The sequence below is a fragment of the Desulfofundulus thermocisternus DSM 10259 genome (genome assembly GCF_000686645.1).
GTDB lineage: Bacteria > Bacillota > Desulfotomaculia > Desulfotomaculales > Desulfovirgulaceae > Desulfofundulus > Desulfofundulus australicus.
This window is the reverse complement of sequence record NZ_JMLG01000004.1, coordinates 56,639-114,309: the sequence shown is the minus strand read 5'-3', so window position 1 is coordinate 114,309 and position 57,671 is coordinate 56,639. Positions and strand designations below refer to the sequence as shown.

At 55.6% G+C, this 57,671-nt stretch carries 52 protein-coding genes (3 of these 52 only partly in view); 13 read left to right on the top strand and 39 right to left on the bottom strand.

The genetic code is table 11. The annotated features are described in order from the left end of the window. From pduB to yabN, 9 genes are all read right to left on the bottom strand, one after another. Positions 1 to 131 carry the beginning of a propanediol utilization microcompartment protein PduB gene (gene pduB, locus BR83_RS0105610; protein WP_027356249.1) on the bottom strand. The gene continues 691 nt to the left of window position 1, outside the view, so 131 of the gene's 822 nt are visible here — the first part of the coding sequence; the start codon lies at positions 129 to 131; its stop codon lies off the left edge, out of view. Between the two features lie 16 nt (positions 132 to 147). Then, positions 148 to 432 carry an ethanolamine utilization microcompartment protein EutM gene (gene eutM, locus BR83_RS0105605; protein WP_027356248.1) on the bottom strand — a complete coding sequence of 95 codons (285 nt, stop codon included), beginning with the start codon at positions 430 to 432 and terminating at the stop codon, positions 148 to 150. Between the two features lie 97 nt (positions 433 to 529). Beyond that, positions 530 to 1,633 (bottom strand): glycerol dehydrogenase, encoded by a 1,104-nt coding sequence (locus BR83_RS0105600; protein ID WP_034634606.1) that lies wholly within the window; start codon positions 1,631 to 1,633, stop codon positions 530 to 532. Between the two features lie 280 nt (positions 1,634 to 1,913). Continuing rightward, positions 1,914 to 2,474, bottom strand: coding sequence for a spore cortex biosynthesis protein YabQ (yabQ, locus tag BR83_RS15150; RefSeq protein WP_051617935.1), 561 nt, complete (start codon positions 2,472 to 2,474; stop codon positions 1,914 to 1,916). A 27-nt stretch (positions 2,475 to 2,501) separates the two neighbouring features. Beyond that, on the bottom strand, positions 2,502 to 2,774 hold the full coding sequence (gene yabP / locus BR83_RS0105590; RefSeq protein ID WP_027356246.1) for a sporulation protein YabP: 273 nt from the start codon (positions 2,772 to 2,774) through the stop codon (positions 2,502 to 2,504). Between the two features lie 87 nt (positions 2,775 to 2,861). Then, complete coding sequence (locus BR83_RS0105585) at positions 2,862 to 3,812, bottom strand: SpoIID/LytB domain-containing protein (RefSeq protein WP_027356245.1); 951 nt, start codon at positions 3,810 to 3,812, stop codon at positions 2,862 to 2,864. 104 nt (positions 3,813 to 3,916) lie between these two features. Further along, complete coding sequence (locus tag BR83_RS17135) at positions 3,917 to 4,087, bottom strand: hypothetical protein (RefSeq protein WP_157832968.1); 171 nt, start codon at positions 4,085 to 4,087, stop codon at positions 3,917 to 3,919. A 400-nt stretch (positions 4,088 to 4,487) separates the two neighbouring features. Next, positions 4,488 to 4,766, bottom strand: coding sequence for an HU family DNA-binding protein (locus BR83_RS0105570; RefSeq protein WP_013821361.1), 279 nt, complete (start codon positions 4,764 to 4,766; stop codon positions 4,488 to 4,490). A gap of 39 nt (positions 4,767 to 4,805) precedes the next feature. Continuing rightward, positions 4,806 to 6,332: a bifunctional methyltransferase/pyrophosphohydrolase YabN gene (gene yabN, locus BR83_RS0105565; protein ID WP_027356244.1), complete on the bottom strand. Its 1,527-nt coding sequence runs from the start codon at positions 6,330 to 6,332 to the stop codon at positions 4,806 to 4,808. Positions 6,333 to 6,533: 201 nt separating this feature from the next. On the opposite strand from yabN, the gene BR83_RS0105560 reads away from it, so the two are divergent. Continuing rightward, positions 6,534 to 6,977 carry a MaoC family dehydratase gene (locus BR83_RS0105560; RefSeq protein WP_027356243.1) on the top strand — a complete coding sequence of 148 codons (444 nt, stop codon included), beginning with the start codon at positions 6,534 to 6,536 and terminating at the stop codon, positions 6,975 to 6,977. A gap of 55 nt (positions 6,978 to 7,032) precedes the next feature. On the opposite strand, the gene spoVT is transcribed toward BR83_RS0105560, so the two are convergent. The 4 genes from spoVT to BR83_RS0105535 form a co-directional block, all read right to left on the bottom strand. Beyond that, positions 7,033 to 7,593, bottom strand: coding sequence for a stage V sporulation protein T (spoVT, locus tag BR83_RS0105555; protein ID WP_027356242.1), 561 nt, complete (start codon positions 7,591 to 7,593; stop codon positions 7,033 to 7,035). 203 nt (positions 7,594 to 7,796) lie between these two features. Beyond that, positions 7,797 to 7,940 (bottom strand): hypothetical protein, encoded by a 144-nt coding sequence (locus tag BR83_RS17310; protein WP_165610980.1) that lies wholly within the window; start codon positions 7,938 to 7,940, stop codon positions 7,797 to 7,799. A gap of 19 nt (positions 7,941 to 7,959) precedes the next feature. Beyond that, positions 7,960 to 9,033, bottom strand: a complete 1,074-nt coding sequence (locus tag BR83_RS0105545) for a YeiH family protein (protein ID WP_051617951.1) — start codon at positions 9,031 to 9,033, stop codon at positions 7,960 to 7,962. 234 nt (positions 9,034 to 9,267) lie between these two features. Next, positions 9,268 to 10,623, bottom strand: a complete 1,356-nt coding sequence (locus tag BR83_RS0105535; RefSeq protein ID WP_207640179.1) for a YeiH family protein — start codon at positions 10,621 to 10,623, stop codon at positions 9,268 to 9,270. A gap of 379 nt (positions 10,624 to 11,002) precedes the next feature. On the opposite strand from BR83_RS0105535, the gene BR83_RS0105525 reads away from it, so the two are divergent. The 4 genes from BR83_RS0105525 to BR83_RS0105510 all read left to right on the top strand — a co-directional run bounded on the left by BR83_RS0105525 (position 11,003) and on the right by BR83_RS0105510 (position 15,175). Next, on the top strand, positions 11,003 to 12,637 hold the full coding sequence (locus tag BR83_RS0105525) for a sensor histidine kinase (protein ID WP_027356239.1): 1,635 nt from the start codon (positions 11,003 to 11,005) through the stop codon (positions 12,635 to 12,637). Beyond that, positions 12,600 to 13,214: a response regulator transcription factor gene (locus tag BR83_RS0105520; protein WP_027356238.1), complete on the top strand. Its 615-nt coding sequence runs from the start codon at positions 12,600 to 12,602 to the stop codon at positions 13,212 to 13,214. The genes BR83_RS0105525 and BR83_RS0105520 overlap by 38 nt, the downstream gene beginning before the upstream one ends. Positions 13,215 to 13,273: 59 nt before the next feature. Beyond that, positions 13,274 to 14,752 carry a PAS domain-containing protein gene (locus BR83_RS15145; protein WP_051617931.1) on the top strand — a complete coding sequence of 493 codons (1,479 nt, stop codon included), beginning with the start codon at positions 13,274 to 13,276 and terminating at the stop codon, positions 14,750 to 14,752. Between the two features lie 105 nt (positions 14,753 to 14,857). After that, on the top strand, positions 14,858 to 15,175 hold the full coding sequence (locus BR83_RS0105510; RefSeq protein WP_027356237.1) for a hypothetical protein: 318 nt from the start codon (positions 14,858 to 14,860) through the stop codon (positions 15,173 to 15,175). A 48-nt stretch (positions 15,176 to 15,223) separates the two neighbouring features. Here BR83_RS0105510 and BR83_RS0105505 read toward each other — a convergent pair whose 3' ends face one another. From BR83_RS0105505 to BR83_RS0105445, 12 genes are all read right to left on the bottom strand, one after another. After that, complete coding sequence (locus tag BR83_RS0105505; protein ID WP_027356236.1) at positions 15,224 to 15,514, bottom strand: hypothetical protein; 291 nt, start codon at positions 15,512 to 15,514, stop codon at positions 15,224 to 15,226. An 18-nt stretch (positions 15,515 to 15,532) separates the two neighbouring features. After that, positions 15,533 to 16,768, bottom strand: a complete 1,236-nt coding sequence (gene dinB / locus BR83_RS15140) for a DNA polymerase IV (RefSeq protein WP_034634568.1) — start codon at positions 16,766 to 16,768, stop codon at positions 15,533 to 15,535. 126 nt (positions 16,769 to 16,894) lie between these two features. Next, positions 16,895 to 17,746, bottom strand: coding sequence for a CoB--CoM heterodisulfide reductase iron-sulfur subunit B family protein (locus BR83_RS0105495; RefSeq protein WP_027356235.1), 852 nt, complete (start codon positions 17,744 to 17,746; stop codon positions 16,895 to 16,897). 63 nt (positions 17,747 to 17,809) lie between these two features. Continuing rightward, positions 17,810 to 18,379 carry a 4Fe-4S dicluster domain-containing protein gene (locus BR83_RS0105490; protein WP_027356234.1) on the bottom strand — a complete coding sequence of 190 codons (570 nt, stop codon included), beginning with the start codon at positions 18,377 to 18,379 and terminating at the stop codon, positions 17,810 to 17,812. A 41-nt stretch (positions 18,380 to 18,420) separates the two neighbouring features. After that, complete coding sequence (locus tag BR83_RS0105485) at positions 18,421 to 19,551, bottom strand: 4Fe-4S dicluster domain-containing protein (protein WP_027356233.1); 1,131 nt, start codon at positions 19,549 to 19,551, stop codon at positions 18,421 to 18,423. A 35-nt stretch (positions 19,552 to 19,586) separates the two neighbouring features. After that, the gene (locus BR83_RS15135) at positions 19,587 to 20,084 is read right to left on the bottom strand and encodes a hydrogenase iron-sulfur subunit (RefSeq protein WP_242655767.1); all 498 of its coding nucleotides are present in this window, start codon (positions 20,082 to 20,084) and stop codon (positions 19,587 to 19,589) included. 92 nt (positions 20,085 to 20,176) lie between these two features. Next, positions 20,177 to 23,191 (bottom strand): CoB--CoM heterodisulfide reductase iron-sulfur subunit A family protein, encoded by a 3,015-nt coding sequence (locus BR83_RS0105475; protein WP_027356232.1) that lies wholly within the window; start codon positions 23,189 to 23,191, stop codon positions 20,177 to 20,179. Next, positions 23,155 to 27,594 carry an NAD(P)-binding protein gene (locus tag BR83_RS15130; RefSeq protein WP_278244211.1) on the bottom strand — a complete coding sequence of 1,480 codons (4,440 nt, stop codon included), beginning with the start codon at positions 27,592 to 27,594 and terminating at the stop codon, positions 23,155 to 23,157. The genes BR83_RS0105475 and BR83_RS15130 overlap by 37 nt, the downstream gene beginning before the upstream one ends. Before the next feature lie 371 nt (positions 27,595 to 27,965). Then, positions 27,966 to 29,357 (bottom strand): (Fe-S)-binding protein, encoded by a 1,392-nt coding sequence (locus BR83_RS0105460; RefSeq protein WP_027356231.1) that lies wholly within the window; start codon positions 29,355 to 29,357, stop codon positions 27,966 to 27,968. After that, entirely contained in the window at positions 29,357 to 30,016 is a 660-nt protein-coding gene (locus tag BR83_RS0105455; protein ID WP_027356230.1) for a respiratory nitrate reductase subunit gamma, read from the bottom strand. The genes BR83_RS0105460 and BR83_RS0105455 overlap by 1 nt, the downstream gene beginning before the upstream one ends. 492 nt (positions 30,017 to 30,508) lie before the next feature. Next, positions 30,509 to 32,473 (bottom strand): anaerobic carbon-monoxide dehydrogenase catalytic subunit, encoded by a 1,965-nt coding sequence (cooS, locus tag BR83_RS15125; protein WP_084327079.1) that lies wholly within the window; start codon positions 32,471 to 32,473, stop codon positions 30,509 to 30,511. Positions 32,474 to 32,561: 88 nt separating this feature from the next. After that, on the bottom strand, positions 32,562 to 33,227 hold the full coding sequence (locus BR83_RS0105445; protein ID WP_051617929.1) for a Crp/Fnr family transcriptional regulator: 666 nt from the start codon (positions 33,225 to 33,227) through the stop codon (positions 32,562 to 32,564). A gap of 497 nt (positions 33,228 to 33,724) precedes the next feature. On the opposite strand from BR83_RS0105445, the gene BR83_RS0105435 reads away from it, so the two are divergent. The 3 genes from BR83_RS0105435 (at position 33,725) to BR83_RS15120 (ending at position 36,960) form a co-directional block, all read left to right on the top strand. Continuing rightward, positions 33,725 to 35,104, top strand: coding sequence for a radical SAM protein (locus BR83_RS0105435; protein ID WP_027356228.1), 1,380 nt, complete (start codon positions 33,725 to 33,727; stop codon positions 35,102 to 35,104). A gap of 16 nt (positions 35,105 to 35,120) precedes the next feature. Then, positions 35,121 to 35,981 (top strand): UbiA family prenyltransferase, encoded by an 861-nt coding sequence (locus BR83_RS0105430; protein ID WP_157832967.1) that lies wholly within the window; start codon positions 35,121 to 35,123, stop codon positions 35,979 to 35,981. Between the two features lie 400 nt (positions 35,982 to 36,381). Next, positions 36,382 to 36,960, top strand: coding sequence for a TetR/AcrR family transcriptional regulator (locus BR83_RS15120; protein ID WP_051617927.1), 579 nt, complete (start codon positions 36,382 to 36,384; stop codon positions 36,958 to 36,960). Positions 36,961 to 37,251: 291 nt separating this feature from the next. Here BR83_RS15120 and BR83_RS16350 read toward each other — a convergent pair whose 3' ends face one another. The 5 genes from BR83_RS16350 to BR83_RS0105395 form a co-directional block, all read right to left on the bottom strand. Continuing rightward, positions 37,252 to 37,521 (bottom strand): hypothetical protein, encoded by a 270-nt coding sequence (locus tag BR83_RS16350; RefSeq protein WP_027356226.1) that lies wholly within the window; start codon positions 37,519 to 37,521, stop codon positions 37,252 to 37,254. A gap of 131 nt (positions 37,522 to 37,652) precedes the next feature. Further along, the gene (locus BR83_RS0105410) at positions 37,653 to 38,696 is read right to left on the bottom strand and encodes an Ldh family oxidoreductase (protein WP_027356225.1); all 1,044 of its coding nucleotides are present in this window, start codon (positions 38,694 to 38,696) and stop codon (positions 37,653 to 37,655) included. Between the two features lie 13 nt (positions 38,697 to 38,709). Continuing rightward, positions 38,710 to 39,648, bottom strand: coding sequence for a hydroxyacid dehydrogenase (locus BR83_RS0105405; protein WP_027356224.1), 939 nt, complete (start codon positions 39,646 to 39,648; stop codon positions 38,710 to 38,712). Between the two features lie 174 nt (positions 39,649 to 39,822). Continuing rightward, the gene (locus BR83_RS0105400) at positions 39,823 to 40,518 is read right to left on the bottom strand and encodes a FadR/GntR family transcriptional regulator (protein WP_027356223.1); all 696 of its coding nucleotides are present in this window, start codon (positions 40,516 to 40,518) and stop codon (positions 39,823 to 39,825) included. Between the two features lie 144 nt (positions 40,519 to 40,662). Further along, positions 40,663 to 42,060: an ArsB/NhaD family transporter gene (locus BR83_RS0105395; RefSeq protein WP_027356222.1), complete on the bottom strand. Its 1,398-nt coding sequence runs from the start codon at positions 42,058 to 42,060 to the stop codon at positions 40,663 to 40,665. 392 nt (positions 42,061 to 42,452) lie between these two features. On the opposite strand from BR83_RS0105395, the gene BR83_RS0105390 reads away from it, so the two are divergent. Continuing rightward, on the top strand, positions 42,453 to 42,734 hold the full coding sequence (locus tag BR83_RS0105390; protein ID WP_027356221.1) for a UxaA family hydrolase: 282 nt from the start codon (positions 42,453 to 42,455) through the stop codon (positions 42,732 to 42,734). A 2-nt stretch (positions 42,735 to 42,736) separates the two neighbouring features. Beyond that, the gene (locus tag BR83_RS0105385; RefSeq protein WP_207640175.1) at positions 42,737 to 43,900 is read left to right on the top strand and encodes a UxaA family hydrolase; all 1,164 of its coding nucleotides are present in this window, start codon (positions 42,737 to 42,739) and stop codon (positions 43,898 to 43,900) included. A 164-nt stretch (positions 43,901 to 44,064) separates the two neighbouring features. On the opposite strand, the gene BR83_RS0105380 is transcribed toward BR83_RS0105385, so the two are convergent. The 7 genes from BR83_RS0105380 to BR83_RS0105340 form a co-directional block, all read right to left on the bottom strand. Then, on the bottom strand, positions 44,065 to 46,014 hold the full coding sequence (locus BR83_RS0105380) for an acetoacetate--CoA ligase (protein ID WP_027356219.1): 1,950 nt from the start codon (positions 46,012 to 46,014) through the stop codon (positions 44,065 to 44,067). Positions 46,015 to 46,198: 184 nt separating this feature from the next. Next, positions 46,199 to 47,566: a GntP family permease gene (locus BR83_RS0105375; protein WP_027356218.1), complete on the bottom strand. Its 1,368-nt coding sequence runs from the start codon at positions 47,564 to 47,566 to the stop codon at positions 46,199 to 46,201. A 285-nt stretch (positions 47,567 to 47,851) separates the two neighbouring features. Then, positions 47,852 to 48,790, bottom strand: a complete 939-nt coding sequence (locus BR83_RS0105365) for a 3-hydroxyacyl-CoA dehydrogenase family protein (RefSeq protein WP_027356217.1) — start codon at positions 48,788 to 48,790, stop codon at positions 47,852 to 47,854. A 271-nt stretch (positions 48,791 to 49,061) separates the two neighbouring features. After that, the gene (locus tag BR83_RS0105360; RefSeq protein WP_051617925.1) at positions 49,062 to 49,841 is read right to left on the bottom strand and encodes a 3-hydroxybutyrate dehydrogenase; all 780 of its coding nucleotides are present in this window, start codon (positions 49,839 to 49,841) and stop codon (positions 49,062 to 49,064) included. 280 nt (positions 49,842 to 50,121) lie between these two features. After that, positions 50,122 to 51,813, bottom strand: coding sequence for a sigma 54-interacting transcriptional regulator (locus BR83_RS17755; protein WP_027356215.1), 1,692 nt, complete (start codon positions 51,811 to 51,813; stop codon positions 50,122 to 50,124). Between the two features lie 179 nt (positions 51,814 to 51,992). Continuing rightward, a complete protein-coding gene (locus BR83_RS15110; RefSeq protein WP_084327076.1) occupies positions 51,993 to 53,768 on the bottom strand; it encodes a sigma-54 interaction domain-containing protein in 1,776 nt (591 codons plus the stop codon). Positions 53,769 to 54,656: 888 nt separating this feature from the next. Further along, the gene (locus BR83_RS0105340) at positions 54,657 to 54,854 is read right to left on the bottom strand and encodes a hypothetical protein (RefSeq protein WP_027356214.1); all 198 of its coding nucleotides are present in this window, start codon (positions 54,852 to 54,854) and stop codon (positions 54,657 to 54,659) included. A 78-nt stretch (positions 54,855 to 54,932) separates the two neighbouring features. Between BR83_RS0105340 and BR83_RS0105335 the strand changes: the two genes are divergently transcribed. From BR83_RS0105335 to BR83_RS0105325, 3 genes are all read left to right on the top strand, one after another. Then, positions 54,933 to 55,553, top strand: coding sequence for an IS607 family transposase (locus tag BR83_RS0105335; protein WP_242839629.1), 621 nt, complete (start codon positions 54,933 to 54,935; stop codon positions 55,551 to 55,553). Beyond that, entirely contained in the window at positions 55,525 to 57,000 is a 1,476-nt protein-coding gene (locus BR83_RS0105330) for a clusterin-associated protein 1 (RefSeq protein WP_027356212.1), read from the top strand. Before BR83_RS0105335 ends, BR83_RS0105330 begins: the two co-directional genes overlap by 29 nt. Positions 57,001 to 57,166: 166 nt before the next feature. Then, on the top strand, positions 57,167 to 57,325 hold the full coding sequence (locus BR83_RS0105325) for a hypothetical protein (RefSeq protein ID WP_157832966.1): 159 nt from the start codon (positions 57,167 to 57,169) through the stop codon (positions 57,323 to 57,325). 29 nt (positions 57,326 to 57,354) lie between these two features. Here BR83_RS0105325 and BR83_RS16640 read toward each other — a convergent pair whose 3' ends face one another. Beyond that, positions 57,355 to 57,671 carry the 3' portion of a hypothetical protein gene (locus BR83_RS16640; protein WP_051617923.1) on the bottom strand. The gene runs 22 nt beyond the window's last position, so only the last 317 of its 339 coding nucleotides appear in the window; the start codon falls outside the window, past its right edge; the stop codon is at positions 57,355 to 57,357. Continuing rightward, positions 57,602 to 57,671 carry the 3' end of a nucleotidyl transferase AbiEii/AbiGii toxin family protein gene (locus BR83_RS16635; protein WP_084327074.1) on the bottom strand. It continues 152 nt past the right edge of the window, so 70 of the gene's 222 nt are visible here — the last part of the coding sequence; its start codon lies off the right edge, out of view; it ends in the stop codon at positions 57,602 to 57,604. The genes BR83_RS16640 and BR83_RS16635 overlap by 92 nt, the downstream gene beginning before the upstream one ends.

Sequence of the window (57,671 nt, the reverse complement as noted above, 5' to 3'; positions counted from 1 at the left end):
AACCCCCTTCCAGCGGCCTGCTCAGCAACAGGAGGGGAACCGGCGGACACGCTGGATGCTGCAGCACTGCTGGCCGCCCCCACTTTTTTCATCACCTGTTCCAGCACCTTCTGGACAAGTTGCTCGTCCATTTAAGCCACCTCCAAATTACTTCCTATCTGCTGCAGGCAAAATCTTTTCCACGTCGGTATGCGGGCGCGGAATGACGTGCACGGAGACCACTTCTCCAACCCGCTTGGCCGCAGCCGCACCTGCATCGGTAGCCGCTTTAACCGCACCCACGTCGCCCCGGACCATAACCGTCACCAGGCCGGAGCCGATCTTTTCGTAACCCAGCAGGACAACGTTTGCAGCCTTGACCATAGCGTCTGCTGCTTCAATGGCCGGAACCAGCCCCCGGGTCTCCACCATGCCCAACGCTTCTCCAGTCATAAACAATTCAACCTCCTTAAACAGCTATTTATTTATGGTAAACTCCCTTCCGGGTCCCCGGAATTACGGTAAACCCGGAATAGGCTTTTACCCGCCGTTAGTCAGCAGCAATGCCGTGCCGGTGCAGGTAAGCCCGGCCAATGGCATCAGCAGCCAGGATAGCGTCATAAACCATATCCGGCGAAACCGGGAAGGGCATGTTATGAATCATCATCCCCGGTTCGCACACCTTCTCGGCGACTTTTTTGATTTTTTCAGGCGAAATTTCTTTTACCCCCAGCTGGCCCAGGGTAATGGGCAGACCCACCCGGATGCAGAAGTCCAGCACTTCCTCCATTTCTTCTCTCGGGTGGTCCTCCAGGACCAGGTGCGCCAGGGTCCCAAATGCTACCTTTTCCCCGTGGTAAGCATGATGGGTTTCTTCCAGCACCGTCAGCCCATCGTGAATGGCATGAGCGGCAGCCAGGCCCGAGCTCTCAAAACCAATCCCCGAAAGCAAGGTGTTGGCTTCAACAATCTTTTCCAGCGCCGGAGTTACTACCCCGCATTCAGCAGCCAGCCTGGCCTGCTCCCCATACTCGATGAGAATTTCATAGCACAGCCGCGCCAGCCGCAGGGCAGCGGTAGTAGTACGGCCACCCGGTATGTTTTGAGCCGCTGCCTGGGCACAGGAGGCCGCTTCGAACCAGGTTGCCAGCGCATCCCCCATACCGGACACCAGGAAACGTACCGGCGCCCTGGCAATAATTGATGTATCCACCAGTACCAGGTTGGGATTCTGGGGCAGGATGAAATAACGGTCAAAAACTCCTTCTTCGGTATAAATTACCGATAAAGCGCTGCATGGGGCATCGGTGGCGGCAATGGTCGGTACAACTACAACCGGCACCTTTATCAGAGCTGCCACGGCCTTGCCGGCATCGATAACCTTCCCGCCGCCTACCGCCATGACCACGTCACATCCTGCAGAAAGAACCGCTGCTTTCAACCGCTCAATCTCTGCATCGCAACACTCGCCACCAAACGTCTCAAATACGCAGGAAATACCCTTTTCGCCACAACTCTTTTCAATGCTTTCCCTGGTTTGGGCCAGAGCAGTTTTGCCGCCGGTTACAAAAACCTTTTTGCCCAGCCTGCTTACGTGTTCTCCAATTTCCTTCAGTGCACCCGCTCCCTGGACATACCTGACAGGAGCAATCATTATTTTGACCTGGCTCACGAGCAACCCCCCCGGTCCTGGATTTTTGAAAATTTGCGGTGTTAAAACAACACTTTTTATAAACCCGATTACCCATCACTCTTAGTCTAAACATTCGAGAACCTTTTAATCCGGCCTGTGGACAATCATGACTGCACCTAGCACTATCTTGTGTTCGCACAGCGGCTGCACAAAAAAATCGTTCACCCTGGAAGGTGAACGATCTGGACAAAACCGTGTTTTCGTACTTTTTTGAAAGCCTCCTGTCACGGGGCCAAACACTTTATTGCCCGTCCCGTGGCGGGCGCCACCGGCCGGTAAACCGCCGCCACCAGGTGAAAGCGCCGCTTGTAAAACGACGCACCCGGGGTCCGAAAAATTTCCCGCTCGCCCGGCCGATTCCGCTGCCGGCCAGTTGTAATGCGTGCCTTACCTGGAGTACAGGCCAGGTAATCACGAAAATAAGAACGCGGAACGGAAAGATAATTATACGCCAGAGGGCCAGCATCCTGGCAATGATCATCTGCGTCATGCGGGATAAAAAAAATAACACGCGCATGATTATACGGCGGGCCGCCTGGCTGAAAAAAATCAGGTGTATCCCCGCTCCCAGGGCCAGTCCCAGAAAAACATAAAAGCGCACTTCACCATCATTGCCTGCCAGCAATATGCCGAACACAGCCACCATCAAGAAAAGCCAGAAGAGCAGATCTCCAACAAAGATACCCGTTTTCTTCAAACGGAGTACCTGCCGCAGAACCCGGTAGAAGTCGTAGACAAGGCCCGACAGCAAACCGGCCAGCAGGGTAAAAAGAAAGGCGTTCAACTGTTCTGCCAGAGTCAAGGGCACCACCTCGACTGCGCCTGAATATTATTTCAGGAGACGTTTTAAAACATTTTTCCCTTTAACCCGCCCCCTGCTCCTGTCTTCCTGGAACAACAGGCTGGTGAAAAACCCTTCGGCCGTTAAATTACCTTTCTCAAGGTCCAGCTGATTAATATGCAAACCTTCGCCCTTCAAGATTAAAAAACCCATGGTGGTGTTCAGGGTAATCTCATTTTCATCAAAGCTTTCCACATGCCGCACACCCTCAACCAGCAGGAACTTGCGGTCGGTCAACATTACCTTGTGCCCGGCCTCCATGGGCCTCACCCCCCGGAATGCTCACTTTCATATCTATGCTGAACAACCTTTTTTATGCAAAAAAAAAGGTGGCGGGCACCACCTGTATTACTGCCAGAGCTTTCTTATTTCCACATCTTTGAAGTAAAAGCGGATGATGTCCTCCGGAGAACGTCCTTTTTGGGCCAGTAACCTGGCCCCCCACTGACACATGCCTACACCGTGCCCGAACCCCTTTCCGGTAAGCACCAGGGCATTACCCTCCACCCGGGCACTGGTAAGGAGCATGGAGCGCACCCATTCGCTCCCCAGGGCCAGGCGTAGTGCCGGACCGCTTACGGTCACTGTCCCCACCTGCAGCTGCATAGCCCGTCCCGAGGGGCCGCGGCGCACAATACGCACCGATGTAATGGGCCCCGGATCCTGTCCGGTGATTTTCTTTACTGCCGCCCGGACCTGTTCTAAAGGAATGCGCCTCTCCCAGTACCGGTTTTCAGGTGTGGTTATCGACAGGCAGTTATCGCGTGCACCTGCCCGTACGTAAGGCGTGGGGGTTTTGGTGTAAGCCAGCCCCTCGGCCGCCGAGGCAGACACACCGCCATCACAGGCATTGAACCAGGCCTTGATATAATCCCCCTTATACATGACCACTTCTCCCCGGGTACGGGCCACGGCCTGCCGCACGTTATCGTTAATACGAGAAGGATTGTAGGCCTGAAACTCCTGCACACTGGTTGAGGCATCTGTACCATGGAGCTTCTTCACTCTACCGGCCTTAATGTTCTCCATGGTAAAGGTACGGGCCAGGATAGCCTGAGCTGCCAGGGCGTTGACCGGCCACGATGGTTCCATCTCCGCCGCTACTACGCCGGCCACATAATCTTCCAATTTTATATTTTTCTTCTCGCCGGTTTCGTTAATATAAAGGCTGATCGTAGGCTCCCGGCCGGGAGCAGGAGGCGCCGGCTTACGGGGCGGTGTCGCTCTGGTACAGCCGGCTATAAGGGAACCGATCAGGGTGGTAATAACAATCGCTCGGGCAAACGCGGGCTTCAACATACTTTCCTCCCTCCGCAAAGGCTTACTTTTTATTTATCCTATTTTCTGCCCGGAGGGATTTAATTATGCCCGCGCCGGCAGTGCCCGTTACACCACCTCACTTTTCATATTTCCGTACGGCCGGCCTGTACGGTAACAGGAATAAGCACATTGCTGCTGTTGATGGCCGGGTACCGCTCAATTCGCGCTTCTGGAAAAAGGCTTTTCAAGCCACGCGCTTTCCTGGACCAGGCGTCCTCACCTCGGTGGAATACCCGCACCATCAGCCACTTCAACGTGCCGGCCTTTTAAACTTTCAAGGTCCTCTCACCTCCATACCCGTTCGCCACCGCCACCCATAACCCGGACCCCGGCAGAAAACCCTGACGGCTATAGCCCTGCCCTTCCCCCCTGTACTGGCTCTCCCCCTGTATATTCCGGAAATGTGCGGGTGCTTGTCCATACACATTATAACCACCTCTCTCTGGTATTTTTTGTTAATATTACCATAAACAGATGTGTCAAGTCGATGGTTATTTCTGGCTGAATAAATAATAAAATGGGTTAATTTCTTCACCTGGCTCACTCATACGCCTTCTCATGCCCACAAAACAAATAGAGGCCCAATTTTCAGGCCTCCAACTGGAACCGTTAACTTATAAATGGATTGCGCTACTCATCCCCTGAAAGCGGTTATTATGTAGCCGAAACAGCATCCCGCAGGGCCTTGCCGGCTTTGAATACGGGAACGCGCGCAGCAGCAATTTCAATTTCTTCCCCCGTTTGCGGGTTGCGGCCCTTGCGAGCAGCCCGTTCACGAATCTCAAAGGTGCCAAAGCCGACCAGCTGAACCTTATCCCCCCGGGCGAGAGCTTCCTCAATAGCGGATAACACGGCACTCACTGCTTTTTCAGCATCTTTTTTGGTAAGCTCTGTTTTTTCTGCCACCTGGGAAATGAGCTCTGCTTTGTTCATAAATACCCCCCTCAGAAGGTCTAGACATAGTCTGACTTATTATTCGCTAAATCTCCCGGGTTTCCTCCCAGCATGAAAATTATTCCTCTTTTTTTCTGCCTGTTCCATCCTTTTGGCCTCCTCCCACCAGGCGTCGAGCTGGTCCAGGGTAAAACTGGATACCTCCCGGCCGTGCTGCCGTGCCCTTTCCTCTATATACTGGAAACGGCGGCGGAACCGGTTAATGGTACCGTAAAGGGCTGCCTCTGCCTCCACTCCCAGCAGCCGTGATAAATTGACCACTGCAAAAAGCAGGTCCCCCAGTTCCTTCTCCAGTTCCGCTTTCATGCCCCGGGAAATGGCCTGTTTTACTTCCCGCAACTCTTCATCCACCTTTTCCAGGGCACCCCGGTAATCAGGCCAGTCAAACCCTACCCTGGCCGCGCAATTTTGCAGGGAGCTGGCCTGCAGCAGGGCCGGCAGGGAACGGGGAACCTCTTTTAAAATGGAGACCGGCTTTTTCCCGCCCCCTTCCCGGGCCTTAATTTGCTCCCAGTTGACCAGGACCTCGGCACTGTTCCGCACCTTAACACTGCCAAAAACATGGGGATGCCGGCGTATCATCTTTTCAGTAATTTCTTTAACCACATCGTTGATATCAAAAAAGCCCTTCTCCCTGGCCAGCTGGCTGTGAAATATTATCTGTAACAATAAGTCTCCCAATTCCTCACAAAGTTTATACATATCTTCCTGGTCGATGGCTTCCAGCACCTCATAGGCCTCTTCCAGCAGGTAGCGGCGCAAGCTGCGGTGGGTCTGCTCCCTGTCCCAGGGACACCCCTTCTCGCTCCGCAGGGTGGCCATCACCTCGACCAGGGAATCCAGGGGATAACGGCACCTCCCCGCCACCTCCGGGCAGGGGGGTAAATACAGGCTGGTCAAATGATCAAACCAGTCCAGCCGGTCCAGCTCGTACAGCGGGTGTTTTTCAATGCGCTCCAGGCCGGGCACCCCCGCCGCACGGATGACCATTACCGGGTGAGAATCCGGGTAATACTCCATAAGCGCCAGCTTAACATCGGAAGCCACCAGGCGGCTGTACACCTGAAAGATAATATTACCCACCCCCGGCACCGGCTCCTGCTGGTCGAGGCGCAAACCATCCACCAGGTGCAGCCCCCCTGCCGGGTCCAGCCCCAGGGCGCTGCAGATCACGTCCACAAAGCTCATGGCGGGCAACACTTCCACCTTCAAACCGCGCCGCGGCCCTTCTTCCAGGATAATACCCACAGTTTCCTCGGCCACCAGCGGGTGACCCGGCACAGCGAAAACCAGGGGCCCCCCGGCCGCCTCCCGGAACAGGGTATCTGCCATGCGCCGGTAGATCTCTTGAAAATCCCGGCCGGTTTCATAGAAATTGTCAAAGGTGGCAAAGGAAATCCCTTCTTTTACAAGCCAGGGAACCACCGGGTGCTGCCCGGTACGTAAAAATATACGTTCTGCTTTGCGCAGCACCTCCCATACAGACAGGGACAGGTGGCCGGGAGCACCGGGCCCCAATCCGACCACGGTCACCTTTGCTTCCATAGCCAGGCCCGTCCTGAAAACGGGCCTTTCACCCCCATTCTTTATATCGTCAATACGACAAAAATTATTATACATCATGTTGTGACAATCAAAATGATAATATCTCACCGGCAAATGGCCGTGTGCCTTAATTTTATGCTTGCCAAATTTTTTGAATGTTATAGCATGGCCATATAAACTGGTTGGGAGGCGGAGCATGAAATGCGCTTTTTCCGTTCCTGGTCTGAACTGGAAGTGGGTGATACCGTTACCTTTTACCGGACCTTTACCGATGGAGATGTGGCCAGTTTTCTGGGCATCACGGGGGATTTCAACCCCATCCATCTGGACCCCCGGGCGGCAGTCCATTGCGGTTTTCAGGGGCGGGTTGTACCCGGCCTGCTTACGGGCAGCATGCTCACCCACGCCGGGGGAACGCTGCTCCCGGAACCCTACCCGGCAAAAAAAATGACCTTCCAGTTCCTGGCTCCCGTCTATATCGGCGAGACCATATGTGCGCGGGTTACCGTCACGGAAAAAGACCCGCAAAAAAATAAATTGACCCTGAAGATGACCTGTACCAATCAAAAGGGTCAGGTTGTCCTGGAAGCCGAGGTTTCAGGTAAAATCTTTCCCTATTACGAGCAGGACGGGGGAGATTCGTAGCAGGTAACAACAGGGGCGGAACTGATAAAAAATAAGTGGCCGTCAGGCCACCTTTTTACTGCTCCATTTGTTTGGCCAGGAAGCCGGCCGCCGTTTCGGCGAGCTTCAACTCCAGTTCCCCCATTTTCACATCCGGTTCCTTGGAGGCGAGGATTACCGCCCCGATGGGGTCGCCTTCAGCAATGATGGGGGCGATGACTTCCGCCGAATACTTGCACTCCCCTTCTTCCGCGGTCAGGCATTCCTTGCAATAGGGTTCTTCGCCGGGATTGTTGATGATCACCGCCCTGCGCTCTTCCATTACCTTCTCTACGGCCGCCCCGATGGGCTTGTTGAGGTACTCTTTTTTGGGCGCCCCGGCAACGGCAATAATGGTATCCCGGTCGGCAATGCAGGCAATATGACCCAGGGCTTCATGTAATGAATCGGCATATTCCTTGGCAAAGTCCCCCAGTTCGCCAATGGGTGAGTATTTTTTTAATATTACCTCACCCTCTCTATCCACAAAAATCTCCAGAGGGTCCCCTTCACGAATGCGGAGCGTCCTTCTAATTTCCTTGGGAATTACCACTCTCCCTAGATCATCAATGCGGCGAACAATGCCCGTTGCTTTCATGGTCACCCTTCCCTCCTTTTTTACAATCTGGCACGATTGAACTTTCCAGTGATAGTATATAACAGGAGGGAGAGACTTATTCATTTTTTTCCAATGTAAGACAAATATTTTTTATTTCTGAGAACAGAGGTACTTTTTCGTTTCCCCGGGACAAAACCTGCGACCCGGTATCGCCGGGCCATTACCGGTGCGCGTAAAAACCGTTAAAAAAATAAAAGAATAACAATTAAAATCATGGCCGCCAGGGAAAGGGCCAGGTAATCCTCCAGCCTTTCCGTAACATACACGGAAAAAAATTCTTCCTCGTCTCCCTGGATGTGTTCATTTTTGTCCGGCTCAACTAACATGCTCCCACCCCTTTTCATCTCAGGGATCCCGGGGCACAAACAGGATTACCACTATAAGGGCCAGCAGGGCTTTTAAAAAGGCGGCTGCAGTTCCCACCAGAAGCGGCTTGCTCCCGGCCCGGCGCAATTCGGCCAGGGAGAGGCGCATCCCCTGGCCGGCCAGGCCAACGGCAAAAAACCAGCTGTACAGGTGCCGGATGATGGTCAGCTCCCGGGAAGGCGGCGACGTGGGGCCGAGAAAGCCGAAAGAAGTAAGCAACACCATGCTCAAAAAGCCCAGCACGAAAACCGGAAACCTGCTCCAGAGACCGGTATTAATGTTCACTTCTTCTTCACCCGTATTATAGCGGCTGGCAAACAGGGCCAGGAAAAGAACCACGAAGGGCAGGAAAATTACCCGGGTCAGGTTATAAATTTCCCCGGTTTTCAGGCTTACTGAAGGATGGGAGACAGTCCCGGGGTCGTAGGTGAGGCAAACGGCCAGAACCTGGCCGGAATTCATGATCCCTGTGCCGGCCCAAACCCCGAACTGGTGGGGGCTCAAACCCACCAGCGTACCCACCACGGGGAAAACGAAGAGGCTGATCAGGCCGAAGAAAAGGATGGTGGCAATGGAGTAGACCACGTCGGTATTCTTGGCCCGTACCGCCGGGGCGGTGGCCAGAATGGCCGAAACACCACACACTGCCGTACCGGCCGCCAGGGTGGTTGCCCCGGACGGATCCATACCTACCTTTCTGCCCAGCCAGACGGTAAACACCAGCATCAAAATGATAAAACCCACAATAATGATTACCGCTGTACTGCCGAGCCTGGCCACATCTGTAATACTGTAAAGCGAACCCAGGAAAATAACGCCTATCTTGATAAAAAGGCTGGAAGTCCGGATCCCTGCCTCCGCCCAGCGGGGTATGCCCAGGAGATTGCCCACCAGCATTCCCAGGATAATGGAAATAAGAATATGGTTTAGGTGAAGAATATCAATAAAGACCCTTCTGGTCACAGGGCTGGCCGCAAGAAGATTCTCCAGCCCCGGCCACCAGGGTAATCCCAGATCGCTTCCCCCCCGGGCCAGAAAGGCAATCAAAAACATGAGGAAAATCCCCGGGAATATTTTAATCAATACAGACACCTTCAATAACCTGGCCTCCAAGAAAAATTATCTGAAGTAAAATTTTATCAGAAAAATGCCGATTTAGAAAGCCCTGTGGCCGGTGCATTAAAAGAAAAACCCCGGGAACTGTTTTTTTGAAAGGCAGCACGGGAAATCCATAAAAAAGTACCCTGTCCCCAAAAGGACAGGGTCAGCTTTTTACCAGCTGGTTAATTAAATGTTAGCCCAGTAATGACCAAAGACAAGCACCGAGAGAATGTAGCCCAGGGGCACGTTGACGGCCACACCCAGGGTAAATGCAGCCAGGGGCTTCCAGCCAAAGGCGGTCAGTTCCCGGAAGCGGGTGGTAAAACCAATCGACAGGAAAGTAAATACGAAGGTCCAGGTGCGCAAAGTCTTAATGGGTCCGATAACTTCCGGGGTAAGCACATTCTTAAAGTCTGCCGGTGAAAACTGCATGGCCACAAAGGTCATGATGAGAGAGGCCAGGAAAAATCCGATGACAAATTTCGGGAAGCGCCACCATACCTCCATGGCATTGACCCTTTCACCCTGGCCGGCAGCATTGCGCTCCCAGATCGTGCACGCGATGATGGCCATGATCAGCGACCACAGGCCAATCCATATATCCCGGCCGACCACCTTCATGAGGGTAAAGGAGCGGATGGCCGCTTCATCGCCAATGGCTGCTGCTGCCGCAAAACCGGCTGCATCGGCAAACTCAGAAGTACCGATCCAGGCCCCGGCAATACCGGGCGGCATACCCATGGCCTTGGCCACCAGGGGAAGAACAATGATCATGATAATCGCCCAGATAACCACCAGAGAAATGCCAATGGAAACATGTTCCTTTTTGGCCTTTACCGCCCCACCCAGGGCAATGCAGGCCGAAACGCCGCAGATGGAACCGCCGGCAGCCAGGGTGGCCCCGAAGCGTCTGTCCAGCCCGAATAACCGGGTAGCGGCAAAGAAGATGGTCAGGAAAGTTACTACCGCCACAACAGTAGCCTGCAGGAAAGCTATCGGCCCGGCCTGGATAATCAGGGTAAAGGGCAGTGTGGCTCCCAGCAATACAATACCGGTCTTAACGTAAAACTCCGTGCGGAAGGTGGTATCCAGCCACTTGGGCAACTTGAAGGCATTACTGACAATCATCCCCAGCAAAAGGGCCAGAAGGGGCGGCTCCAGGTTCAGGTCAATGGCTGTTTTCCAGGAACCTGCGACCAGGATAATTATTGAAACAATAAACAAGATGGTAAAGCCGGGAATGAACTCCCCCGCCTTAAAGCCCATAACTGTACTGCTTATGGTAAAAATAGCGATAAAAAGGACATAAAGACCGACATACCAGGTCCAGGTAGCAGCAAAATGGTCGAGGACTTCACTAAAATTCACCCAGGTGGGTGGCGCCACAGCTATAGGCTTTATTGAACTTCCGGCATAAAAGAGAATCAGGGCGACCAGTACAATGCCCAAACCCATCCAGATGGCCCAGTAATCTTCTTTTTTCCAGAGTTCAGACCACCCGCGGGACTGCGGTACTACGGGCATACCTGCACCGGCTTTCATTTCTGCAGTCCGGGCATGTTCACTCAAAATATTTCCCTCCCCAAACGTACTTAATCCTGCCTTCAAGAGTTCAAAACTGTGACTTTGAAACTGTTATTGCCTCTCTTCCCTGCTGTTTCCCGCTTATAACACCTCCATGCTCACAATCTTATGTGCTACATTAGTTAAACTTATCTTAGTGCACCTCCAACCTGAGAATCAACGGCTGCAGGCCATCATGAACCAAATGAGCAGCGAGAAGATATTTTTAATTCATCCTGATGAACTTTTTGATTCATCTGAAACCAGTTTTAAAAGCAGCATTAAATTCTAAACCCAAAAGATTCCCGCAGGAATTAAAGTGTCACCGCCGTAATTTTTTTATGGAAGGTGACATTTAGTGAGGCAAAAACGAACCTGGCTATGGATATTCTGGCTTATTATGTTTTTGTTGCCACTACCGCTTCTGCTTTACACCGGTTACAACTTACCACGCCAGCTGGGCCGGATCGATGATCAGCTGGAACGCCAGATTAAATACCAGGAAATAGCGCTGGACATTTACCATTTGACCGGTGCGGGGCAGGAATATATTCTTTACGGCGATCCCCAGTCACTGAACGACTTCCGTCACTACGGCATGGAAACGGCCAAAAAAGAACTGGAACTCTATAATCTGGTAGAGCAATCCAGAAAACAGGACGTGGCCGATTTAATAACCATGACCAGGGCTTACACTTCTTTCATGGAAAATGAGGTGATGTCCCGGGATTTATCCCGGCAGGAAACCAGCCGGGAACTTTTGCAGTGGCAGCACCGCGAACTCAGCCGGCAGCTTACCGACCGGGCAGCTTCCCTGGCCGGTGAAGGCTGGGAGCACACCAGAACCCTTTTGGAACTCACCGTCAACGTACTGCAGAAAGAAAGCCTGCTGATATTTTTCCTTTCCCTTTTTTCTATGGGAGCAGTTCTGTATGCCGGTGCAGCAGCCTGGCCCCTGGCGGCATGGTACACCTGCCTGCAGGACCTGGTAAGGGGCTCTTCCAGGGCTGTAATTTTTGTGGACCGCAAGGAGAAAGTACAGTATCTTAATCCGGCCGCGGAAAAACTTTTCAACCTTCCCCGGGAAATGGCGGCCGGTAAAAATCTGGGGGACATCCTGACCCTGTACCCCCACCTGCAAAGGGTGGTACAACCGGTTTATCTGGCCCTGTTGCAGGGTGAAAAGACGGCGGACTGCTCGTTGAGCTATACCCGGGAGGGAAACCGGCAGCTCCTGACTGTGGACTGCACCCCTGTTAACCTCTTCGGCAGAACAGCCGGTGCCGTGCTTACCGCCCGGCAGACACCCGGCCCCCGGGGCAGCACCATATTGCTGGAAACCATCGAAAGGGAAAGAAAACACCTTTCTATCGAAATACACGACTGGATTGGCCGGTACCTTTCCAGCATTATTCACGGTCTGGACTATGTGCTGCAGGCGTACGTTGAAAAGCTCCCGGAAGAAGTGCAGGAGAACCTTTGCCTGCTGCGTACCCAGTGCCAGAACGCAGCCATCGATATGAGGAGCATTATGAACGACATCCACCCCTACCTGATCGAAAAGGTGGGGCTGATCCCGGCTCTGGAATCCTACAGCGCCAATTTCGAACGTCTGCATAACCGCAAGGTTTATATTTTCTACCGCCAGCGTTCCCTGCGCCTGGGCCGGGACAGGGAAATCTTTATCTACCGCATCATTCAGGAAGCCCTGACCAATGTGGCCAGGCATTCTACAGCCACGGAAGTAGACATTCATTTTCACGAAACGGGCGATGCCCTGCAGATAGAGATCCTGGATAACGGGGGAGTAAGGGAAGAAGAACCCGTGCCGGGGAAAGGTCTGTGGGGGATGAAGGAAAGAGCCAGGTATATCGGCGGGGATCTGACGTACGGCTTTATGGATGGAGGATTCTGCGTGACCCTGACCGTACCACTTACTGAAGAGGTGAAGGGCAGTGAAGAAAATCGGGATCATGCTGGTGGAGGACCATAATGTTTTTCGCGAGGGCTTAAAAAAACTGATTGACATGGAAGAAAACATGCAGGTGGTAGCCGAAGCAGACTCCTGCACCACGGCACTGCAGAATATTAATGCTGACGTCGATATAATCCTGCTGGATATCGGCCTGCCGGACGGTGACGGCCTGGAAATTTGCACCCGCATGATCCAGACCCACCCTCACGTAAAATTTATCGCCCTGACAACTTACGATGACGTTACCTTCGTCCGCAAGGCCATGGAAAAAAACGTGCACGGGTTTGTACCCAAATATGCCTTTTTTGAGGAAATCCGCTCCGCCATCAACATGGTCTACAAGGGCGGGACCTATATTTACCCGGGGTTACAGGCGGAATTGCTGTTGAAACCCGACAGCCCCGTACTGACGGAGCAGGAAACCAGCATTCTCCAGCTCATTGCCCGGGGTAAAGACCAGAAAGAAGTAGCAGCCAGGCTTTACATCAGCCTGTCCACCCTGCGCCGTCGCATCCGCGGCATCTGTACCAAGCTGGGAGTAAAAACGCTGGAGGAAGCCCTGGCTGCGGCTGCCCGCCGGGGACTGGTAAGGTAGCAGCGCTGCCGGGGAAGAAAAGGACCGCAGTTAAGAAACTGACGCTGGTGGTGGCTTGAATGAAAAAACCCCTGACGATAAACAGCGCCTGGCTGATGTTTATCATGCTTTTTTTTCTGTCCATTATAACCATGCTCTTTGTGGTGGAATTCCGCTTCCTGAAGGGCATCATGAACGATTACGAAGAAACTATCCGCCAGGTGGCCATCAATAAAACCAGCTTTTTCCTCAACAACCTGCAGGGGATCGCTGAAGGAGCCGCCCAAAAAGTTGACGGCCATTCTGACAGGAACGCCGCTTTAAAAGAGCTGCCCCTTTTTGATCATCGTATCACCGGTGCGTATATTCTGGACGCTTCAGGGCGGGTAAAAAACCGGACAGGATCGCTGACCGGGGACCTGCCGCTGCCCAAATCCCGGTTACCCCGGCAGGGGTCCCTTATTCTTGGCGTACACACCGGTAATAACGGCCAGATGGTGGTCACCGTGGTCACCCCGCTGGAAAAAGACTGGCTGGCCCTGGATTTCAGCATCATGGAATTCCAGCAGGAGCTTACCCAGGAATTTCTGGATAACACCTGCAAGGTGGCTGTTTTTGCCGGCAAGGAAACTCCCGTGGCCTGGCCTTTTGAAAGGGAATTATTAGATCAGTTCAGCGGCCGGGAAGAAAAATTCTATGCCGGCCAGCTGACGTACGATGTTAGTTCCGTAACTGTAGGTGACCCTCCCTGGCAGCTGTATTTCTTCCTGCGGGAGAATAACTTCGATGCTTACCGCATCATTACCATCATGCTTTTGTTATTTGCCCTTTACTGCTGTCTTTATCAGTTTCTGGTGGAACTGTGGGGTGTCAACAGCGCCCGGACCTACTTTGAAAACATCGACTTTAATATTTTCAACCATGTACACGAAGGTGTAATTATTTCCAATAACGCCGGGCGGATACTTTTTGCCAATCAGGCGGCCCACGATATTTTCAGCGCCAAGGGTCCCCTGAAGGGAGCAAAATTGAGGGAGGTACTGGGGCATATCGGGGACACCCCGGGTGAAAAAAATCGCTACGGTACCCTGACCCTGAAAACCGCCGACCGGCTTCTGGAAGCCATCCATTCGCCAATTGTGAAAAAGGGCAAGGTACTGGGGGCGGTAACGGTAATAGGTACCGGGGGGCGGGAGGAAGAAACCTGCGGCCGCGTCCTCTGCCGCCTCATGGAAGCCCTGCCGCAGGGAGCAATTTACGTGGACCGCAACCACCGGGTAATCCAGGCCAATCTCATGGCCCGCTGTTACCTGGGCAGCATGGAGACGGGCATCAGCATAGACGCGGTGGATCCCGAGCTGGCCGGATTTATTTACCGGAATATGGGTTCCCGATCCGTGAAAAGGGTCCACCTGAACTCCCGCAACCTGAACGGGGAAGTGATTTTCGTCTACGACGAGGAAGGGATATACGCCGGAACGCTGGTATTGCTGGAGGCTCCGGGACAGGAGGTCTATCCGGCCTCCACGCCGGAGCAGGCGGGAGCCAAAACCGGGTAGCTGGAACGCAAGACGGCTAATGGTTCCTCAAGGAACGCTGCGCGGAGGGCCGGGTATAAAAATGGCTCTACCGCACCCAATTGGTGAACAGGAGGTTATGGTTTTATGGTAAACTACCGGGTTACGGTAATACTGAAACTTCTGGAGGGAAACTTGCCGCTGGAGAAAATCCAGGGCCCGGTCCGGCCGGAAGACGTGCGCCAGCTGGGCGACTTCCTGAAGGAACGGCTGGAGCGGGTGGCCTCCATGATGGAGCTTTTACGGGAGAAGGGCTTCTGCTGCCGGGGCACCCGGAAGGCCGTCATCCTGGAAGGGTGCAGCCTGGAGGCGTACCAGGTTAAGGAACTGCTGCAGGATCACGGCTTCAAACCCCATGAATATGAAATAAAGCTGGAATACACCCGCCAGTGGGGAATAATGTAGAAAAGGCGATCCGGAAGTAAGCACGAAGACCGCCGGTCCGGCTTTTGCTTACCGGGGCCGGAAAAACCCGCAGGCAGGGTACTCCGGGTTGCCCCGGGCAAGAGCCGCCCGCAGACCTTCCCGGCCGGCCATCTTCAAAATATCCAGGGCGTGAATTTTAAGGGGCACGCGCTTTTCCAGGGTACGGTAGCAGCGGATACCGGCCACACAACCGGGAAGACTCTTCCAGCGGCCCTGAATTTCCACCAGGAAGCAACATTCCCCGCAGGTATGAGTGGCCTTCTCCCGCACTTCCGGCAGTATGACCCGGTGGCTCCATATTTTGCTGCCTTCCCTCATGCCTCCTCACCCCCCGTTTTACCTGTCCCGGGGCATTTTCATTAGAAAAGACGGCGCCGTATCCGGCGGCTCCGCAGCATAAAACACCCCTGCCCGGGTGAGGGATACGGCCCGGAAGATGGCCTTTTCCCCGTACCGCTTCTTGATGCTGTCGCAGGCCTGTTCCGCCCTTTGTCGTTTTTCCCTTTCGCCAAAAAGGGTGAGCTGTTCCGGCAGGCGGGCCGCCAGGCCCCCCAGGGCAAGCCCCACCAGGCGCACCGGCCACCGGGGGGACCAGTGCCGTTCCAGCAAGTCCATGGCGGCCCGGTGAATATCTTCAGCCAGGCTGGTGTAACAGGGCAGGGTTTTCCGCCGGGACAGCCAGTTAAAGTGGCTATCCTTCAGGGACAGGATTACCGTTTTGCCCGCATATCCCCCCGCCCGGGCCCGCCGGGCCACCCGGTCGGCCAGTTCCCACAGCACCACCCGGATCTCCTCACCCCGGTAATCCCGGGGGAGGGTGATTTGCTGCCCGATGCTCTTCACCTGCTTCAAGCTGCCGGGATCCACGGGGCTGTGGTCGATACCCCGGGCAAAGAGCCACAGGGTTTCCCCGTAGACACCGAAACGTCTTTTAAGGATGTCCACCGGGAAACAGGCCAGGTCGCCAATGGTATGGATATTCAGCTTTCTCAGATGCTCCTCGTAACGGGGGCCCACGCCGAAAAGTTCCCTTACCGGCAGGGGCCACAGGCGCCGGGGAACATCCTCGGGGGTAAGCACGGTAAGGCCATCGGGTTTTTGCAGCTCCGCCGCCATTTTGGCCAGGAGCTTGTTGGGGCCGATCCCCACGCTGCAGGTAATACCCACCTCCCGGCGGATGCGCTCCTTTAACTGCCGGGCGATTTCCACCGGAGAACCCAGAAGTTTATAGCAGCCGGTGACATCCAGGAAGGCTTCATCAATGGAAAAGGGCTCCACCAGGGGGGTGAAGTCGTGCAGGATGCGCAGGATACGGGCGGAAAAGTCAACATAGAGTTCGTGCTGCGGCTTGATGAAAATTCCCCCGGGGCAGGCCAGGCGGGCCTCGGCCACCGTCAGGCCGGTCTTCACCCCTCTGGCCCGGGCTTCATAGCTGGCCGCCAGGACCACACCGTGGCGCCTGGCCGGGTCCCCGGCCACAATTACCGGCCTGCCCCGCAAAGCCGGATCCAGGGCCTGGTGGACGCTGGCAAAAAAGGCATTCATATCTACCAGCATAATGGCCCGGGACATAATTAAACCCCCTGCCTTCAAACAGGTGTTCCAGCTTAATTTTAACTGGAACACCTGTTCTGGGCAAGGGGTAAATTTTTCCGGCAGTGCTGAACCTCCCTTTTCCCCGGGCCCGGACCGTGGCAGTTACCCGGCCAGGGAAAGCCGGTGGAGCAGGGGGAAGGGATCGACCAGGTGTTTTTTCAACCAGCCGGATGCCTCTCCCAGCCCCAGGGCCACGCCCATTAATTCGGTAAAATAAAACACAGGGATGTCTTCGTCAGCCGGACGGCGCATCTCCAGGTTATTCTGGCACAGGGGACAGGCAGTAACCAGGGCGCCGGCCCCGGCTTCCCGGGCGGCGGACAAAATCCGGGCCACCAGTTTTCCCACCACCTCCGGCCGGGTCAGGGAAAGCCCGGCCCCACAGCAGGTGGTCTTATAGCACCAGGGAACCGGCTCCGCCCCCAGGGCGGCAGCCAGCTCATCCAGGGAAGCGGGGTCCTCGGCCCGGTCAAAGGGGCGTACTTCCGGGGGACGTACCAGCAGGCACCCGTAATAGCAGGCCACCTTCAGGCCGGCCAGGGGCCTGCGCACGGCCCGGGTCACTTCAGCATAACCCACCCGGTCCTTTACTATCTCCAGAAAGGAATAAATACGGACCTGCCCTGTATAGGAAAAACCGGCCAGCCTCTCCGCCCGGACCCTTTCGCCGGCATCATGCCTCATCTGGTAGTCGGCCCTGGACAGGCGAGTGTAACAGGCCGAACAGGGCACCACCAGGTCCCGCCCCTGCTCCTGGGCCAGGGCGATGTTGTGGGCCGCCAGGCCCAGGGCCAGATCCCTGTTAATCGCGTGGGCCGAGGAGGAACCGCAGCAGGTCCAGCCGGGCAGCTCCACCAGCTCCATTCCCAGGGCCCCGGCCACCGCCCGGGTGGAAAGGTTGTATTCCACCCCGGTGGCCTCCAGGGAACAACCGGGATAATAACTGTATTTCATGGCCATGCACCTCTTCCCGGTAAGGTTTGACCGCTTCGGTTTGCTTTACGGTGCCGTTACCATTTACCCCCGCCCGCCGGCCAGCTCAAAAATCCGGCGCACCGCCGGGTCCTTTTTGAGGCGCGGCACCAGGGGCAGCTTGCCCCGCCGGAACAGCTGCCAGCCCAGCTTGGCATCCGCCAAAAGGCCGCCGGTCTTCAGCCTGTACTTCAGCATCAACATGGTTTCCTGCACCCGGCCGGTTGACCGGATTTCGTTTAAAAACAGGTTGTGAAACAGGGGGCTGATTTCACCGTCCGGCACAATGCCGCGGGCAACGGCCATTTGCTTTAATGTATCCATCACTTCGGCCATACGGATGCCGTTGGGGCAGCGCAGGCCGCAGGTTTCACAGGATGTACAGAGCCAGATGGTCCTGCTCTTCAATACCGCCTCCCGGGCGCCGTATTGAATGAGGCGCATAATTTCATTGGGGGTATAGTCACCCTCACGGGTGGGGTAACAACCGGAGGCACATTTCTGACACTGAAAGCAGAGCTCCAGGGGCTGGCCGCTCAAGCGGGCCACTTCTTCCCTGAAGGCCGCATCCACCGTTACCTTTCCGGCCGGAAGGTAAAGAGTGGCCGTGGCCATAAAATATTCACCTCGCATCAATTGCTGTACCGCGGCCGGCCTTACCGGGGTTCCAGCTCGTCCTCCCGGTAGGTGGCCAGGGGAGGCAGCTCATCCACGCTGGCACCGGGCACGTAGGAAAAGAGACCCTGCAGCTTTTCCCCGATGGTGCGGAAAAGAAGGGTCAGGGGAATCCTGCTGGGGCAACCGCTCTCACACTGGCCGCAGCCCACGCAGCTGACCCCCATGTGATGCATGCGCGTTAAATGATACAGCAGGGTGTCGGCGGGCAATTCCAGCCCGCCCCGGATTGCCGCCCGGTGCAGGTACCATGACGGTTCATGTTCAAAGAGGTTGCTGTCGAAAACGCATTCCCGGCAGACACAGAGGGGACAGACCTCCCGGCAGTTGTGGCAGCCCAGGCAGGGGGCCAGTTCATCCAGCAGCCGGTTGATATCCGCAGTGCGGGAGGCGAAGTCCCGGCACATTTCCTGCCCCAGTTCCCGGCGCTCTTTCCGCAGGGATTCTACCAGAGATTGCCTGGCTGCCGGTAATGCCTGCGGAACCAGGACGCCGCTGCCGTCAAGGAGGGCATCCAGGTCGAGCTGCCCCTCATCCCAGGAAAGATAGAGTTCCCGGCCGGTATCGCAGCCCACCCAGTGCAGGGTTAAAGGTAACCCTGACGGGGATATGGCTTCACAAATGCTGCAGGCAGTTCTGATTTTTGCCCCGTTTAAGGCCGTTTTGCCGGAGCCGGCCGCCTGCGCCAGCCAGGCGCCGGTATCCAGGCCCTCCTGCGCCAGCCGGTAATAATCGGCCGGTTCAAAGGTACCCAGGCAGTCCACGCCGATGATCAGCACCCGCTCCAGGGTAACCTGCTGCAATTTGGCCATTTCCACCAGCGCCCTGATTTCACAGGGGCGCAAAACCGCCCCCACCTTGACCCCGGGATCCTGGAAGGCCAGCCTGCTCACAGCCCGGGCGGCATTGATAATGGCTACGGGGGCAAAGGGGTTTACACCGGACAGCCCATCGCCGGAGGTGACCAGGGCGGGTACCACCATGCGCCGGGAAGGCACTTCCCGGGGAACGATCAGGGCATCCACCACCCGCCGGTCCAGCAGGGTCCGGAAAAATTTTTCCGCGGCCTGCCGGGGAGAGCCGGCTTCAACTTGTAGCAGAGCTGTTTTCATAAGCCATCACCTTTTTGCAGCGACCCATTGACCCCTTATATATCCCAGCGGCGGCGCAGGGGGTTGGGCCCCAGTTTTTTCAACTCATCAACCATTTCCTGAACTGTTTCCGCAAACCGCTTGCCCTCGGAGGCGCTGATGAAGCGGAACCACACCCGCTCTTCCCCGATACCGAACTGCTTCAGGATGGCCTTTAAGGCTGCCAGGCGGCGCCGGGCCTTGTAATTGCCACTACCATAGTGGCAGTCACCCGGGTGTCACCCGCCCACCAGCACGCCGTCAGCCCCGTCCATGAGGGGGCGCAGGATGTACAGGGGATCCACCGAACCGGTGCACATAACCCTTACCAGGCGGATGTTGGGCGGGTACTGGATACGGGAAGTCCCGGCCAGATCGGCCCCCGCGTAGGAACACCAGTTACACACCAGGCCGATGATCCTGGGTTCAAAGGAAGATACCAGCTTCAAGCCGGGCTCCCGCCGCTCCTCTCCCACCGGCTCCGCCAGGGGCGGCTGAGAAAGCATCACGCTCATGGAAAAACCTCCTCCAGGTTAATGTTTTTCAGTAGAAACGCCGGTTTTACAGCCGGCCATATCCCGAAAAGACCCGCGCCCGCAGGTACCCGTCACACCGCTTCCAGGGCCGCCTCCAGCATGGCCAGGAGCTGGGCCTTTTCGTAACCCTTCTGCTGGGAGGCGCCGTTGGGGCAGGCGGCCACACAGGCCCCGCATCCCTGGCACAGGGCTTCGTTCACTTCGGCCACCCGCCGCAGGGGGTCTATGCTCCGGGCCTGATAGTCGCATACCTGCACGCAGACCCCGCAGCCCACGCAGACCTCTTCTTCCACCGTGGCGGTGATGGCCACGTTGGCCAGGCGGTCCCGGGCCAGCAGCGTCACCGCCCGCATGGCCGCCGCGTTGGCCTGGGTGATGCTCTCCCCCACCAGCTTGGGCGAGTGGGCCAGGCCGCACAGGTACAGCCCCTCCGCCGCAAAGTCCACCGGCCGCAGCTTCATGTGCGCTTCCAAAAAGAACCCGTCGCTGTTCAGAGGTACCTTGAACAGCTGGCTCAGCTTCCCGTTGTCTTCACCGGGCTCCACACCGGTGCTCAAAACCAGCGCGTCCGGTTCTATGGCCAGTTCCACCCCTAAAATGGGGTCGACCACCCTGACTACCAGCCCACCGCCCGCTGCTTCCACCACCGGCTTCTTCTCCCGGTCGTAGCGAATGAAGATGATCCCTTTCTGCCGGGCCTGCGTGTAATATTGCTCGTTCAACCCGTACACCCGGATGTCCCGGTAGAGAACGTAGATGTTCACCCGGGGGTTTTTCTCCTTCAGCTTCAGGGCGTTCTTGAGGGCATGGCTGCAGCATATGCGGCTGCAGTAGGGACGTTCGTCGTCCCGCGACCCCACACACTGGATCATGACCACCGTGTTCAGACCCTCTACTTCCCCGCGGTAAATCCGCTCTTCCAGTTCCCGCTGCGTCATGACCCGGTCGTGCTGACCCAGAAGGTATTCCCGCGGCCGGGCTTCCCTGGCCCCGGTGGCCAGAACCACCGCCCCGTGGTTGATCTCCACTTCCTTCTCCGGCGTCCTGATGCGGCTGTGGTAGTTCCCCGGGTAACCCCCCGCTTCCACCACTTCACTGCCCGTGTATACTTGTATCTGCGGGTGGCCGGTTACCTTCTCCACCAGCCCGGCCAGAAATTGCTGCGGGTCCGAACCCTGCAGGGTATAGTAGAGATGCCTGGCGTTTCCTCCCAGCACCGCTCCCTTTTCCACCAGGCTCACGGCAAATCCCTGTTCCGCCAGGGAGAGGGCCGCCGTCATGCCCGCCACTCCCCCGCCCACCACCAGGGCACTCTTGTTGATCCCGGTGTAGGTCTGGGCAATGGGAGCCAGCAGGCGCACCCGGGCCACGGCCATGCGCACCAGATCCCTGGCCTTTTCCGTGGCTTCTTCCGGCCGGTCCCGGTGCACCCAGGAGGAGTGCTCCCGGATGTTCACGTGCTCATACAGGTAGGGGTTCAACCCCGCTTCCCGCATGACGCCCTGGAATAACGGCGCGTGGGTCCGCGGCGTGCACGACGCCACCACCACCCGGTTGAGTTTGCGGTTGATGATGGTCCGGCGGATTTTCTCCAGGCTGTCCTGGGCACAGGCAAAGAGAAACTCCTGGGCGTGGACCACCCACGGCAGCTTCCGGGCGTATTCCACCACCTCGGGCACCCGCACCACGCTGCCGATGTTGATGCCGCAGTGGCAGACAAACACCCCCACCCGGGGCGGCTCCTTGTGCACCGCCCTCTCCGGGGGATACTCCTTGACCCGGGTCTCGCTGCCCCGGGCCGTGCTCAACAGCCGGGAAACGCAGCCCGCCGCCGCGCTGGCCTCGGTCACCGTCTCCGGTATGTCCTTGGGGCCGGCAAAGACGCCGCCGGCAAAAATTCCGGGCCTGGAAGTGGCCACCGGGTTGAAGGGATCGCTCCGGCAAAAACCAAACCGGTCCAGCTCCACTCCCAGGGCGGCTGCCAGTTCCCGGGCTCCCCGGGCCGGGCGCAGGCCCACCGACAGCACCACCAGGTCGAACTCTTCCTCCCGGAAAGCGCCTTCCGGGGTGCGGTAGCACAGCAGCAGGTTCCTGCTGCCGGGAATTTCTTTTACTTCGGAAACCGCACAGCGCACGTAGCGCACACCCAGCTCTTCTTTTGCCCGCCGATAGTACTGCTCAAAACCCTTCCCGTATGCCCGTATATCCATGTAAAAGATGGTTGCTTCCAGCCCGGGGTTGTGTTCCATGGCCACGATGGCCTCCTTGGTGGCGTACATGCAGCACACGGCCGAGCAGTAATCAGCCCCGGAGCGGGGCTCCCGGGACCCCACGCACTGGATCCAGGCAATGCGCCGGGATTCTTTGCCGTCGGAGGGCCGGATCAGGTGACCCTGGTAGGGACCGGAAGCGCTCAGGATCCGTTCAAACTGCAGGCTGGTAACCACGTTGGGGAAGCGCCCGTAACCCAGTTCCGGCCGGGCGGCTGCATCAAACAGCTCAAAGCCCGGGGACAGGATCACCGCTCCGGCCTTGATCTGCAGTTCTTCCTCGCGCATATGATGGTCAATGGCCTTGCGGGCACATTTCTCCACACATGCGCCGCACTGCTGGCAGGCGTCGGGGTCCACCGCGTAGGCGTTGGGAAATGCCTGGGCATAGGGTTTGTATATGGCTTTGCGCGTGCCCAGGCCCTGGTTGAAGTCGTCGGCCGTTTCCCGGGGGCAGACCTGCTCACAGCGACCGCAGCTGACACAGCGACTTAAATCCACAAAGCGGGGGTGCTTGCGGACGGTAACGGTAAAGTCGCCCGGCTCACCGCTTACCCCGGTAACCTCGGCCAGGGTGAATACCTCGATGTTGTGGTGTCCTCCCAGGTCGGCCACCTTGGGAGAGAGGATGCACATGGAGCAGTCGTTGGTGGGGAAGGTTTTATCCAGCATGGGCATATGGCCGGCAATGGCCGGGCCCCGCTCCACCACGTAGACTTTAAACCCTGCCCCGGCCAGGTCCAGGGCCGATTGCATCCCGCTGATCCCGGCCCCCACAATCACCACGGAGCCTCTTGGCTGGCTTTTTGTTGCCACAGAGGTGACCTCCTTGTTAAAAGCATCGTAAATGTTGAGTAATAACCTGCAGGAACCGCAGGGGAATAATTCAAACCTGTGTTTCTGTACAGGGCTTCGTTCACTTCGGCCACCCGCCGCAGGGGGTCTATGCTCCGGGCCTGATAGTCGCATACCTGTACGCAGACCCCGCAGCCCACGCAGCGGCGGGGGTTGACGGTGGCGGTGATGGCCACGTTGGCCAGGCGGTCCCGGGCCAGCAGCGTCACCGCCCGCATGGCCGCCGCGTTGGCCTGAGTGATGCTCTCCCCCACCAGCTTGGGCGAGTGGGCCAGGCCGCACAGGTACAGCCCTTCCGCCGCAAAGTCCACCGGCCGCAGTTTCATGTGCGCTTCCAAAAAGAACCCGTCGCTGTTCAGGGGCACCTTGAACAGCTGGCTCAGCTTCCCGTTGTCTTCACCGGGCTCCACCCCGGTGCTCAAAACCAGCACGTCCGGTTCTATGGCCAGTTCCGCCCCCAGAATGGGGTCGACCACCCTGACCACCAGTCCCCCGCCCGCTGCTTCCACTGCCGGCTTCTTCTCCCGGTCGTAGCGAATGAAAATGATCCCTTTCTGCCGGGCCTGCGTGTAATATTGCTCGTTCAAACCGTACACCCGGATGTCCCGGTAGAGAATGTAGATGTTCATCCGGGGGTTTTTCTCCTTCAGCTTCAGGGCGTTCTTGAGGGCGTGGCTGCAGCATATACGGCTGCAGTAGGGACGTTCGTCGTCCCGCGACCCCACACACTGGATCATGACCACCGTGTTCAGACCCTCTACTTCCCCGCGGTAAATCCGCTCTTCCAGTTCCCGCTGCGTCATTACCCGGTCGTGCTGACCCAGAAGGTATTCCCGCGGCCGGGCTTCCCTGGCCCCGGTGGCCAGAACCACCGCCCCGTGGCTTATTTCCAGTTCCTTTTCCGGCGTTTTGATGCGGCTGTGGTAGTTGCCCGGGTAACCCCCGGCTTCCACCACCTGGCTCCCGGTAAACACCTGGATCAACGGGTGATTGAGCACTTTATCAATGAGTTCGTTCAAGTACTGCCGGGGATCCGAACCCTGCAGGGTATAGTAGAGGTACCTGGCGTTCCCGCCCAGCTCACGTTCCTTTTCCACCAGGCTCACTTGAAAGCCCTGTTCCGCCAGGGAGAGGGCTGCCGTCATGCCCGCCACTCCCCCGCCCACCACCAGGGCACCCTTGTTGATCTCGGTGTAAGTCTGGGTGATGGGGGTGAGCAGGCGCACCTTTGCTACAGCCATGCGCACCAGGTCCTTGGCCTTTTCCGTGGCTTCTTCCGGCCGGTCCCGGTGCACCCAGGAGGAGTGCTCCCGGATGTTCACGTGTTCATACAGATAGGGGTTCAACCCCGCTTCCCGCATGACGCCCTGGAACAGCGGCGCGTGGGTCCGCGGCGTGCACGAGGCCACCACCACCCGGTTCAAACGGTGCTCATGAATGCACTTTTTAATTTCCTCTACGCTATCCTGGGAGCAGGTGAAGAGGAATTCCCTCGCGTAGACTACACCGGGCAGGCGTTTGGCGTACTCCACCACCTCGGGCACCCGTACCACGCTGCCGATGTTGATGCCGCAGTGGCAGACAAACACTCCCACCCGGGGCGGCTCCTTATGCACCGGCCTCTCCGGGGGGTACTCCTTGACCCGGGTCTCACTGCCCCGGGCGGCGCTCAACAGCCGGGAAACGTAGCCCGCCGCGGCGCTGGCCTCGGTCACCGTCTCCGGGATGTCCTTGGGGCCGGCAAAGACGCCGCCGGCAAAGATCCCCGGCACCGACGTTACCCCCGGGCTGAATTCATTAAAACGGCAGAATCCCGCTGGATCAGTTTCTACTCCCAGCCGGGAGGCCAGCTCCCTGGCCTTTTCCCCAGCCGTAAAGCCCACGGAAAGGACCACCAGGTCGAATTCTTCCTCCTGCACCTGGCCGCCGGGCAAAACGTAGCGGATGCGCAGATTTCCATTGTCCGCCTCTTCCACGTTATAGATGCGGCTGCGCACAAAGCGCACGCCGTGCTCTTCTTCCGCCCGGCGGTAATAACGCTCAAAGTCCTTGCCGTAGGTACGCATATCCATGAAGAAGATGGTGGTCTCCAGGGTCCCGTGGCTGTGCTCCTTGGCAATTACCGCCTCCTTGATGGCATACATGCAGCAGACCGAGGAACAGTAGTCGTGCCCCAGGCGCAGGTTCCGGGACCCCACGCACTGGATCCAGGCAATGCGCCGGGGCTCTTTGCCGTCGGAGGGCCGGATCAGGTGGCCCTGGTAGGGTCCGGAAGCGCTTAAAATGCGCTCGAACTGGATGCTGGTGACCACGTTGGGGTAACGCCCATAGCCGTAGTAGGCCAGCGCCGCCGGCTCAATAATCTCCCCGCCGGGGCTCAAGATCACCGCCCCTACATTTACTTCCAGCTCCTCATCCTGCATTTCATGATCGATGGCCCGGGCCAGACAAGCCCGCACGCATTCCTGGCACTCGGAACAAACGGCGCAGTTCAGGCAGCGCTCCGCCTCTTTTTTTGCCTCCTCTGCGGTGTAGGTCCTTGCTTCCTCCACAAATCCCTTAACCCGTTCCTGCGGGTCCAGGTGAACCTCGGGCCGGGGCTCACAGCGGGGTATTTCCTGGGGTGCCTGGCGCAAAGGGGCAATTTTTTCTTCCGGCACCCCGAACTGGCGCCCCTCCTTTAAATCCTGCCCGGAAAGGTAACGGTGGATGGATTCGGCAGCCACCTTGCCGGCGGCAATGGCATCGATCACCGTTTTCGGCCCGGTGACGCAGTCTCCCCCGGCAAAGACTCCGGGGATACCGGTGGCCAGGGTATGGGGATCGGCAGGGATGGTGCTGCCTGCCGGGATGCTTTCATTTAAGCAGGAGAGATCCGGCTGCTGCCCGGTGGCCAGGATGACCATATCCACCTCCAGGACAAACTCGCTGCCCTCCACGGGTACCGGGCGGGGGCGGCCGCCGTCCCGGGCCTGCTCCAGCCGGTTTTTCACGCATTCCATCCCCACCAGCCTGCCTCCATCGCCGATGAAACGCACGGGGCTGGTCAGCATGATAAACCAAATGCCTTCTTCTTTAGCCGCGGCTATTTCCTCGGGGAGGGCGGTAATTTCCCCCTCGGAACGGCGGTAAACTATGAAGACCTCGCCTGCACCAAGCCGCACGGCAGTGCGGGCACAATCCATGGCCGTGTTGCCCCCGCCGATTACGGCCACCCGCCGGCCGACGGTAACCGGCTCGCCCAGGGCCACCCGGCGCAGGAAAGTTATCCCCTGCTCCACCCCCGCCAGGTCCTCCCCGGGCACACCCGGCGTAGTGCTTTTGTGGGCTCCCACGGCAAGAAAAACGGCCTCGTAATCCTGCCGCAGACCTTCCAGGGTAATGTCCTTCCCCAGCCGGGTATTGAATTTGAACTCCACCCCCAGCCGGGCAAGCAGTTCCACCTCCAGGTCGACCCATTTCTTCGGCAGACGGTATTCGGGAATACCCACCCGCATCATGCCCCCGGCTACGGGCAGTGCCTCAAAAACGGTCACCCCATAACCTTTTTTAACCAGTTGATAGGCGGCGGAAAGGCCGGCCGGACCGGCACCCACCACGGCCACCCTTTTGCCCCGGGGCTCCTCCACCCCCGGCAGGGGAAGGGCATCGAGACTACGGTAGACCTGATCGGCAGCAAAGCGCTTTAAGGCCCTGATATTCACCGCCCCGTCCACACCCGCCCGGTGACAGGCGGACTGGCAGGGATGGGTGCAAACCCGACCGCAAATGGCCGGGAAGGGATTATCGCGGTAAATGGTCTGCCACGCCTCGGTATACTTCCCGGCTTTAATCAACTGCACGTACCCCTGCACGTTAACCCCGGCGGGGCAGGCCGCGCGGCAGGGAGAAATACCCCGTTTGTCGATGGCGTAGGCGCTGGGCGTAGCCTGGGGAAAAAGTTTATAAATGGCCTTGCGGCTGCCCAGGCCGGCGTCAAATTCATTGTCCACCTCCACCGGGCACACCCGGGCACATTCACCGCAGCCGGTGCATTTCGAAAGGTCCACGTAGCGGGCCTTTTGTTTTAATGTGGCACGAAAATTGCCTGCCTCTCCGTGAAGGGCCGTCAAGCTGGTATTGGTGAGGATTTCAATGTTCAGGTGTCTTCCCGTATCCACCAGCTTGGGGGAAACAATGCACATGGCGCAATCGTTGGTGGGAAAGGTTTTATCCAGCCTGACCATGGTACCGCCGATGGCCGACTTTTCATCCGCCAGATAAACCTTAAAGCCGCTTTCGGCCAGATCCAGGGCCGACTGCATGCCGCTGATCCCGGCACCAACCACCAGTACCGAACCGGAAACTCCGTTATTTTGCTTCACCGGACCACACCCGCCTTGACCTGGATTAGCTTGCTTAAATAACAGCGAAAGTAAACAATAAGATTTACTTATAACTACAAGTATTATATTTAATATTTTCGCCATGACTAATTGGTAATCCCATTATATCAGAGGGGGAAGGGGGTTTTCAACTATATTCCGTTAAATTTTCGCCAATATTAATTATCGTATGTACATTTTAGAAACTGGAAATATGTCCGTTAGTGCCTTAAAGCCCCGGCCTTTTTTATTACCCTGTATAGGCCGAAAAAAAAGAAACCGGTGTGCCTCCCGCACACCGGTTCAAAAAACAGCAAGGGCCGGCACAGAGCCGGCCTTGAATTATCCGCTATGCTGTCCGGTCATTGCCCTCAGCGCACCAGGGCGTTGGCCAGCAGCTCGCTGACCCCGGCATAGCGCATGGGCAGCTTGTGGTAATTGATAATCTCCCGGAACTGCGCCTTGCAGTTGGAGCAGGCGCAGGCAACAATGCTGGCCCCCGTGGCCTTGAGCTGCTCCGCCTTGAGCCTGCCGTAGGTTTCCATGCGGAACTTCAGGAACCCTCCCTTTTCCATGATGGCAAAACCGCTGCCGCCACCGCAGCACAGGCTCATTTCCCGGTTGGGTGTCATTTCGCGGAAATCGGGGCAGCAGGCCTTCAAGATCCGGCGGGGCTCGTCAAACATTCCGCCCAGGCGGCCCAGCTTGCACGAATCGTGGAAGGTGACCGGTTCCGGGTTTTTCTGCGGGTCCACTTTCAGGCGGCCTTCCCGGAGCCACCGGTCCTCCAGTTCCAGGATGCTTAACACTTCAAAGGGTCTCTCCTCGGGCGGAATCAGCCTCAGGATCAGGTACTTCAACGCCTCGAAGGCATGACCGCACTCCCCGACCACCAGCTTTTTAATCCCCAGCTTCCGGGCGGTTTCCACATGGGCTTTGATCACAGCCGAAAATTCTACGTCACTGTAAAATACACCGTAGTTAACGGCGTCGTTAATCCCCGTGTTCGGCGAGTTCAGGGTCCAGTCCACACCGGCTGCATGCATGACTTCTGCAGCACCCATTACCGTCTCCGCAAAGGCCAGGTAATCCCCGGCGTTATGCATTAGCAGGTACTCGGCACCTTCCTTATCCACCGGTATTTTAATACGATAGCCCCTGGTTTCTTCAATTTCATCCTCCAGGAATTCCACCATGTCCAGGAAGGCTGCCGTGGGCATACCGGTGGCGTTACCCACCTTTAGCTGCAGCCGGGTGCCCTTTTCCTTTAGTTCGCCGGGGGCAATGCCAATTTCATCCAGGATCTTCCTGGCCTCCCGCACAATCACCCCGTTGTCAATGGCCACCGGGCAGACATAAGAACAGCGCCGGCAGATGGTGCACCGGTAAACGCTTTCCGCCAGGGCGTCAAGTTTTTCTTCCGTAAGGTCTTCCGCCCCCACCAGCCAGGGGAACAGCCTCCCCGGCAGGGTGAAATACCGCTTATAGATCTTCCGCAGCATGTCGGCCCGGAAAACCGGATGGTAGATTTCCCTGCGCCCCGTGGCCTGGTAAACGGGGCAGACCTCGGCACAGGTGCCGCACTTCATGCAGGTATCCAGGGAAAGGATGTAAGGCAACCAGAAGGTCCAGTTTTCCTTCTGCTGGAGCGATTTCCGCATGGCCTGCAGGAATTTTTCCACCCGGGGCTGCCCGGGTTTTAAAACCTCATCCGGAAGGACACGGTAGTCATCAAATACTTTTTGCGGGACTGCGGCAGACATCAGTGAAGCTCACCCCATTTAATTTTGTGGTAGGTAAAGAACTTAACCGCAAAGTGGGCCATACGGGTAAAGGGTACGTAAATAAGGAACAATTCCAGCAGCAACAGCGGCACATGATAGTTGGCTACAATGGATGGAGCAGGTTTAAGGGTGAATAAGCTCAATAAATAAAACCTGACCTGGAAATCGGCCAGAAAGCCGGTAAACAAACTGCTCAGGGCGAGCAGGAAGATAAAGATCAGGTTGAAATATTCCACCGGAACTGAAATTTTCCTTACCTCATCGATGAAAAGGCGCAACAATAACAGTGAAAATGAACCGGCAAGGGCCAGAACCCCGCCCAGCATGCCCAAATAGGGAGCAAACGGAAAACCTAATAGCAAAACAACCAGCCAGGTAACTACCAGATAAATACCATAGTGCATCATCAGCGAAGGCAGCCAGAATTTGCGGTTAAAAAGGTGGAGGCTGCGCAGGGTGAAAACTTCCGTCAGCATTTCTTTCAACTGTTCCGAAACAGTATGGGGATAAGGAAACAGTTCCCAGTGCAGGTTAACGGGAGCCTTCGACCAGTAAATAACTTTATATCCCAGGCCGAAAACAAAAAAAGCAACAGCAATATAGGGCATAATCGCGGCAATTAAATAGCCAAGGTCCATGGTCACCCTCCTCAAACGTGAGATTAGGCTTTTTAGTTAAAATTAAAATTTAAATTAAAAAATACAAGTGAGTTTTTACCTGAGCCTGCAACCCACCTGCCTTTAACCATTTTTCTCCTATTTTCTCATAACAAAACCAGAAAAGTGCACCTTTAATATTTCTGAACGGCTTCAGATATTATTTTACATAATTTCGCTGTAACTTATAAAGCAATGTCATTATAACAAAGGAACAAGCGATTTGCAACACATTTTTGCATATAATTTGCGTTACCTGCCAATATGAACGTCTTTTCAATATATTTTAGAAAAAACACGATCATACCAGCACCTTGCGTTATTTTTAGACATTATTTCACAAAAACATGGGGTAAAAGCAAGACTCAAGTACAAACCCTCCCCGAAGGGAGGGATTTTGTAGTTAAAGCCGGGATCTTAACCGCAACGGCGACGGCATGGAAAAAAGCAGCGCAAAAACCAGTTCGGTGACCACTAATAAGGCAACCCCAGGCCGGCCCGGCGTTCGTTTATGGCTTCCAGGAGCTTTTCAGCCGCGGATGCGGGGTCCGGCTCCAAAATGAAGTAACCTCCGGTCAGCCCTTTAACCTCTTCCGCAAGAATACGCTGCACCAGGGAACCCCCCGCCACCGGGAGCAGCACACCCACGTGGGTGGGCAACCCCAGGGCCACGGCCCAGGCACCTATGGAAACGGCCTTTTCGTGCATTGCCTCAGCAGCCGAGGCCACCACGGGAAGCCTGTCCAGATCCACGCCCAGGCGTTCGGCCAGCGCCACGGCCAGGGCCGCCGCCCGGGAATTGTCCACGCAGGAACCCACGTGCAACACCGGGGGCAGGGGACCACCCAACCCGTTGGCCTCACCAATGGCCGTCAGGACGGTTTTCAGGCCGTCGCCGCACAGCTCCTCGACGCTGGCCGGGTCCATAAACCCGTGGCGCATGAGGGCACCCGCACTGCAGCCGCTGGCCAGCACCAGAACGTCTTGCTCCAGAAGCCTGCGGGCTGTGGTAATGAAGTTGTAATCCTGGGTAACCTTCACATTGTTGCACCCGGCGAAAAGGCATACGCCCCGGATATTACCGGCGGCAAGGTGATCAATCAGCGGCTTCAGCGGGTCGCCGGCATCGAGCCTGCCCAGGGCACTTAAAATGGCTTCGACGGAAAAACCGGCAATCACTTTCTTTTTCAGTGCCGGGATTTCCACCGGTTTTCCCCGGCGGCGGGCAAAACTTTCTATGGCCAGGCGGAGAATTTGCCGGGCGCTTTCAACGGCAGTTTCTTCGGAGAAATCAACATGCACAGCACCCGTGATCTTCGCCATGCCCATGGTGGTGATCACCGTCGTTCCCATGCACTCAGCCACCGTGGCCACGGCGGGCTGTATGCACTGGTAGTCGACCACCATGGCATCCAGCGCCCCGGTGATGATGGCCATCTCCTGGCTCACCGAGTGGGTGCAGGGGGTAATGCCGTGGCGCATCAACACTTCATTGCCGGTACAGCAAATACCCACCACATTAATGTTTTCGGCGCCGGCTGCCCGGGCCTCGGCCTCCATCTCTTTGGCCACCTGCACTATTATCTCGGACAGTACGGGATTGTGCCCGTGAACGGCCACATTGACGGCACCGGCCTTTAGCACGCCGAGATTGCACTCGGTAACCACGGGGGAGGGAGTGCCAAAGAGGATGTCGGACAGGTCGGTGGCCATGTAGCAGCCGGCCAGATCTCCCAGGGCGCAGCGCAGGCCCCCCAGGAGCAGGTTGGACGCGTCGGCGTCGCAGCCCATGGAGGTACGGTGCATGATCTCCGCTATCTCGTGGTCAATACCGGCGGGAACCAGCCCGTGCCTGGAAAAAACCTCGAGACGGCCGGGTGGCAGGACACTGGTTACCCATGCCACCGGAGTGTCCTTCTCATGAAAGTCCGCCAGGGCGGCCCGGGCCACATCCAGGGCGATTTCGTTCTCCGGGCGGCCGTCCGTGGCAATGCCCAGGCGCCCGGCTACGGAGCGCAGTTTTTCTTTGTCTTTAACCAGGTAATCGGGAGCTTTTCCTTCAACCGCCTTCTTCAGGGTATGGGCCAGATGCTTGGCGTGGCCGGAGTGTCCCGCCGCCCCGGCGGCAATGGCCCGGTCCAGCCCCCGGGCAACGATTACGTCGGCAGTGGCGCCGCAGATGCCCACCCGGGGCTCACGGCCCGAGGGGTTGATGCGGCAGGGACCCTGCAGGCAGTGGCGGCAGCACAGGCCGCTCTCACCAAACCTGCACTGGGGGCGCATGGCCTGATAACGGTCCCACACGGTCTGGATCCCTTCCCGTGCAGCCTTCTCCAGCATCTGCTGTACGGCGGGGTCGGTGGATTTTTTGCCGTGGTCGGCTCCGGCACTTCCACCCTTTAGAGAATTTGTCTTAGCGTTCCCTGTCAAATCAGACATTTTAAAACCCCCCTTGCCCTTGATTGGAGTAGTTATTAGTATAGCTAAGGGGGGTTGTGATTTCCGTAAAACATTTGACGTTTTTCAATTAATTTTCAAAAATCATTCTCTTCAACGCCTCCAGGTCCCGCACGAAAATGCTCCTCTTGTACACTTTGATGACCTGCCGGCCCTCGAAATCTTTAATCAGGGTGGCCAGCGTCTGCCGGGTGGCCCCGATTAAGCTGGCCAGTTCGTCCCTGGTCAGGCCGGTATTCACCAGAACACCCCCATCCCGGGGAACACCCCGGCTGCACGCCCATTGATACAACAGTTTGGCCAGACGGTCCCTGGATTCCATGAAAACCAGCCGTTCGATCACATCCAGGGAGTGCTTCAGGGCGTCTCCCAGCACCCGGACCAGGCTGGACGTCAGTTCGGGGTATTTGACCAGCATCTTCTGGAATGTGTGCAGCGGCACCAGCAGCATGACCGAATCCTCCAGGGCCTGGCCGAATGCCCGGGTGTGGCCGCTGTAGATGTCCCCCGGCTCCAGCAATGTCAGGATAAACTCCTTACCGTCGGGATAGGTGAGAAATACTTTGATGCGTCCCTCCGTGATCAGAAAAATCTCCCTGGAATAGCGCCCCGGGGAAAAGGCCATTTCCTTTTTCTTAAACCTGACCTCCTTGAAGCTGGCAGCAAATTCCCTTAGCTGCTCTTGCGACAGGCCCCCCAGCAATTTATTGTTTCTTATTAAACCAAAACTGCGCAAAATTAAATTCACCTCAACGCTATTTTATACTCAAGTCCCCAATTACAAAACCCCATTCCAGGTTGGGCCGGCGAATAATAAAACCTCTCCCATGGATGGGAAGGGACTCCTGCAAAATCATTAGAAAAGCACGCTGCCGGCGGTCCAATCCTTTTTGCACAACCACGAACACCATGTTCACGAGCATGAGCATTAATTTTTAAAAGGGGGGCCGACATAAAAAGCGGCCCCCCCCCTTTTTAAATCCGGGAATTCCCTATTTGCTGGAGAAAAGGCCGCTGCCTTGAAGCTAGTGTTTTTGAGCGGTGAGGTCTCATAACGGAAAATTTTTTGTGGAGATACCCACTGGATCTTGACACGGACTCCACATTTTTATTGCTTGACAACGTCTACGCGGACGATTATATTTTTAATTAAACCCGTCGGTATAAATTGTGCACCTGTCATTCTATATTTATATCCTATGCCCACATGGACAACCTGAGGAGGTATAAACGATGGACGTTACGGTACCCAAACTGGGCTCGATCAAAAGAATACTCGCCGAACAAGTTCTCCGGCGCTCTTTGACCTTTGCGGAAAAAAATTTCGAGGTTAATTTTCCCCGGCTGCTGACTGTGGCCCGGTTGATTGCCACGCAGCAAAACCACAAAGTGTTGATTGATCAACTGGCGGATCTTTATAGGAGCAACCCCGTTGTCCGTAGTTATTTAAAAGTGTTGCAGAAAAGCCATCCCAATGTGAAAAACCGCCTGGTCTACAACTGGTTTGTCAACAACCTTTTGCTGGGTATTCCCCGGCAAAGAGCCCTGAGTATCAAGCTGGGTGTCAATATCCCCAATCTACTCCTGGTTGATCCCACCAGCGCCTGTAATTTAGCCTGCGCGGGGTGCTGGGCCGGAAAATATTCTGACCGAAACTCCTTAGCCCCCCAGCGACTGGACCGTCTTTTCGAAGAAGCTAAGCAACTGGGCATCTACTGGATCGTTCTTTCCGGCGGGGAGCCTTTGGCCTACCCGTACCTGTTCGACCTCCTGGCTAAACACCAGGATATGGCCTTCATGGCCTATACCAACGGGACGCTGATTGACGAAAAGGTGGCCGACCGGATTATTGAAGTGGGCAACTTCACGCCCGCCATCAGCCTGGAAGGGTTTGCCGAGCGCACTGACGCCCGGCGGGGAGCAGGTACGTTTACGCGGGTAACGCGTGCCATGGACCTGCTGCGCGAAAGGGGAGCAATATTTGGCGTCTCCCTCACGGCCACCCGGCATAACGTGGCGGAAATAACGAGCGATGAATTCGTTGAGTTCCTGGTTGCTCAAGGAGCTGTCTACGGCTGGATTTTTCACTATATCCCCATCGGGCGCAACCCCGATGTGGATTTAATGGTTACCCCTGCCCAGCGGGCTTACCTTGCCGAAAGAATTCCTTACCTGCGCGCGCACAGGCCGATTATGCTCTGCGATTTCTGGAATGACGGCCAGTATACGGAAGGGTGCATAGCCGGGGGGCGGCGCTACCTGCACATCAACGCCGCCGGCGAGGTTGAGCCGTGCGCCTTTGTGCACTTTGCTGTGGATAACATTAACCGGAAAACCCTTCTGGAAGTGCTGCGCTCGCCGTTGTTTGCCGCCTTTCAGAAGCGCCAGCCGTTTAACCAGAACCACTTACGCCCCTGCCCGGTGATCGACAATCCGGCCGCATTGCGGGAGATTATTCGAGAGACGGGGGCCCGTCCGACCCACGAAGGGGCGGAAACGGTTCTGGAAGGGTTCCTGGCCACCTGTCTGGACCGGCACGCTGAAGAATGGGGCAGGGTGGCCGACGGGATTTGGGCCGGCAGGCATGGGTACCAGAAAGCAGAAGGATTTTAGAAGTGAGGTTTTTAATTTGAAAACGAACAAACGGAAGATTATTTTCTACCTTCTCCTGCCCCGCCCCGGGGCGATCCTGGGCGGTTCCCTTTACTTCTGGGGTGGGGTGTTTTACGCTCTGACTATAACGCGCCATTTTTCCTTTAATGATTTGGCTCTTGCCTGGTTTTGCGGGGAATTCTTGATCAACCAGGCCAAGTACTGGCTGAATGACTACCAGGACATAGCCAGCGACCGGCTCCACCCCCGCAAAAAAGAGCGGGCTTCCGCTAGCGGGGGCATCCCCGAAAAATGGCTGCCCGCCCTGTTTGCCGGCCGGACGGCCGCCGGGTTAGCCCTGCTTTGCTGGTTTTTGCCCGGGGTGCTCCCCTTCGCCCTGCTCCTGCCTTTGGTGCAGATTTTCTACGAGAGCGTAAAAAGAATCCCTCTTTTGAACGCCGGCGTAGCGGCCTCCGGTTCGTTAGTCCGGTTTGCCGCCGGCTTTTGCGCCGGAGCGGGGGTATGGCCGGCGCTCCTTCCCTGCCTGATGGTGTACACCCAGCGGATAGCCATCTATACGGCGGCGTACGCTGCGGAGGGGCGCTATCTCCTACGGCACCGGGCCGTTCCGGGGAAAGAATATACCCTGTTTTACGCCCGGCGTCCCAACCTGGAAAAGATAAGCCTGGCCTGTTTCCTGGGTCTGCTTGGATACGCTTTCGCACAATCCGTCCCGGTCTGGACGGTGCTCGCGGGAGTGGCGATTGCTGCCGGCGGCATCCTTTATTACCGGATCAACGGACCGGGCGATAAATTTTACGCCCGGTACTGGAAATTCCTCTGGCTGATGTTTATATTTAATCTTCAGCAGAAGACGGGAGCAACCGAACTAAAGTGACTTCCTCCCTACCCCTGAAGGGGTAGGGCTTCCTGGCGGCAGGTGCGCGCACCTGCCGGGTTACACCGGTGCGAGCGACCCTTTTTAAACCCGTTGCCGGAGGGTCTCCCGGAGGGGACCGTCACTGCCGTCCCGACTACGCCAGGTGCCGGGCCTTAAACCGCAGCCCTCGGTGATACTTGCACAAACCTGTTCAGCCTCTTATCCCAGCGCCAGACCCGTGGTTCTCCAAAAGCGAAGGGTAGCTTCCTGCCGTTGCAGCTCCCAAAGAGGTACTGGTGACCCCAACCCTCGGCCCGGCGCTCGGCGGTTACCTGGTAGAACACGCCGGCTGGCGGCCGATCTTTTACATCAACCTGTATCCTTTTTCATGAGCGCCAAACGAAAGGATGTGACACCAGTGAACGGAACCAGACGTTTGCCCATTTTTGACGCCGCCGTGAAAGTATTTGCCGAAAAAGGGTTCGCCCGGGCCACGGTAGAGGAAATCGCCAGGCAAGCGGGCATCGCCAAGGGAACCATCTATAACAACTATAAAAGCAAAAAGGAGCTTTTTCTCGCGCTTCTGGAGGAAGGAATCGACCGGCTGGAGGCCGCCGTAAACCGGGAGGTGGCGCGCAAAGAGACCGCCCTGGCCAAGTTGGAGGCTCTAATCTCCGCCCAGTTAGGTTTTTTTGAAGAATACCGGGACTACTGCAAGATTCTCTTAAGCGAGGTCTGGGGGTTGGGCCACCGGTGGGAAGAGCAGGTCCAGCGGCTGCGCTCGGGCTACTTCCAAACTATTCGAGAGTTGCTGGAAAAAGGCCAGGAGGAAGGGGTGATCCGCCGTGACCTGGAAACGGAAACGGCGGCGGCTGCCATTTTCGGGGCGGTGGGCGTGGCTGCCCTCGACCGGTTCGTTTTTGCCGGGGAATATAAATACGACCAGAGCTTGCAGACGTTAAAACAACTTTTACTCAAAGGAGTCCGGGCGACTTGAAAAAGGTTCTTTTTTCCCCTTGACCACCGCCGCCCTTTTGGCTGCGCTGGCCGGAATCACCTTTTATTATTGGCACCTGCACACTTTTTACGTGGTTACCGAGGATGCCCGGATGGACGGCACCAGCTACCGGGCCGGTCCGCAAATCGCGGAAAGCTCCTGGAAGTAAGCGCCCAAGAAGGAAATTCCGTACGGGCCGGGGAAACTATCGCCCGGCTGGACGACACCACCCTGCCGCCGGGGGCAAGTCTGGAACTGGCCCTGATCAGAGCCCCGGTCAACGGCATCGTTTTAAAAAAACTCGGCAGCCCCGGGGAGGTGCTCGGGCCCGGCCAGCTGGTTCCAGTAGTCCAGGGAGTGCAGGTCGCGGCGGCGCCGGGCCTGCACATCGCTGGAGCCGCCGGCGGTGAAGGCAATAATCATATTCACCGGTTTGGTGGGATAATTCAGTTCACTGGAAGAAGAACCGGACTGCTTCTGCCCGCAGCCGGCAGAAATAGCCACCAGGAAAACCATGATGCCCGCCAGTAACAGGGTAAATAGTTTTCTTTTTCCTGTCATTCATAACCCTCCTTGCCTGTAGGTTTATCAAAGCATAATCAAATTAACCGTACTGCTTCTTCCCCGCATCCCTTTCCTGCCCGGATCCCACCCCCTGTTTATATCAAACAGTTCATGTATGGCCCCCGGATTTAACCTTCCAGGGGCCGTACACCCAGTTCTCGAGCCAGCTCGTTTAATTCTTTGAGCAGGTTATCACTGACCGGGATACCCTCATTCATCCTGGCCTGCGCCTTTATCTGCCGCCTTTCACCCGGGATGAAAATGCGCTCAAACCCCTCGGCCAGGGGAACAGCTTTTATGCCGCGGATCATATCAGCCATCCGCTCGTGGAAGGTTTCCACCGGCATCAGGCGGGATATATCAATGGCAATAAAACTGTGGCCGATGTTCACGGGCTCCAGGCTGTCGTCATAAATCCAGCCTACTTCGGGTCCGTAAGCGGAACCGGAGATTATTCCCGACATCACTTCCACGGCCAGGGCCAGGGCGTACCCTTTGGCACCGCCCACCGGCAGCACGGCCCCTTCCAGGGCCTTCCCGGGATCGGTGGTGGGCCGTCCCTCAGCGTCGATGGCCCAGCCGGGGGGAATCTCCCGCCCTTCCCTGGCCGCCAGGATGATGTTCCCCCGGGCCACGGTGGAAGAGGACATGTCCACCACCACCGGGTGCTTGTCCGTGGGAAAGGCAAAGGCAATGGGGTTGGTGCCGAAATAAGGCCGCCTGCCACCCCAGGGAGGAATTCCGGGAGGGGTGTTGGTAAAGGCCATGCCTACCATCTGCCGCCGGGCGGCCATCTTGCAGTAATAGGAAGCGGCACCGAAATGGTTGCTGCGCCTGGTGGCTACAAACCCCACGCCGTATTCCGCCGCCAGATTTATGGCCACCTCCATGGAGCGCACGGCCACCAGCTGTCCCAGGCCATTGTCACCATCCACAGTGGCCACGGCTCCCGATTTTTCCACGGTAATCCGGGGTCGGGCGTTTATCCGCCCGTTTCGAACCCGGGACAGGTAGATGGGCAGGCGGCTGATGCCGTGGGTATCAATGCCTTCCAGGCTGGTATCGATCAGAACACCGGCAACTACCTCCGCATCCTCCCCGGGTACTCCGACAGCAACCAACAGTTCCCGGCAAAATCTCGTCAGGGTTTCTACGGAAAATTTACCTGCCATTATGGTTACCTCCTTATTTAACCACGCAGCTTGACGGTTCGCCCCGCAGGATCTTGACTACCTCCTGCGCCACCAGAACAGATGTTTTAACCTGTGCTTCCTCAGTCAGGCCAGCAATGTGGGGGGTCAAAATGACATTGTCCAGTTCAAACAGGGGGGTATTCCGGGGCGGTTCCTGGGCCAGCACGTCCAGCGCGGCACCGCTGATCCTGCCATCCCGCAGGGCATGGTACAGGTCTTCCTCATTCACCACCCCGCCACGGGAGGTGTTAATCAGGTAAGCGGAAGGTTTCATCAGGGCCAGGGTTTCCCTGTTGATCAGGTTGCGGGTGGCGTTATTTAACGGTACGTGCAGGCTGACAAAATCTGCCCGGGAAAGAACGGTTTCCAGATCGGTCAATTGTACACCAAACTCTGTACAGGCCACTTCATAGGGTGGAATAAAGGGATCATAGCCCAGAATTTTCATGCCGAAAGCCTGCGCCCGGTGAGCCAGGCGGGTACCGATTTCGCCGGTTCCAATGAGACCCAGGGTCTTGCCGTAAAGCTCCATCCTGGTATAGAGGCGGCGATCCCAGCCGCCCCCTTTCACATGGGCGGTAGCCTCTTCCAGCCGCCGGGCAAAGGTAAGCATGGCTGCAAAAACATATTCGGCCACCGAAATGGCGTTGGCGTTCCGGGCATAGACTACCGGAATACCGGCTTCCCTGGCTGCTGCCAGGTCTATGTTATCCAGGCCTACACCCAGCCTTCCGATAACCTTGAGGCGCGAAGCCCCCCGGATCATTTCCCTGGTTACCCGGGTCTGGTTGCGCACTACCAGGGCATCGGCATCTACCAGTTCCCGGGCCAGGTCCTTTTTCCACAGGTCGGCGTCATAAACCACGTCTCCCTGTTCGGAAAGTATTTGCAGGCCTTCTTCCCAGATGAACTCACTGACAACTATTTTCATGCCCGTTCACTCCCGGTTTGGATTATAATTATAAATATTAGAATTTCTAATCATCACCGGTAAAAAATAATGCCTCTTACCTCAGAGGTCATACCACAGTAATTTACTAGTATTGTAACTGTACCTGTGGGCGGTGTCAATGGCCTATATTTACATTTTTAGTCTTTATATTGGTTAAAGGGCCCGGTCGACACTTTCGATATGTTCCAGCATGGCTTTTACGGCCGCTTCCCTGTCACGGCGGGCCATGGCCTCCACAATGCGCAGGTGATCCCTGATGGACTGGGCGGCACGACCCGGAATGGCCGTGGTGCGGCTGCGCATGCGGTCGTAGACATGGTACAGGCTGCTAACAATAGCAATTAAAATATGATTACGGGTGGCGTTAAATATGAGCCCGTGGAAGCGGGTGTCGTGCTCCCGGGCATAGGCAGGATCAATATCGTTTCCCGAAACACGGCCCAGGGCATCCTCCACTAAACGCCGCAGGGTTTGAATTTCCTCGTCGGTGGCCCTTTCCACAGCCAGAGCGATAGCCTGGGTTTCCAGGACCTTACGAACCTCCAGCAGATCCTTGATTTCGTCCTTTTTCACCACCAGGAACTCACCCAGGGTGTTCATTAAGGAACAGACGTCATTCTGGGCAATAAAGATCCCCTGACCCTTCTTAATGGTCACCATCCCCATGGTGGCCAGGGTCTGGATAGCCTCCCGCACCGAAGTACGGCTCACATTCATTAACTGGGCCAGCTCTCTTTCCGGGGGAAGACGGTCACCTGGCTTTAACTTTCCTTCGGCAATCAGGGAGCGTATTTGAGCCACAATGCGCTGGGAACGGTTTATGTTCTCCGAAACTACCGGCACAAACATTTGAACATCATCCCTTTTTCTATAATTGCCAAAAACCATCATCATAAAATCCAGGTAGGATAAACTGGTAATACCTCATGCCTGGTGCCTGAGGAAATCTTACCAATCCCTAATCTTTAAATCAAGAGGTCAAATTCAGGCAAATCACCGGGACGAGGTTTTTTCCCCGTGCACCCGGGCTTCCTGACGCTGCAGCAACCCTGTAAGTACGGCCAGAATTAACCCCACCACCAGCGTCCCCAGCATGGATGGGACACCGGGATAATGGTACCAGGCCAGCAGGTAAATCGTGGACACGACAATGGACATAAGCATCAAGGGAAACGCCACCTTGAAATAGCCAATGAAGGTAATGGGATAGCCCCGCTTTTCCGCCATCCCGGTGACCACCACGTTGGCCGAAGCACCAATGACGGTCCCGTTGCCCCCCAGGCAGGCCCCCAGGGAAAGAGACCACCAGAGCAGGTTCAGGTTGCCCAGGTCCCCCAGGCGGCCCATGTCCTGGATGAGGGGAATCATGGTGGCCACAAAGGGGATGTTATCCACGAAAGCCGAGGCAAGGGCCGACAACCACAAAATCAGCATGGCCGCCGGTACCAGCTGCCCTCCGGTCACATCCAGGGAAAACCGGGCAATGGCTTCAATCACACCCACCTTTTCCAGCGCGCCCACCACCACAAAAAGACCCGCGAAGAAGAAGATCACCGGCCATTCCACGGCATGCAGGGCGTGCTCGGGATCCTCCCGGCTGAGCAGTAATAGCAAGCTGGCTCCGGACAGGGCAATTACCGAGGATTCCAGGTGCACATACTGGTGCAGCACAAAACCGCCGATGGTGAGGAACAATACGAAAAGACACTTTTTGAGCAGCACCGGGTCCTTAATCGCCTCCCGCTCGTCCAGGTCCATGATGGCCGCCTGCAAATCGGGCCGGGCCACCAGCTGGCGGCGGTAAATTAAACGCAAAATAAAAACGGTGAATACGTATATTAGCACAACTACCGGTGTCAGGTTTATAACAAAATCCATGAAACCCAGCCCGGTTTTACTCCCAATCATAATGTTGGGCGGGTCCCCGATCAGGGTGGCCGTACCGCCGATGTTGGAGGCAAGGATTTCCGCAATCAAAAAAGGTACGGGGTTAATCTGCAACTGGTTGGTAATGGCAAAAGTCACAGGGACAATGAGAAGAACCGTGGTTACATTATCCAGTAAAGCAGATAGTACCGCCGTAACCAGGGAAAGGGCGGCCATGATGCGCAGGGGCTCTCCCCTGGCCTGCCGGGCCGCCTTGATGGCCAGGTACTCAAATACTCCCGTCTGCCTGGTGATACCCACGATCACCATCATACCCACCAGAAGACCGACGGTGTTGAAGTCAATGGCCAGCGTAGCCTCTTCGGGATTGATGATGCCGACAAGAACTACCAGGACCGCACCGGCTAAAGCAGCCACCGTGCGGTGAATTTTTTCGGAAACAATTACTGCGTAAGTTATAAGAAATACCGCCGTGGCAAAGATAACCTGGAATCCCGAAGACACGTTATACTCCCCCTCTATAAACACCATACCCCTCCGGGTCAAAAATGCTGGGATAATTTAAACTATTGTTAACTCTATACATTAAAAATACTGCGGCCATACCTCATACCAGCTTATCCTAGTTTAACACAGGCCAGTAGCATCAGCAAGCCCTTGCGCTTATATCCTTTATTTGACCCCAACAGCGACTGTTAATTTTCTTTATCAGAAGAATAAGCAAAGTGGTTGACACCAGAGGAAATTAGCAGTACAATCTATCCAAAACAGCGGTCATACCACATACCACAGACCTAATCAACTGGTTAACCCGGGTATTTTAAAATACCTTAGTCTTCAGGCCGGGCCCGGCCAGCAACATAAAGTAAACATATAAGGAGAGGGGAGGCCAGAAAATGGCGGTAAAGTTTTTTGTACACCATGAAAAGGACACCGTAGGAGTGGCAGTGGCCGACATTAAGGCCGGTGAAACCGTCACCGGCTGGGTGATGGATAACGATAATGAAGTCACCGTCACTGCCCTAAACGACATTCCCCTGGGTCACAAAATTGCCCTGTGTGATATTGCCGCCGGCGATACCGTAATCAAATACGGCGAGTCCATCGGCAAATCTACCCAGGCCATTAAAAAAGGGGAACACGTACACATCCATAACCTGAAGACTGTGAGGTGGTAATGATGTCTTTAAAATTTATGGGTTACCGCAGGGAAAACGGCAGAGTGGGAGTCCGCAACCACGTCGTAATTCTGCCCCTTGATGACATATCCAATGCCTGCGCGGAAGCAGTGGCCAACAACGTAAAGGGAACCATCGCCCTCCCGCACCATTTCGGCCGCCTGCAGTTCGGCCGTGACCTGGAACTTTTATTCCGCCAGTTAATTGGTATTGGCAGCAACCCCAACGTAGCCGCCTGCGTGGTTATCGGCATTGAAACTTCCCACTGGACCACCCGGGTAGCCGAAGGAATCGCCAAAACCGGCAAGCCCGTGGCCATGTTTGGCATTGAGAGACACGGGGACTTCAACACCATCGAACGGGCATCCAGAAAAGCCAAGGAATTCGTGCACTGGGCCAGTGAACTCCAGCGGGAAGAATGCGATATATCAGAACTGGTGGTCAGCGTGAAATGCGGCGAGTCGGACACCACCTCCGGTCTGGCTGCCAATCCTACGGTGGGTAAAGTGCTGGAAAGGCTGACCGCAGCCGGCGCTTCCTGCAGCTTCGGCGAAACCACCGAATTAACCGGGGGCGAGCATATTGTGGCCGCCAGGATGAGAACCCCGGAACTCCGGGAAAAATTCATGGCCCTTTTCAATGACTACCAGGAGCTCATCATGCGGGAAGAAGCCGACCTGCTCGGTTCCCAGCCCACCCAGGGTAACATTATCGGCGGTTTGACCACCATTGAAGAAAAAGCCCTGGGCAACATCCAGAAGATCGGCAAATGCATGGTGGACGGCGTCCTGGAATCCGCCGAATACATTCCTCCCAAAACCGGCAAGCTGTGGTTCATGGACACTTCTTCTGCAGCCGCGGAAGCCGTGACCCTGTGGGCAGCCGGCGGCGCTGTGATCCACATCTTCCCCACCGGCCAGGGCAACGTGGTGGGTAACCCCATCGTCCCGGTCATCAAACTGACGGCCAACCCCGTAACCGCTTCCACCATGTCCGAACATATTGATGTAGACGTATCCGGCATACTTCGCCGCGAAATAAACCTGGAACAGGCTGCCGACAAGTTGATGGATATGATCATCCGCACTGCCAACGGCCGCCTGACCGCCGCCGAAGTGCTGGGTCACAGGGAATTTGTCATCAACAAGCTCTACCGGAGCGCTTAATTTGACATCCCCTCCTTAATCCTTCCCCCATTTAACATAGAACAGCCCCGGGAACAGGCTTCCCGGGGCCTCTTGCTATAAGGCGGGGCAGTTATAACCCTATCATAGTTCACCGCCTGCTACCATTTAACCTTTATGGCCGGATGACAGGCAACATGATGCCACTATTTCTGCAACCGGGGCAGGATCTGCTCGAAGTAATCCAGGCTTTCCGGGTTGGACAGGGCGTCCCTGTTGGTCACCGGCCGGCCATTGACGATATTGGTAACCGCGCTTTCCACTTTCTTCATGTTCAGGGTATAGGGTATATCCGGCACATCCACGATCAGGGCGGGGACGTGCCGGGGCGAAGCTTTTTCCCGCAGGGCTTTCCTGATCTTGTTCTGCAGTTCTTCCGTCAGGGCGTAACCCGGGTTCAACTTGACAAACAGAATGATCCGCTGATCCCCCTGCCAGTTCTGCCCGATGGCCAGGCTATCGGCTATCTCCTCCAGTTTTTCCACTATGTTGTAAATCTCCGCCGTGCCGATGCGCACCCCCGACGGTTTCAAGACGGAGTCGGAGCGGCCATAGAAAGTCACCCCGCCGGTATCGCTGTGGATGACGATGTAATCGCCGTGCCGCCACACACCGGGGAAATAGCTGAAGTAAGCGTTTCTGTATCTTTCCCCGTCCGGGTCGTTCCAGAAGTATAAGGGCATGGGCGGCGCGGGGGCTTCACAGACCAGCTCCCCCTGCCGGTCATAAACAGGCCGGCCGTTTTCATCATAAGCTTTTATTTTCATGGCCAGGGCCGGGCTCTGCAGCTCGCCGGCATACACCGGGGTGATGGGACTGCCGGCGCAGAAGCAGCCATTGATGTCCGTCCCGCCGGAAATGGAGTTGAAATGCACGTCGGCCTTGATTTCCCGGTAGACATATTCAAAACCATCGGCGGACAGGGGCGAACCGGTCTGGCAGATTTCCTTCAGGGCCGACAGGTCATAATCCCGGCCGGGTTTTAAACCCTGGCTGCGCAGGTAGTTGATGTAGCTGGCGCTGGTGCCGAACACGGTGATTTTCTCGTCCTGGGCCAGCTGCCACATTGCCCCGGCATCGGGATAGTTGGGGTTGCCATCGTAGAGCACGATGGTGGCCCCCACCCCCAGGGAGCACAGGAGCCAGTTCCACATCATCCAGCTGCAGGTGGTGATATACATGATGGTATCTTCCCGCTTCAGGTCCACGTGCAGGAGCAGTTCTTTAAGCTGGTTGATCAGCACCCCGTAGCCCTGCACCATACATTTGGGTTTGCCGGTGGTGCCGGAGGAAAACATGATGTAAACCGGATGGTCGAAGGGCAGTTGCTCGAACTGCAGTTCCGTGTCCCGGGCCAGGAATTCCTCGTACAGCACCGCTTTGGGAATGGTGCCCAGGTCGGGTTTATCCTCCACGTAGGGGACAACGACCACCTTCTGCAGGGATGGGATGCCCCGGGCGATTTCCGCCACGTTGGGCCGGCTGTCAAAGGCTTTCCCCTTATAGAAGTAGCCGTCCACGGTGAAAAGCACCTTCGGCTCGATTTGTCCCAGGCGGTCCAGGGCTGCCTGGGGGCCGATGTCCGTGGCACAGGATGCCCAAACGGCGCCGATGCTGGTGGCTGCCAGCATGGCCACGGCAGTTTCTATTAAATTGGGCATATAGGCGGCCACCCGGTCCCCCGGCCTCACCCCCAGCTCGCGCAGGGCGTTGGCCAGCCTGCCCACCGTTTCGTAAAGCCGGGCATAGGTCATGCGGGCGGTCTTCTGGGTTTCTCCCCGGAAAATAAAGGCCAGGCGGTCGTCCCGGTAGCGCAGGAGGTTTTCGGCAAAATTAAGCCGGGCGCCGGGGAACCATTTCGCCCCGGGGAATTTAGCCAGATCGTCCACCACCCGATCATATCCCCGGGATGCCCTGATCCCGGCAAAATCCCACATGCAGGCCCAGAAGTCCGGTATGTTTTCAATTGACCAGTTATAAAGCTGGGAGTAGCCGGTTATCTCCAGCCCGTAACGTTCATTCACCATCTCCATAAACCGCGTAATATTGGCCTGCTTTTTTCTTTCTTCCGATGGTACCCACAGAGGTTTTTTCATCCCTGTTTGCTCCTTTCAACCGGCAGGTCCCGTCTCAACAGGCAATCCGGAACGGGACCCAATGATGCCGTACTATTTTCCTGATTTTCTGAATACTTATATATACTTATAATATACTTATACCCGTCAAAATCTACTCTGTTGTCCGGTTGAACCGGGTATGGCTGTAACTCACATAAGATAATTAAATAAAATTAAAAATGCTATGGAGTAAAACCAGAATAAATACGGTTAGAGTTTTGATTACCGTTACAGCAAAGATATCCTGGTACGAGTCGCGATGGGTCAAGCCGCAAATGGCCAGCAAGGTGATCACCGCACCGTTATGGGGCAGGGTGTCCATGCCCCCGGAAGACATGGAGGCAATCCGGTGCAGAACCTCGGGACTGATGTTTAACCGCTGCGCCCACTCCAGGTACTGCTTGCCGGCAATTTCCAGGGCAATGCTCATGCCTCCGGAGGCAGAGCCAGTTATTCCAGCCAGCACGTTTACCGTCACCGCCTCGGAAAGCAGGGGGCTGCCCTTGATTCCCAGCATGGCGGCGGAAATGGCCTTGAATCCGGCCAGTTTGGCCACCACGTTACCAAAGCCCACCTCGGAAGCGGTATTCAAAATGGCCAGCAGGGAACCGATGGTACCGGCATTGAGGGTTTTGGCCACTTTCCCCTTTACGCGGGTGAAGTTGATGCCAAGTGCCAGCAGGATGCCGATAACCAGAGCCATGATCAGGCTCCAGATGCCTTTGACACTGGCCAGGGTTACTCCGTAGGGTTTGACAATGGACTCGTCCCAGGAGCCAATCCACCGGGTGAAAATAAAGTTGAAGACCAGCACCGCCAGCAACGGCAGGGCGGAGAGCAGCGGATTGGGCAGGCTATCGCCATTCAGGGGCTCGGGTTCATTCAATTTATGGTCCCCGTAACCTTCTCCGGCCGCCTGGGCCTTTTTCCGCCGGTACTCCAGCCAGAGTATGCCGCAGACGAAGATAATGATTGCTCCGAGGATACCGGTTATGGGTGCTGCGTAGATATCAGTACCAAAATATTTGGTCGGAATGACATTTTGAATCTGGGGAGTGCCCGGCAGGGCATCCATTGTCACGGTAAAGGAACCCAGGGCAATGGCCCCCGGGATAAGGCGCTTGGGAATCCCCGCTTCCTTAAACAGGGCTGCAGCAAAGGGATACACGGCAAAGGCCACCACAAACAGGCTCACCCCACCGTAGGTGAGCACCATACAGGCCAGGACCACGGCCAGGATAGCCCTTTCCTTTCCTATCCCCTTGACAATGGAGCGGGCAATGGAGGAAGCCGCTCCGGTATCCTCCATCACCTTGCCAAAGACGGCACCCAGCAAAAAAACGGGGAAAAAATTCTTAAAATAGTTGGCGGCATTAACCAGAAAAACTTCCGTATAGGTGGGTAAAAGGGGGGCCCCGTTAAAAAGGGCGGCCAGCAAAGCAAATACCGGTGCAAAAAGGATGACTGAAAAGCCCCGGTAGGCAAAAAACATTAATAACCCTAGACTTATCAGAATGCCCAACACTTCCATACATTGAACACCTCCTGAAAAATAGATTTTTATTTTGTAGTTATTCAGTAAAACCGCTACCACCGGCACCATGGCGGGTTCACAGAACATTCACTTTATTTTTAAAAGTAAACAAATGTTCCCATGGGCAGCTTCCCTGGAACGGCCGCCGGTTAGCGGCTTTGAACTGTTTTTTAATTTAATAACAAGCAGATGGGCATAGATCAAGAAACCTACGTAAAACTTCAACCAAAAGCCTTGTAAATCCATGAATGATTGGCGAAAATTATTTCCGCAGTATCCTTATTATAAAAGATTTAGAAGCTTTAGCATGGCAACCAGCCTGTCATCACGCCATTGAACAATTTCGTCTATATTTTTGTTTTCTAATTCTTCCTGCAGGCCGACTAATAAAGCTTCCTTGCTCCCTTTAGGAAACTTACTCCATGCCGCCATATCACTCCACCAAGATTCAAACGCTTCGCCAAGATGTTCCAGAAACCCTTTCAGGCCTTTATCTCCCCCGCCCAGGTGAAAGATCATGGTTGGTCCCAGCAGTGCCCAGCGCAATCCCGGACCGTAACACACGGCGGCGTCGACATCTTTTACCGAACAGACCTCTTTCATTACCAAATCTATACATTCGCGCCAAACGGCAGCTTGTATCCTGTTGGCTACATGTCCCGGCACCTCCTTGTTTAATATAATAGGAACTTTCCCAATCTCGCGATAAAAATCACTAGCAAGGCGAACAGTGTTTTTGTCGGCATTGCCCCTTACTATCTCCACTAAAGGGATCAAATGAGGGGGATTAAAAGGATGTCCGATAACAATCCTGCCCGGATAGCTGGAACACTCCTGCAATCTGGAAACCAACAGTCCTGAACTGCTGCTCGCGAAAATAACCGATTCCGGTGCGCAGGAATCCACTTCGTTAATTATTTTCTGCTTAACTTCATACCTTTCAACTGCTGATTCTTGAATAAATTGCACATCCTTTACGGCTTCTGCTATACTGGTTGTAAAGAATACCCTGCTGATTGCATCAGCCCGATCTCTTTCGGATATTATCTCTTTATCCACTAGACTTTGTAAAATTGTGTTAATTTTCTTCCGGGCATTCCCGATTATTTCTTCATTGACATCCTGAACGTTAACTTGCAAACCCTTTATCAAAAAATATGCTGCCCAGCTTGAGCCTATCGTTCCGGCACCCAAACATGCAACTTTCTTAATTCCAACCATAAACCCACGGCCCCCATTTCAAAAAATTCTCTCTAGACAGGAAGACTTGAACCACGATGGCTAAAGAGACGCCCAAAGTTCCCACTTGTTCTCAATGGCCAAATTTTGGATTCTCAGATGGCACCATCAAATCTGGCTTTAACAGCTGACTTCCCATTTTTTTAAACAGCATTCCTTCCCGATTTCCCTAAGCGGCAAGGATGTTTTGAAGCCCTACCCGATCAAGGGCGCCCGACCGGCAACCCGACACATCAAGGATTACAAAAGCACATCAAATCTGGCTCCACCCCCCGTCGATGGTGTAACCCTGGGCGGTAATAGAACTGGCCGCATCTGAACAAAGGAAAAGGGCCAGATAACCGATCTCCTCCGGCGTAAGCAGCCTTTTTTGTGGCACCGGCATGAGGATGACCTGATCCAGCACCTGTTCCGGTGGCAGATTATGACTGGCCGCCAAGTCTTTTAGCTGGTTGCGCACCAGCGGCGTATCCACATAGCCAGGACAGATGGCATTCACGGTAATCCCGTCTGTAGCCGTCTCCAAAGCCACCACCCGGGTCAATCCCAGCAATCCGTGTTTGGCCGAAACATAACCGGCCTTATAGGCGGAAGCAATTTTGGCATGAACCGAGGCGATGTTGATAATCCGGCCGAAACCCCTGGCCCGCATGCCTGGTACTACTGCCTGGCAAAGCAGGAAAGGACCCACCAGCATCACTTCCAGCAGTCGGCGGAAAACTTCTGGCGGAAAACTTTCCAGAGGAGATACATGCTGAAAACCGGCGTTATTAACCAAGATATCTATCTGCCTTTCCCTGACCTGCTCTATGAACTCCGGCCGGGTAATATCCCCGGGAAAGGGCTCTCCCTCAAGAACCCGGGCAGCCTCCTTTGCCCGCTCCGGCAGGATATCATTTACCAGCACCTTAGCTCCGGCTCCGCGGAGAACTCTGGCCACACCGTAACCGATGCCGGAACCGGCGCCTGTAACCAGTGCCGTCCGGCCGGTGAGATCCACAGAAAAATTAATCTTGCTTAAGTCCTTTGCCATACTTCTACCTCCTGACTTTTCTAAACGTATTTGCGACTTTAACAAGCAAATGTTATGCCTGAAAATTGCGGCTATTTTTCTGGATTTACGCAGGGGGCATTTTCCGGAATTCCGAACCCCAGACCCTGGCAATGGCTCCAATAGTGCAATTTATCAGTCTTTTTGTTCTCTTCCGGATTTTCGAACTATTCCGTTATTCCGGAAGGGGTAGTGTTCATGCAGCTAAAAAGCCGCTTAATCCTCTTTCCATTGAAAAAACGTAAAAAAATCAGCGGTCCGGCTAACTGCCAAACCGCAGATTATACCGGTTCAGCTTCTCATAAAAGGTCGTTTTGCCCACCCCCAGCAGTTTCGCCGCCGCCATCCGTCTGCCCCTTGTAGCCTCCAGCGCCCGGCAAATCAAATCTTTTTCCAGATCCTCCACCGCCCTTTTTAAAGGTTTTACCGATAAATCGCGAATGGTTATTATATCCTCTGTAGAAACATTTAACGCCCGTTCTAGTACATTTTCCAGTTCCCGGACATTGCCCGGCCAGTGATAACTGACCAAGTACTCCAGAGCCGCGGGATGTATGGTTTTCCGGCTATTACCCATTCGGGATGAGAGCTTGCCCAACAGGTGTTCCACCAGCAGGGGAATGTCCTCCCGCCTTTCCCGCAGAGGAGGAATCTCCAAGACAACCACGTTCAACCGGTAGAACAAATCCTCCCGGAAAACACCCCGTCTCACCATATCTTCCAGGTTACGGTTAGTGGCTGCCACCAGACGCACATCCACCTCGATGGAACGGTTATCTCCCAGACGCTCAATCTCCTTTTCCTGCAAAACCCTCAACAGTTTGGCCTGCATGGTTAAGGACATTTCGCCAATCTCATCGAGAAACAGTGTCCCACCGGCAGCCTCTTCAAATTTGCCGATCCTCCCTCCTCTGCGCGCCCCGGTGAAAGCGCCTTCCCGGTAGCCGAAAAGCTCCGCTTCCAGGAGGCTCTCCGGCAGGGCAGCACAGTTGACCCGCACAAAGGGACGGGTGCGGCGGGGGCTAGCATTGTGTAGGGCATGGGCAAATAATTCCTTGCCCGTGCCGCTTTCGCCCAGAATCAGCACCGTGGAGTCACTCCTGGCCACCTTCCTGATCAGTTCTTTTAAGGACTGCATCCGGGGGCTAAGGCCGATAATGTCGTCCAGGCTATAACGGGCTCCATAGTGGCGCATTAACTCTCCTTGATAATATTCCAGCTCCGACTGCAACTGGTTCACCCGCCGCATCAGCTGGTATAATTCCTGTATGTCGCGAAACATGACAAAACCCACGGCCGCGGTTACCCGGCCGTCCTTATAAATTGGGATTCGCGAACAGATCATATCGTGCCCCTTGATTCTCTGCACTTCCTCAATTTCCGCCCGCCCCGTTTGCAGCACCACATGCATGCGGGTGTTTTCAATTACTTCCCAGACCGGCCTGCCCAGCACATCTTCCTGCTTAAGTCCCAGAAAGCGGCAGTATGCCCGGTTGAAAAGAATGACCCGGGCATCCCTGTCCACCACTACCACCCCATTATAGATATTCTCCAGGGCGTCTTCCAGGAGAGTAACCGTCTCCTGCTCGGCAGCTTTTTGTTCCAATGCGCGCTTTAAAGGTGTAACATCCCGGAACTCGCCCACAGCACCAACCACCTCTTCCCCCTGTCTGACCGGCAGGCAATGAAAAAGAAATTCTCTACCCCGAAGGACAACTGAAACAGCTACCGACTGCCCACTGGTTAGCACATCCAGCAAGGCGGCAACTACCTGCTGGCAGGAAACTATTTCCGCCACCGGCCGGCCTACCGCTTCTTTTGCTCCGTAAGCCAGCATCCTTTCCATGGCCGGATTTAAGAATAGCACTGTCCCATTGCGGTCGATTTCGATCAGGCCGTGATGATTGATCTCCAGAACCGCCCTTAACAATTCCTCTTGCCTGGTCCGACCCAAATCTGAACACCCCCTACACGTAAAACAGAATATTTTAACTGATTATGATACTTCTTGCTGTTCTGTTATATTGATTTCCTGCCGGAACGAAGAAGGTTAAAACCAGGCGAGCTTTGGATATTAACCCGTCCTTTCGCCCGAACTAAAGGGCCCGGGTATAATCCATGATTCATAAGGGTTCACCGCCGCCCCACTCTTCTGACGACATTATTTTTTAACTTTTTAGTTATCCCGTACCGGGACATTTTCTCATAAAAAGTGGATTTACCGATCTGCAGTAACCGAGCGGCGGCTAGGCAGTCCCCTGCCGTAGCTTCCAGGGCGCGTAAAATCATGGTCTTTTCCAGCTGCTCCACCGCTTCTTTCAAAGGACGCACTCCTAGGACCTCAGGCACATCCCTGTCTCTGTGTAGATAAGGGGGAAGATGGTTGATGGTGACCACATTGTCGTCCACCACATTTAGAACCCGTTCCAGCACATTTTCCAATTCCCGGATGTTTCCGGGCCAATCGTAGGCCAGCAGACAGTTCATGGCTGCCGGGTCCAAGGTCTTACGGGGGCATCCCAGCCGCCAGCTCAGTTTTTCCATCAGGCATTCCACCAGAACCGGTATATCCTCTTTGCGCTCCCGCAGGGGCGGGATGTCCAGCACCACCACATTTAACCGGTAAAATAAATCCTCCCGGAACAGGCCCTGTTGTACCATCTCATCCAGGTTGCGGTTGGTGGCCGCCACCACACGTACATCTATCCTAATGGGCCGGTTTTCCCCAAGTCTTACAATCTCTTTTTCCTGGAGTACTCGCAGGAGTTTGACCTGCATATTCATCGGCATATCACCAATCTCATCCAGGAAAATGGTTCCTCCGTCGGCCAGTTCAAATTTGCCGATTTTTCCCCCTTTACGAGCCCCTGTAAAGGCCCCCTCCTGGTAACCGAAGAGCTCAGATTCCAGAAGGCCTTCTGGCACAGCCGCACAGTTTACCTTTACAAAGGGGCGGTGTGCTCGGGGACTGGCATTATGCAGGGCGTGGGCAAATAATTCTTTACCCGTGCCACTCTCGCCCCGGATCAGCACCGTGGAGTCATTTCTGGCCACTTTGAGTACCAGTTCCTTCAACTCCCTCATGCGGGGGCTGTTGCCCGCAATATTTTTCAGGCAATAACGGGTACCCTGGTGACGCCTTAACACCCCCTTGTAATACTCCAGCTCCGACTGCAGACTATCTACCCTTTTCATCAAAGTGCGCAGATCGGAAACATCCCTAAACATCACCTTGCCCACTGCAGCCCGAATCTTACCTTCGCGCTTTAAGGGAATACGGGAGCAAATCATACGGTGGCCTTTTATGCACTGGACTTCCCCCACCTCCGGCTGTCCAGTTTTAAGTACCACATGCATGCGGGTATTTTCAATCACGTCCTGGACATGGCGTCCGAGCACCTCTTCTTTTTTTACGCCCAGAAATTCACAGTAAGCCCGGTTGAAAAGGGTGATGCGGGCCGCCTCATCCACCATCACAATGCCTTCGCCGGCATTATCCAGAATGGTCTCCAGCAACTGCCGGCGTTCTTGCAGGGATTGCAATTCTTCCGTAACATGCTGCATTTCAGTGACATCCTGTAGCACGGCCACCGCACCCGCCACCCGACCGTCACGGATTATAGGTGACAGGTTGGCAACAAGATGCTTTCCGTTAATGACCATGCGGCAATCCATCTGCAACCGCCCTGTTTCCAATGCTTTTTCTAGCATCTCCGGCAGTCCGGTGCCGGGAGCTACCTCCCGCACAGGCCTGCCGGCGAGAGTGGTCGCCACCCCGCTCAGGATACATTCTGCAGCCCGGTTAACGTTAATAATGCGGCCTCCGGAATCGACTTCAATTATGGCATTACTAGTAACATCCAGCACCGCCTGCAACCGGTTAATGGTTTCAGCTCTAGGAACTTCCATGTACACCACCTTCCAGAGAGTCCACCACAAAATCTTAACTCTTGAACCTCTCCCGATTAAGTCGGAAGATTCCAGATCAAGTAACTTGGAAGCTCCTGCCTTTAATCAAGAGTTTCCCGCTTCATTGATGGAATGCCGTGCTGAGCACGGTCTTACATCCATTCAGCGGGCTATGTGCCGCGGCACGGCCACAGCCCGGCCCGGTTCAGGGGCGTCTACTACTCATCGTAGATACGTCTTCAGGCGGCTCTTTTCTGTTGCTTAACTTTTATTGCCACCGGCCGGTCATAGACCACCTTCTCGGGTAGCTTCCGGTCTTTCGTAAACGTCCAGGATCCCGCAAGCTCCCACAACGTCCCGGTGGACTCCGGTTAACCCGTAGTCTCTTTGAAAAACTCCCTAAACATTGACCTTCAGGATAGAAGTGCCCCAGATCAACTCCTGCCGTGGTCTGAAACTCTACCTCCTGTTTGCCGGATGAATAATTTAGCTTGTTTTAGCCCCCACCTTATATAACAGGTAGGGGTTATTTTATACATACGTAACGCAAAAGGTGGGTAGTCTTTGACCCTTACGAGATGGCGACAATGGTAAGCAGCATGATCTGGTAGCGCAGGCGGTGGTAAAAAGCCATTTTTTCTTCTCCCGAAGGAAGGTTTTGAAAGTAGCTTATTTAATTAATTTTCCGCATTTAAAGAGCATCTCCTGCCTGGAAAGGGTGGCATATGTCGAATAAACAAAAGTGCCGCCGGGACGGAAGTAGAGCGGCAACTTCTGTTCCCCAAAGGTCCCCCGGCCCAGGGGGAGTACACAACCGGGGCCTGAAACCGTGCCGGGCCGTAACCCTCAGACCATGGACCCGTTTTACACAAAAAACAACCCGCGTTTTTACAGGCTGTTGCGCAAAAGCGGCGGTACCACCCGTTCAAAATGCTTCTTCACCTGGTCCCAGCCGACGTCGCGCAGCAGGACGGGATCCCTCTCCTTTTCGGCATCGGCAAAATAAGTGAGGCCTTTCAGTACATGATACAGGTTGAAGTTGGTTCCGGCAAACTTGCGCCGGTAAAGTTCCAGGCACTCGCGCAAGTCTAACCAACAGTTGCCTCCTTTCCTAATCAAGGCTATACTTAAATCATGAAACCTGAATTAGAAGAACACTACCCATTGCGCAAAGCCGCTGAAATACTGGGCGTCCACCCCATTACCCTGCGCCGCTGGGAAAAGGAAGGCAAGATCCGGTGCGTCCGCACGCCTTCAGGCCAGAAGCGTTTTCCCGGGAGCGAGGTTCTGCGCCTTCTCGGCGGAGAAGTCCCTTCAGGCATTCGTGCCGTTATTTATGCCCGCGTGTCCAGCGCAAAGCAGGCTGGAGCCGGCAACCTGGAGCGGCAGAAAAAACGTCTGGAAGAATACTGCCGGGACAAGGGCTATCAAGTGGTGGCCGCCATAGCGGAGCAGGGAACCGGGCTGAACGAGAAACGCAAAGGTCTGGCCCGGCTTTTCCGCATGGCCCGCGAAGGCAAGATGAACCTGGTGGTAATCGAGTTCAAGGACCGGTTGGCCCGGTTCGGGTTCACCTATATTGAGCGTTATTTTAACGCCTTCGGCGTGAGAGTAGAGGTAGTGAACGGGGAAGAGCCGAAATCCCTTCAGGAAGAGCTGGTACAGGACATGCTTTCCATCCTGACCGTTTTTTCCGCCAAGCTCTACGGTTCACGGAGCAGAGAATTCCGCAAAAAAGTAAAGGAGGCCATGCTTGATGCGTCCAGGGGCGAGCAAGCCGATTGACATGATAACCGTGCCGGGAAGAATATACCCCGACGCCATCGCCCGGGAGGAACTGGTCTCCTTTATGGGCCGTTTTCAAGCGGCCAAGCGTTCCGCTTATCAGGCCTTGAGGCGCGGGAAGGAAGCTGGGGAAATTGTCAAAGCCCTGCACGAAAAGTTTTTTCCCAACGCCCGCTGGTGCCAGTGGGCGGTGGAAGACGCGAAGAGCACTATAGAGAGCCAGCAAGAGCTGGTGAAGATGTATGTCTCCGACCTGAAAGCTAAAATAGAGAAATCCGAGGAAAAACTGGAACGCACCAGAGACCGGCTTCACCGTCAGGGTATCCACGCCCGGCTGAATAAGCTTCGGGCCAGACTTGTTTACTGGCAAGGTTTCCTGGAAAGGGATGAAGTTCCGCCCGCCGTATTCGGGGGCAAGAAAAACCTGCTCCTCCTCCAGGAAGGAAAACTTTCTAAAGAAGAATGGCGTGAGCTGCGTTCCAATTCCTTTTACTCCGTAGGCCAGGCCAACATGAAAGGGCTGGAAGGGCAGCACGGCAACGCCAACACGGAAATCGTTTATCACGATTTAACCGGCAACTTTCACCTCAACGTCTACATACCGCCGGAGCCGGAAAACAAGACGGGCCGCAGGAGAAAGAAAGAAGAATGGGTCACCGTGCCGCTGGAAATCCCCGCCCGCTACCGGAACCTTCTCCTCCAGCATCTTCTCAAGGGAGAAGCCTACACGGTGCGGGTAGTACGGAAAGACGGCAGGCTCGAATGCCTCATTTCTTTTTCCCTGGGGGACACTGCGCCCGTGGACAAGGATTCTGTCATGGCGGGAATAGACCTGAACCCGGAGGTAGCGGCCGTGACGGTAGTTTCGCCTGACGGCAACTTCAAGGCCTCCCGCTGCTTCTGGTGCCCGGAGCTGGTCCACGTTTCCCACGAAAAACGAGAATGGCTCGCTGGCAACCTGGCTAAAGAAATAGCCGCCTGGCTGAAAGATATGTGCGTAAAGCAGGTCGCCCTGGAGGAGTTATCCTTTGCTCAGGACCACGACACTAACCGGTATTTCAACCGCATAACTCACAACTTTTGCAAAAAGCTCCTGTTTAACCGCATTGTCGTGGCCCTGCGGAAGCGCGGCGTCGCGGTGTTCACCGTTTCCGCCAGGTTTACTTCCCTCATCGGCTATTTCAAGTACGCCGAAACTTGCGGTTTGAGCGCCCACCAGGCGGCGGCCCTGGTGATAGCCCGCCGGGCGCTGGGATACGCCGAAAAGGTGCCCCAAGATATTATGAAGCTGCTGTCGCCGAAGGAAGGATGGCGGCACTTCAGGCTCTGGGGCAAGCTTTTCGGCCTCTTCAAAGCGGCCCGGAAGCGGGCGGCCAGGGAAGGATATTTAATCCGGCGTTGGCAGCCGGAAGACTGGCTAGTTTTCATGTTCGCGAAGACAGGTTAAATATTCAGCAATTAAAGCCCGCCGCTCTCTTCCGCCGGGGCCGCCCGGGGTCCCGGCAACCGTCGGCACGGGGGCAAGGGGGCGGTGGGTAGGTGGGGTAACTCCCCCGCCCGGCATGCGCTCAAGGGAAGAACGCCTGCGCCTCCGTTTTCCGTTTAAGGAGACCGTGGTCCGGCCGCGCAGGGGTTGTTCCCGCGAGACGGAAAAACGCCGGGATGCGGACGGCGGCCGCACGCCCTTCCGGGTTAAGGGCGTCCCCTTTCGAGGGGCGTCGTCCGGCCAGACGGCGATGGAGGTAGCCGTCGGGGAGGCTAAAAGCCGATGAACCTGCACAACGAGTACCTGAATACAAAGTTAAGGTTTGTTTAGCTTTGTATAGGGAAAGTTGACCTCCGCAATTTCCCGGTTAATAAAGTAAAGGTCAAAAAAATCCTTTTTGCTCCCCCTGGAGGCAATGGCTTCTATTTTCATCGGGGCAATATCCTGGGGACAAGCCACCTTGCAGTCCAGGAAAAGGGCAGGAGGAAAGAGCAACGGATAGCGGTAGTACAAAAAGCTTATTTTGGTTTCCCGGAATATTCCGTGCAGTGTCCCCCACCGCTCATCCAGTAGCTGAAATTTTCCCAGTTCCTGCAGCCTTTGCTTGAGCAACAGGGTATCCACGTGGAAAG

Bases quoted from the DNA above. Each gene is read 5' to 3' on its own strand.
- BR83_RS0105570 (WP_013821361.1), bottom strand. From the start codon at position 4,766: ATGAACAAAGCAGAGCTCATTTCCCAGGTGGCAGAAAAAACAGAGCTT.
- spoVT (WP_027356242.1), bottom strand. From the start codon at position 7,593: ATGAAAGCAACGGGCATTGTTCGCCGCATTGATGATCTAGGGAGAGTG.
- BR83_RS0105410 (WP_027356225.1), bottom strand. From the start codon at position 38,696: ATGGCAGGTAAATTTTCCGTAGAAACCCTGACGAGATTTTGCCGGGAA.
- BR83_RS0105535 (WP_207640179.1), bottom strand. From the start codon at position 10,623: ATGAAAGCCGGTGCAGGTATGCCCGTAGTACCGCAGTCCCGCGGGTGG.
- BR83_RS0105380 (WP_027356219.1), bottom strand. From the start codon at position 46,014: ATGAAAAAACCTCTGTGGGTACCATCGGAAGAAAGAAAAAAGCAGGCC.
- BR83_RS0105490 (WP_027356234.1), bottom strand. From the start codon at position 18,379: ATGGCCACGGCCACTCTTTACCTTCCGGCCGGAAAGGTAACGGTGGAT.
- BR83_RS0105405 (WP_027356224.1), bottom strand. From the start codon at position 39,648: ATGAAAATAGTTGTCAGTGAGTTCATCTGGGAAGAAGGCCTGCAAATA.
- BR83_RS0105560 (WP_027356243.1), top strand. From the start codon at position 6,534: ATGCGCTTTTTCCGTTCCTGGTCTGAACTGGAAGTGGGTGATACCGTT.
- BR83_RS17310 (WP_165610980.1), bottom strand. From the start codon at position 7,940: ATGTTAGTTGAGCCGGACAAAAATGAACACATCCAGGGAGACGAGGAA.
- BR83_RS0105600 (WP_034634606.1), bottom strand. From the start codon at position 1,633: ATGATTGCTCCTGTCAGGTATGTCCAGGGAGCGGGTGCACTGAAGGAA.
- BR83_RS0105385 (WP_207640175.1), top strand. From the start codon at position 42,737: ATGTCTTTAAAATTTATGGGTTACCGCAGGGAAAACGGCAGAGTGGGA.
- BR83_RS0105495 (WP_027356235.1), bottom strand. From the start codon at position 17,746: ATGAAATACAGTTATTATCCCGGTTGTTCCCTGGAGGCCACCGGGGTG.
- BR83_RS15110 (WP_084327076.1), bottom strand. From the start codon at position 53,768: ATGGAAGTTCCTAGAGCTGAAACCATTAACCGGTTGCAGGCGGTGCTG.
- BR83_RS0105365 (WP_027356217.1), bottom strand. From the start codon at position 48,790: ATGGTTGGAATTAAGAAAGTTGCATGTTTGGGTGCCGGAACGATAGGC.
- BR83_RS0105390 (WP_027356221.1), top strand. From the start codon at position 42,453: ATGGCGGTAAAGTTTTTTGTACACCATGAAAAGGACACCGTAGGAGTG.
- BR83_RS0105510 (WP_027356237.1), top strand. From the start codon at position 14,858: ATGGTAAACTACCGGGTTACGGTAATACTGAAACTTCTGGAGGGAAAC.
- BR83_RS0105375 (WP_027356218.1), bottom strand. From the start codon at position 47,566: ATGGAAGTGTTGGGCATTCTGATAAGTCTAGGGTTATTAATGTTTTTT.
- BR83_RS0105400 (WP_027356223.1), bottom strand. From the start codon at position 40,518: ATGTTTGTGCCGGTAGTTTCGGAGAACATAAACCGTTCCCAGCGCATT.
- BR83_RS0105545 (WP_051617951.1), bottom strand. From the start codon at position 9,033: ATGTTTTTGATTGCCTTTCTGGCCCGGGGGGGAAGCGATCTGGGATTA.
- yabP (WP_027356246.1), bottom strand. From the start codon at position 2,774: ATGGAGGCCGGGCACAAGGTAATGTTGACCGACCGCAAGTTCCTGCTG.
- BR83_RS0105360 (WP_051617925.1), bottom strand. From the start codon at position 49,841: ATGGCAAAGGACTTAAGCAAGATTAATTTTTCTGTGGATCTCACCGGC.
- eutM (WP_027356248.1), bottom strand. From the start codon at position 432: ATGACTGGAGAAGCGTTGGGCATGGTGGAGACCCGGGGGCTGGTTCCG.
- BR83_RS0105330 (WP_027356212.1), top strand. From the start codon at position 55,525: ATGCGTCCAGGGGCGAGCAAGCCGATTGACATGATAACCGTGCCGGGA.
- BR83_RS16350 (WP_027356226.1), bottom strand. From the start codon at position 37,521: ATGACAGGAAAAAGAAAACTATTTACCCTGTTACTGGCGGGCATCATG.
- yabN (WP_027356244.1), bottom strand. From the start codon at position 6,332: ATGGAAGCAAAGGTGACCGTGGTCGGATTGGGGCCCGGTGCTCCCGGC.
- BR83_RS0105435 (WP_027356228.1), top strand. From the start codon at position 33,725: ATGGACGTTACGGTACCCAAACTGGGCTCGATCAAAAGAATACTCGCC.
- BR83_RS0105455 (WP_027356230.1), bottom strand. From the start codon at position 30,016: ATGGACCTTGGCTATTTAATTGCCGCGATTATGCCCTATATTGCTGTT.
- BR83_RS0105485 (WP_027356233.1), bottom strand. From the start codon at position 19,551: ATGAAAACAGCTCTGCTACAAGTTGAAGCCGGCTCTCCCCGGCAGGCC.
- BR83_RS0105460 (WP_027356231.1), bottom strand. From the start codon at position 29,357: ATGTCTGCCGCAGTCCCGCAAAAAGTATTTGATGACTACCGTGTCCTT.
- BR83_RS0105505 (WP_027356236.1), bottom strand. From the start codon at position 15,514: ATGAGGGAAGGCAGCAAAATATGGAGCCACCGGGTCATACTGCCGGAA.
- BR83_RS0105585 (WP_027356245.1), bottom strand. From the start codon at position 3,812: ATGTTGAAGCCCGCGTTTGCCCGAGCGATTGTTATTACCACCCTGATC.
- BR83_RS15145 (WP_051617931.1), top strand. From the start codon at position 13,274: ATGAAAAAACCCCTGACGATAAACAGCGCCTGGCTGATGTTTATCATG.
- cooS (WP_084327079.1), bottom strand. From the start codon at position 32,473: ATGTCTGATTTGACAGGGAACGCTAAGACAAATTCTCTAAAGGGTGGA.
- dinB (WP_034634568.1), bottom strand. From the start codon at position 16,768: ATGTCCCGGGCCATTATGCTGGTAGATATGAATGCCTTTTTTGCCAGC.